27 protein-coding genes and 1 pseudogene (1 of these 28 cut by a window edge) are annotated in these 43,695 nt (G+C 68.7%); 18 read left to right on the top strand and 10 right to left on the bottom strand.

All coding sequences use genetic code 11. The annotated features are described in order from the left end of the window. From E3O28_RS07735 to E3O28_RS07750, 4 genes are all read left to right on the top strand, one after another. On the top strand, positions 1-932 hold the 3' portion of the coding sequence (locus E3O28_RS07735; RefSeq protein WP_134415534.1) for a 1-phosphofructokinase family hexose kinase. The gene continues 40 nt to the left of window position 1, outside the view; the window shows 932 of its 972 coding nt (coding positions 41-972); its start codon lies off the left edge, out of view; the stop codon is at positions 930-932. Beyond that, complete coding sequence (locus E3O28_RS07740; protein WP_104099253.1) at positions 929-2,941, top strand: fructose-specific PTS transporter subunit EIIC; 2,013 nt, start codon at positions 929-931, stop codon at positions 2,939-2,941. The genes E3O28_RS07735 and E3O28_RS07740 overlap by 4 nt, the downstream gene beginning before the upstream one ends. Before the next feature lie 91 nt (positions 2,942-3,032). Further along, entirely contained in the window at positions 3,033-4,718 is a 1,686-nt protein-coding gene (gene ptsP, locus E3O28_RS07745; RefSeq protein WP_104099252.1) for a phosphoenolpyruvate--protein phosphotransferase, read from the top strand. Between the two features lie 74 nt (positions 4,719-4,792). Further along, positions 4,793-5,071: an HPr family phosphocarrier protein gene (locus tag E3O28_RS07750; RefSeq protein WP_104099251.1), complete on the top strand. Its 279-nt coding sequence runs from the start codon at positions 4,793-4,795 to the stop codon at positions 5,069-5,071. Between the two features lie 86 nt (positions 5,072-5,157). Here the strand turns inward: E3O28_RS07750 and E3O28_RS07755 are convergent, their stop codons facing one another. Beyond that, on the bottom strand, positions 5,158-8,775 hold the full coding sequence (locus E3O28_RS07755; protein ID WP_134415535.1) for a TM0106 family RecB-like putative nuclease: 3,618 nt from the start codon (positions 8,773-8,775) through the stop codon (positions 5,158-5,160). A 269-nt stretch (positions 8,776-9,044) separates the two neighbouring features. On the opposite strand from E3O28_RS07755, the gene E3O28_RS07760 reads away from it, so the two are divergent. Both E3O28_RS07760 and E3O28_RS07765 read left to right on the top strand, forming a co-directional pair. After that, on the top strand, positions 9,045-9,308 hold the full coding sequence (locus E3O28_RS07760) for a hypothetical protein (RefSeq protein ID WP_174721887.1): 264 nt from the start codon (positions 9,045-9,047) through the stop codon (positions 9,306-9,308). Between the two features lie 2 nt (positions 9,309-9,310). Then, the gene (locus E3O28_RS07765; RefSeq protein WP_174721888.1) at positions 9,311-10,303 is read left to right on the top strand and encodes an FHA domain-containing protein; all 993 of its coding nucleotides are present in this window, start codon (positions 9,311-9,313) and stop codon (positions 10,301-10,303) included. A gap of 779 nt (positions 10,304-11,082) precedes the next feature. On the opposite strand, the gene E3O28_RS07775 is transcribed toward E3O28_RS07765, so the two are convergent. Beyond that, positions 11,083-12,762 (bottom strand): MFS transporter, encoded by a 1,680-nt coding sequence (locus E3O28_RS07775; RefSeq protein ID WP_241973054.1) that lies wholly within the window; start codon positions 12,760-12,762, stop codon positions 11,083-11,085. Beyond that, positions 12,759-13,583 carry a tryptophan-rich sensory protein gene (locus tag E3O28_RS07780; protein WP_134415537.1) on the bottom strand — a complete coding sequence of 275 codons (825 nt, stop codon included), beginning with the start codon at positions 13,581-13,583 and terminating at the stop codon, positions 12,759-12,761. Before E3O28_RS07780 ends, E3O28_RS07775 begins: the two co-directional genes overlap by 4 nt. A gap of 85 nt (positions 13,584-13,668) precedes the next feature. On the opposite strand from E3O28_RS07780, the gene E3O28_RS07785 reads away from it, so the two are divergent. Then, a complete protein-coding gene (locus tag E3O28_RS07785) occupies positions 13,669-14,055 on the top strand; it encodes a VOC family protein (RefSeq protein ID WP_104099249.1) in 387 nt (128 codons plus the stop codon). Positions 14,056-14,080: 25 nt separating this feature from the next. On the opposite strand, the gene E3O28_RS07790 is transcribed toward E3O28_RS07785, so the two are convergent. After that, a complete protein-coding gene (locus tag E3O28_RS07790; protein ID WP_104099248.1) occupies positions 14,081-14,779 on the bottom strand; it encodes an HAD-IA family hydrolase in 699 nt (232 codons plus the stop codon). 22 nt (positions 14,780-14,801) lie between these two features. Between E3O28_RS07790 and E3O28_RS07795 the strand changes: the two are divergent. Together E3O28_RS07795 and E3O28_RS07800 are read left to right on the top strand one after the other, a co-directional pair. Next, a pseudogene (locus E3O28_RS07795) lies at positions 14,802-17,010 on the top strand (S9 family peptidase). 204 nt (positions 17,011-17,214) lie between these two features. Next, positions 17,215-20,394, top strand: coding sequence for a DEAD/DEAH box helicase (locus E3O28_RS07800; RefSeq protein ID WP_134415539.1), 3,180 nt, complete (start codon positions 17,215-17,217; stop codon positions 20,392-20,394). On the opposite strand, the gene E3O28_RS07805 is transcribed toward E3O28_RS07800, so the two are convergent. Continuing rightward, complete coding sequence (locus E3O28_RS07805) at positions 20,391-20,915, bottom strand: flavodoxin domain-containing protein (RefSeq protein WP_104193986.1); 525 nt, start codon at positions 20,913-20,915, stop codon at positions 20,391-20,393. The genes E3O28_RS07800 and E3O28_RS07805 overlap by 4 nt on opposite strands. Positions 20,916-21,064: 149 nt before the next feature. On the opposite strand from E3O28_RS07805, the gene E3O28_RS07810 reads away from it, so the two are divergent. Both E3O28_RS07810 and E3O28_RS07815 read left to right on the top strand, forming a co-directional pair. Beyond that, complete coding sequence (locus tag E3O28_RS07810) at positions 21,065-23,368, top strand: EAL domain-containing protein (RefSeq protein ID WP_134415540.1); 2,304 nt, start codon at positions 21,065-21,067, stop codon at positions 23,366-23,368. Beyond that, on the top strand, positions 23,329-25,668 hold the full coding sequence (locus tag E3O28_RS07815; protein WP_166784764.1) for an EAL domain-containing protein: 2,340 nt from the start codon (positions 23,329-23,331) through the stop codon (positions 25,666-25,668). The genes E3O28_RS07810 and E3O28_RS07815 overlap by 40 nt, the downstream gene beginning before the upstream one ends. A gap of 120 nt (positions 25,669-25,788) precedes the next feature. On the opposite strand, the gene E3O28_RS07820 is transcribed toward E3O28_RS07815, so the two are convergent. After that, complete coding sequence (locus E3O28_RS07820) at positions 25,789-26,103, bottom strand: hypothetical protein (RefSeq protein ID WP_134415542.1); 315 nt, start codon at positions 26,101-26,103, stop codon at positions 25,789-25,791. A 101-nt stretch (positions 26,104-26,204) separates the two neighbouring features. Here E3O28_RS07820 and E3O28_RS07825 point away from each other — a divergent pair, with 101 nt between their 5' ends. Both E3O28_RS07825 and E3O28_RS07830 read left to right on the top strand, forming a co-directional pair. Next, complete coding sequence (locus tag E3O28_RS07825; RefSeq protein WP_134415543.1) at positions 26,205-29,048, top strand: cation-translocating P-type ATPase; 2,844 nt, start codon at positions 26,205-26,207, stop codon at positions 29,046-29,048. A gap of 63 nt (positions 29,049-29,111) precedes the next feature. Next, positions 29,112-29,612, top strand: a complete 501-nt coding sequence (locus tag E3O28_RS07830; protein WP_134415544.1) for a DUF6328 family protein — start codon at positions 29,112-29,114, stop codon at positions 29,610-29,612. A gap of 96 nt (positions 29,613-29,708) precedes the next feature. Here E3O28_RS07830 and E3O28_RS07835 read toward each other — a convergent pair whose 3' ends face one another. Both E3O28_RS07835 and E3O28_RS07840 read right to left on the bottom strand, forming a co-directional pair. Continuing rightward, positions 29,709-30,374 carry a thermonuclease family protein gene (locus E3O28_RS07835; protein WP_134415545.1) on the bottom strand — a complete coding sequence of 222 codons (666 nt, stop codon included), beginning with the start codon at positions 30,372-30,374 and terminating at the stop codon, positions 29,709-29,711. A 228-nt stretch (positions 30,375-30,602) separates the two neighbouring features. Next, on the bottom strand, positions 30,603-31,550 hold the full coding sequence (locus E3O28_RS07840) for a DarT ssDNA thymidine ADP-ribosyltransferase family protein (RefSeq protein WP_166784765.1): 948 nt from the start codon (positions 31,548-31,550) through the stop codon (positions 30,603-30,605). Positions 31,551-31,737: 187 nt separating this feature from the next. Between E3O28_RS07840 and E3O28_RS07845 the strand changes: the two genes are divergently transcribed. After that, positions 31,738-34,020: an FdhF/YdeP family oxidoreductase gene (locus tag E3O28_RS07845; protein ID WP_134415547.1), complete on the top strand. Its 2,283-nt coding sequence runs from the start codon at positions 31,738-31,740 to the stop codon at positions 34,018-34,020. 138 nt (positions 34,021-34,158) lie between these two features. Here the strand turns inward: E3O28_RS07845 and E3O28_RS07850 are convergent, their stop codons facing one another. Continuing rightward, entirely contained in the window at positions 34,159-34,437 is a 279-nt protein-coding gene (locus E3O28_RS07850) for a hypothetical protein (protein WP_174721889.1), read from the bottom strand. 542 nt (positions 34,438-34,979) lie between these two features. Between E3O28_RS07850 and E3O28_RS07855 the strand changes: the two genes are divergently transcribed. Then, positions 34,980-36,074, top strand: coding sequence for an S-(hydroxymethyl)mycothiol dehydrogenase (locus tag E3O28_RS07855; protein WP_134401071.1), 1,095 nt, complete (start codon positions 34,980-34,982; stop codon positions 36,072-36,074). Beyond that, positions 36,074-36,703 (top strand): MBL fold metallo-hydrolase, encoded by a 630-nt coding sequence (locus tag E3O28_RS07860; RefSeq protein ID WP_134415548.1) that lies wholly within the window; start codon positions 36,074-36,076, stop codon positions 36,701-36,703. The genes E3O28_RS07855 and E3O28_RS07860 overlap by 1 nt, the downstream gene beginning before the upstream one ends. Before the next feature lie 452 nt (positions 36,704-37,155). Here the strand turns inward: E3O28_RS07860 and E3O28_RS07865 are convergent, their stop codons facing one another. Beyond that, positions 37,156-42,021, bottom strand: coding sequence for an NAD-glutamate dehydrogenase (locus E3O28_RS07865; protein ID WP_134415549.1), 4,866 nt, complete (start codon positions 42,019-42,021; stop codon positions 37,156-37,158). Between the two features lie 176 nt (positions 42,022-42,197). On the opposite strand from E3O28_RS07865, the gene E3O28_RS07870 reads away from it, so the two are divergent. After that, positions 42,198-43,178 (top strand): NAD(P)H-quinone oxidoreductase, encoded by a 981-nt coding sequence (locus tag E3O28_RS07870; protein WP_134415550.1) that lies wholly within the window; start codon positions 42,198-42,200, stop codon positions 43,176-43,178. A 68-nt stretch (positions 43,179-43,246) separates the two neighbouring features. After that, entirely contained in the window at positions 43,247-43,375 is a 129-nt protein-coding gene (locus E3O28_RS17220; protein WP_277874696.1) for a hypothetical protein, read from the top strand. Positions 43,376-43,695 lie beyond the last annotated feature (320 nt).

Consider the following 43,695-nt stretch of genomic DNA (forward strand, 5'->3'; position numbering starts at 1 on the left):
CCATCGAACTCCGCGCCCCGCTGGCCCGCGGCGAAGTTCAGCGCGCCGCTTCATCCCGCGAAGAACCGGGCGGCAAGGGCGTGAACATCGTTCGCGCCCTCGAGGCCTCGGACATCCTGAGCCTCGCCATTCTCCCCGGCGACGAGTTGGACCCCGTTCTGGTGGCCCTCCGGGCCGCGGGGGTGCCCCACCTCGGCATGCCGATCGGCGCCACGCTCCGGAGCAACGTCGCGCTGACCGAGATCGACGGCACCACCACCAAGGTGAACGTGCCCGGACCGGTGCTGACCGCCGCGCAGCAGAGCGACCTGATCGAACTCGTGCTGGAGAAGGCGGAGGGTGCCAGCTGGCTCGTGCTGGCCGGATCGCTGCCGCCTGGAGTGCCCGTCGACTTCTACGCCGACATCACCAGGGAGCTCCGCAGCCGGTTCGGCGCGAGCGCCCCTCGGGTGGCCGTCGACTCGTCCGGCGCGCCCCTCGCCGCCGCCGTCACGGCCGGACCGGACCTGATCAAGCCCAACGCGGAAGAACTGGCCGAGCTCACCGGCATCCCCGACCCGGAGAGCCTCGAGGGCAATCCGGTGCTCGTGGCCCGCGCCGCCGAGCGTCTCGTCGCCACCGGAGTTGGCGCCGTGTTGGCCACCCTCGGTTCCCAGGGTGCCGTGCTGGTGACCGAAGACGGCGCCTGGCTCGCGAAAACGCCGCCGATCATCGCGCGCAGCACCGTCGGAGCCGGCGATTCATCCCTGGCCGGCTACCTGCTCAGCAGCATCGCCGGCGGCTCCGCCCCCGACTCTCTCCGCCAGGCCGCAGCCCACGGGGCCGCAGCCGCGTCCCTGCCCGGATCAACCGTTCCGGCACTGCACCAAACCAGACCGGGCGACGTCACCCTGACGTCGCTCAACACCCATCCAAAGGAGGATGTCCAGTGAGTGCACTGATCACCCCGGAGCTTGTCGCTCTGGATAAGAACCTCGGAGCCGCACCCTCGAGCGTAATCCGGCATCTTGCCGAGCTCGTCGTCGGCGCCGGCCGCGCCACCGAGATCGAGAGCCTCTACGCGGATGCCCTCGCTCGCGAAGCGAAGACGGCAACCGGCATCCCCGGCGGCCTGGCCATCCCACATTGCCGTTCGGCAGCCGTTACCGAGCCGACGCTGGCGTTGGCCCGACTGACTTCGCCGGTCGACTTCGGCGCCGCCGATGGCCCCGCGGACCTCGTCTTCCTGATCGCCGCTCCCGAGGGCGCGGACCAGGAACACCTCAAGATCCTGGCCAAGCTCGCCCGCTCGCTGATGAAGGCCCCCTTCACCGCCGCGCTGCGCGCCGCGAAGACCCAGGCCGAAATCGTCGAACTGGTCACCAGCGTCGTCTCCCCGGCTCCCGTGGCCGCCGGCGGCGTCGTCGGCGCCGGCGCCAACGTCGGAAGCACGCCCGCGGCATCCGCCGGTGTCAAGCGCATCGTCGCTGTGACCGCCTGCCCGACCGGCATCGCGCACACCTACATGGCTGCCGAATCGCTCGTTGCCGCGGCGAAGGCCGCCGGCGTCGACCTGCAGGTCGAAACCCAGGGCTCGGCCGGCCTCACGATGCTCGACCCGGCCGTCATCGCCGCGGCCGACGCGGTCATCTTCGCCGTCGACGTCGACGTTCGCGGTCGCGAGCGCTTCGCCGGTAAGCCCGTCATCCAGGTGCCCGTCAAACGCGGCATCGACGAACCGGCCAAGCTCATCCACGATGCCCTGGCCGCGGCCCAGAACCCCAACGCCCGCCGCGTCGGCGGCACCGTCGGTGCGGCCGAGGCCGAGGAGACCAGCGAGCACTTCGGCCAGAAGGTCAAGCGCGCCCTGCTCACCGGTGTCAGCTACATGATCCCGTTCGTCGCCGGTGGAGGTCTGCTGATCGCCCTCGGATTCCTCCTCGGAGGCTACGAGATCACCGAGGTCGCCGACACGGTCACCCTGGAGAACAACCTGTTCAACCTGCCGGAAGGCGGCATGCTGACCTATCTGGGAGCGGTCTTCTTCAAGATCGGCGCGCTGTCGATGGGCTTCCTGGTTCCGGCCCTGGCCGGCTACATCGCCTACGCGATCGCCGACCGTCCCGGAATCGCCCCCGGTTTCGTCGCCGGTGCCGTCGCCGGGTTCATGGGTGCCGGTTTCCTCGGCGGCATCGCCGGTGGTCTGCTGGCCGGTGTCGCAGCCGCCAGCTTCGCCAAGCTCGACGTGCCGCGCTGGCTTCGCAGCCTGATGCCCGTCGTCATCATCCCGCTGGTCGCGTCGATCGTCGCCTCGGGCCTGATGTTCCTGGTGCTCGGTGGCCCCATCGCGCTGCTGACCACCGCTCTGAACGAGTGGCTGTCCGGCATGACCGGCGCCTCCGCCATCCTGCTCGGCCTGATCCTGGGCCTCATGATGGGGTTCGACCTCGGCGGACCGGTCAACAAGGTTGCCTACGCCTTCGCCGTCGCCGGTCTCGGCACCGCAACCATGGCCAACCAGGCTCCGTGGCAGATCATGGCTGCGGTCATGGCCGCCGGCATGGTTCCGCCGCTCGCCATGGCCCTGGCCACGGTGCTCGACCGCCGACTGTTCACTGTCGCCGAGCGCGAAAACGGCAAGGCCGCCTGGCTGCTGGGTGCGTCGTTCATCTCCGAAGGCGCCATCCCGTTCGCTGCCGCAGACGTGCTCCGCGTGATCCCGGCCTCCATGGTGGGCGCCGGCGTGACCGGTGCTCTCTCGATGGCCTGGGGCGTCACCTCGAAGGCCCCGCACGGCGGAATGTTCGTCTTCTTCGCCATCGACAGCTTCGCGCTCTTCGCCCTGGCGATCGCGATCGGAACCGTCGTAACGGCCATCCTGGTGATCGCGCTGAAGCGATACGCTCGAAAGACACCGTTGGTCACCGCGGACGCAGCAGCGCCCGCCCTGGTCAACGCCTAACCGCACGTCGGCCGCTCCGAGAAATTCGGGGCGGCCGACGCGTAGCATCAATAGCGCAGTATTTCTGCTGCGCAAGAATAGAGGTTGTCCCGTGCAGAATTTCACTGGTGTAGGCGTAAGCCCCGGCCGGATCATCGGATCCGTTCGCCAGATGCCCAAACCGATCAGCGAACCCCCGGCAGGTGAACGCCTGGATGCGGCGACTACGCCCGAAGTCGCAACGGCAGAGCTGCGGACAGCCTCCAAGGTGGTGCAAACCGAGCTTCAGCGTCGCGCCGAAGCCGCCACGGGCGCCAGCAAGTCGGTTCTCGAAGCCACCGCGCTGATGGCCACCGACCCGATGCTGATAAAAGCTGCAGTGAAATTAATCGTTACCGGAACATCCGCTGAACGCGCGATCTGGGAGTCCGGCGCATCCGTCGCCGAGATGCTGCACAACCTCGGTGGCTACATGGCCGAGCGGGCCACGGATGTCCTCGACGTGCGGGCCCGGATCGTCGCCGAGCTGCGCGGCGTCACCGCCCCCGGCATCCCCCAGTCTGACGAGCCCTTCGTGCTCGTAGCCGAGGACCTCGCCCCGGCCGACACCGCCACCCTCGACCCGAACAAGATCCTCGCCCTGGTCACCAGCGGCGGCGGACCGCAGTCGCACACCGCGATCATCGCCCGCGCCCTCGGCCTGCCGGCCGTCGTCGCCGCCGCCGGCGTCGACGCCCTCACCGATGGCACCGAGGTCTACGTGGACGGCGCCGCCGGAACCCTCCAGGTTGACCCCGGCGACGACGAGCGCACCGCCGTCACGGCGTGGGAGCACGTCGCGGCCAGCCTGTCCGTGTTCGACGGCACCGGCACCACCGCCGACGGCCACCTCGTTCCGCTGCTGGCCAACGTGGGCGGGGCCGCTGACGCGGTCAAGGCCGCGGCCGCCGGCGCGGAGGGCGTCGGACTGCTCCGCACCGAGTTCTGCTTCCTCGAGCGCGACATCGAGCCCACCATCGATGAGCAGGTCGTGGCCTACCGCGGCGTGTTCGACGCATTCCCCGGCAAGAAGGTCGTCGTGCGCACGCTCGACGCCGGCGCCGACAAGCCTCTGCCGTTCCTCACCGACAGCACGGAGCCCAACCCGTCGCTCGGCGTGCGCGGCTACCGCACCGACCTGACCAGCCCCGGCGTGCTCAAGCGCCAGCTCACAGCCATCGCCACCGCCGCGCAGGCCTCCTCCGCCGTGGTCTGGGTGATGGCTCCGATGATCGCCACAGTCGACGAGGCCGCCGACTTCGCCGCCATGTGCCGCGTCGCCGGGCTGAAGACCCCCGGCGTCATGGTGGAGGTTCCCTCCGCGGCGCTCCGCTCCGCGAGCATCCTGACCGAAGCCGAATTCGTCAGCCTCGGCACGAACGACCTCACCCAGTACACGATGGCCGCCGACCGTCAGCTCGGAACCCTCGCCGCGCTGAACTCGCCGTGGCAGCCCGCCGTGCTCCAGCTGATCCAGCTCACCGTCGCGGGGGCGATATACGAGGGCCACAACAAGCCCGTCGGCGTCTGCGGCGAAGCCGCCGCCGACCCGGTTCTCGCCGTCGTACTCGTCGGGCTGGGTGTCAACACCCTGTCCATGACGGCCCGGTCGATGTCCGCCGTGGGCGCCGTGCTGAAGTCCGTGACGCTCGAACGGGCGCAGGAACTTGCCCAGATCGCCGTTTCGGCCCGTAATTCGGACGAAGCGCGTACCCGCGTGCGCGCCGGATTGCCCATACTTGAAGAGCTGGGTCTCTAGCCGCTTCGGATTTACGTCGCATCGCATCATCGCCGGCGAGCCACCCCTTCGCCGGGCACCAATTAGGAGGAACTATGTCCGAACGTAAAGCCACCATCGCGAGCCGTGTCGGCCTGCACGCGCGCCCCGCATCCATCTTCGCGGCGGCCGTCGGCGATCTGACCCTCGAGGTCACCATCGCCCTCGAGGCCGACCCGGCCGAGGACGCGATGGATGCCTCGAGCATCCTGTCGCTGATGAGCCTGGGTGCCGCCAACGGCGACATCGTCGTGCTGCGCGCCGAGGGCGACGGAGCCGATGAGGCTCTCGAATCCCTCGTCAAGCTCCTCGAAACGGACCTCGACGCCGAGTAGCACCCCCGACCGAAGGCACCCTCAGTCCGCGCGAATCATGCCGGAGCGAGGGTGCCTTTTCGTGGGTCAGGCTCCGACGCCGGAGGTCAGGCCCGGTCGGGCGTGACCAGGGTGATGAACGCGCTCAGCTGGGCCAGGCTCTCCACACTTGAGGGCAGGGTCTCGGTCAGGGCCGGCGAGTAGACCAGCCAGGCCGCCCACTGGGCACGGGAGATGGCCACGTTGAGCCGGTTTGCCAGGAGCAGGAACTCGAGGCCGCGCGGTACGTCCTCTGCCGCGGAGGCGGCAAGCGAGACCACGGCGACCGCCGCCTCCCGGCCCTGGAACTTGTCGACGGTGCCCACCGGCACGTCACCCAGGCCGGCCTGCACGAGGTGGCGGCGCAGCAGCTCGACCTGCGCGTTGTAGGGCGCCACGACGATCACGTCGCCCTGCGCCAGCGGTGCGTTCCGGCCACCGGATGTCCAAAGTCGGCCGAGCAGACCGGTCACCAGTGAGACCACGGCTTCGGCCTCCTCCACCGACGAGGTGGAGTTGAACCGGTGCGGCACGGGCACCGGGTGCAGGCCCGGCTCCACAGCCTCGAGTCGGCGATCGGAGGGGTGCGAGCGCAGCCGCCCCTCGTAGGACAGCGCCGACACCGGAGCGCAGATCCTCGGATGCATGCGCCAGCTGGTCTTCAGAAAGTAGCCGAATTCCGGCGGGAGCACCTGGTGTCCGTCGCTGAGCCAGCCCAGAGCCGAGCCGTCGACCGGTTCGGGGTGCGTGCCCTGGCTGACCTGCGGCAGCTGTTGCGGGTCGCCGAGCAGCAGCAGGCGTTCGGCCGCGACGGCTGCTGCGATGGTGCTGGCGAGGGAAAACTGGCCGGCCTCGTCGATCACGAGCAGGTCGAGGGAGCCCCGCGGCACCCGGTCGGCGTTGCTGAAGTCCCAGGCGGTGCCGCCGAGCACCCAGCCGCCGGACTGCCCGGTGAACCGGGCGAAGGTCTTGGTATCCAGGAGGGTCCACGGCACCGGCTTTTTCTCGTCGCCCTTTTTCGCTTTCTTCCCGACCTGGCCGGGCTCCAGCCCCGCCTCGATTCCGGCGGCGAGTACGGCCCGGAGCATGTTCTCGACCGCGGCGTGGGACTGCGCGACGACGCCCACGCGCCAGCCGTGCCGCACGACGAGGTCGGCGATCACCCTCGAGCCGACGAAGGTCTTGCCGGTTCCGGGCGGGCCCTGCACCGCGAGGTAGGACCGGTCGAGCACGAGCAGGGTGTCCCGGATGGCGGTGCGCACATCCCCCTCACCGTCGCCGTCGCCGGCACCATCGCCCTCGCCGTCCCCGGCACCGGCACCATCGCCGGGGCGCGCCGGTGGCTGCACCAGGGGCTGCACCAGGGGCTGCACCAGGGGCTGCGCCGGCCCACTTGCCCCGAGCAACCGGGGCGGGCGTCGGCGCAGCAGGTCGAAGGCCGCGTCCGGCAGCGGTTCCGGCCACCGGGAGAGCACGGCGCGGCCCCACTCCGAGATCGCGGTCACCTGGCTACCGGCTGGCGGCGGGGTGCCGGGGGTGAGGGCGATCGGCATTTCCCGGTGGGCGGGTGCATCGCGTTCGAGCACCTCCTCGACCAAATAGACCGACTCGTCGATCACGTCGATGATGGTCGCCCTGTTGTGCGCGGTGCGCGCTCCGGGGACGTCGCTGCGGCTGATCGGCGGGTAGGGCAGGTCGTAGAGCAGGAACGGCTGCTGCCCGACCGTGAGCGAACTGCCCGGCGCGAGTGCCCCGGTCAGGCGCAGTACCCGGCGGTCGAGCGACTGGCGGCCTTCCCGGTGCCAGCCCAGGTGCAGGGCTGCTGTTTCGACGATGAGCACGTCCCTGGTGTCCGCCCAGTCGTCCACGGGCGCGCCCAGGCGACTGTAGTGGTCCCACCAGAACGATTTCTGCTCCCGCCGGTGGTAGTCGATCGCCGCCGAGGCGAGGGCGAGCGCGGTCTGGTCGGCGGTGCGCTCGGCCGGCGGAACGTCGGCAAGCAGCACGGAGAGTTCCCGGTAGACCGGGTCCGGTTCCCGCACCGGCAGGGGCACGCCCGCCAGGGTCGCCGGCGACGCTGCGGTGGCGCCCGGCTGCTCGGCGGCGCGGGCCAGCAGCCAGTCGCGCAGGCGCAGGGTGGAGCGGCAGTCGTACGCGTTGTAGCGGGCGATGTCCGTGAGAATCTGCTCTGCGGCATCCGTCTGTCCGGTGGCCAACAGGGTGCGCGAGCGCACGTATTCGGTGATCGAGTCGGCGGCGTTGGCCACGCCCTCGCGTTCCTCGAGCCCCATGTAGAGCGGTTCGAGCTTCTTGAGCGAGTAGCTGCGGCTGCCGATGCGTAAGCCCTGCCGCACGATCGGGTAGAGGTCAACGAGCACATTCCGGCGCAATAGGTCGTCGACCGCTTCTTCGCCGACCCCGTGCCGGGCGGCAAGGCCGAGCAGGTGGGTGCGCTCGTAGGGGGCGTAGTGGTAGATGTGGAGCCCCGGATGCCGCGAACGGCGCTCCCGCACATACTCCAGGAAGTCGATCAGGGCCTGACGTTCCTCGGCGTGGTCGTGCGCCCAGAAGGTGCGGAAGGTATCGTCCGGCAGGGCCAGACCGAACAGATAGTCCAGCCCCCACTGTCCGTTGCCGGCCTCCTGGTAGAGCGGGTCACCCTCGAAGTCGAAGAAGATGTCCCCCGCGTCGGGTGCGGGCAGCGCCGCGAGGGCGGCCGGGTTGATGATCTCCCAGTTCAGTGGCCGGCCGGGAGCTCGGGGGGCGATCTGCAGCCGGGCCTGCCCCTGCAGGGTCGCTAGCGTGGCGTCTGACAAACCGGGGACGGGCTCGCGCCGCGCGGCGAGGTCGTCGATGGAGCGGACGCCCGCGGAGCGCAGCCGGGCGCGCTGGCTGAGCCGCAGGTTCGCGACCAGGAGCACGTCCCGGTGCTGCTGCACCTGCTCCTCGCACAGGTCACAGCGGCCGCAGGCGGCGTAGCGAGGGTCACCCCACGGGGTGGGTGCAGGGTCGGCGAGGCGTTCGTCGACCAGCCGCTCGAGGCGGGCGCGCCGGGCGCGGTAGACCGGCAGGATGTCCTGCAACCGGTGCGAGCTCGTGCGGCCGTCGCCGAGCAGAAGGTGCACGTTCTCCCCCGTCGGGATGCCCATCCGCTGCAACTGGTCGCTATACGCCGCCAACTGCAGCAGCGCCGTGATCTTCGCCGAGCGTGCCAGCTTCGTGTCGTAGACCTCGTAGGTCGCGGCATGGTCGGCGGGGTCGGAATGGTCGGCGGGGTCGGCGGGGTCGGAATGGTCGGCGGGGTCGCTCGGGTCGCCGCTCCCGGTGCGGATGATGAAGTCCGCGTAGCCCAGGAATCGCCCGTCGAAGAACGCAGCCTGGAACACCACCTCGGCCCCTGCGCGCAGGGCCGCCTCGCTCATTTCAACGGCGGAACCGATGTCGGCGAGGTCGCCACGTTCGATCTCGACGACGGTGCGGGCCGCGCGCAGCTGTTCGAGCATCCGCAGTTCGTGGGCGTCGCCCAGCGCGGCGGTGCGCTGGAGCATGGCGTCAGCGGCTGCCGGGGCGGCGTCGATGCGTCCCAGTTTCGCGTCGAGTCGGCGCAACAGTGCCCACTCGCACGCGGCCGCGGCGCTGAGGTCGCTCGCCGAGTAGACAACGGTGGCAGGGTCTGGCAGGAACACGTCGATCTCCTCTTTGCGCACGCACAACCACACCGGAAGCGCTGGTCACGGTGGTTTCGAGGCTAGCCGACACCACCGACCAGAACAGGGGGTGCCGCGCCCTTCCCCCTGCAGCCGTGCTCAACTAGGGTTGGCCTACACGCGGCAGACGAGGTTTTTGATGGCTGTCCGCGCGGCGGTTCACTGTTGATCCGATTCTGGCCGATTGCGGGCCCGATGTGCGACGACCGAGTGCCGTATCCCTGCAACCAAGCGAGAAGGAACACACCGTGACTGACAGCCAGAACCCCGTACCCACTGCCAACGCCACCGGCCCCGACGCCCACAACATCAAGGACTGGACCGACCTCGGCAAGGAGATGTGGTCCTACCTGACCGGCAAGAGCGCCGCCATCAACTACAGCTTCATCGACATGACGGTGGAGGTGCCGCGCGACATCGGCCCCGATGCCCCCCGTGCCACTTGGAAGCTGAACGGCACACTGCGGGTCACCACGAGCGAGGGTTCAGACACCGAACCGCTCACCAAGTAGTCATGAGCCCCACCACCCGCCTGGACATCGACCTGGAGTTCTCCCTCGCGGAGCCGGGCACACCGGGCGACACCACGGAGGCGACCGGCGCCGAGCAGATGGGCGGAACCATCACGGCCAGCGGCCTCGACGTCGAGATCTTCTCCAGCAAGCCCGAGATGTTCGTGCGTACCAGCACGATGAAGCTGAAGGAACTCCGCGGCCTGGCCGGCGACCTGGCCGAGCGCGGCCTGACCGTCTCCGTGTCCGGCCCCGACGGCCTGATCATCCGGCTGGGAGCCGTCAAGGCACCCGTCATCCAGCGGCTGCTGACCGGTTCGTCGCACATTACGCTCGGCAGCCGGGCCGCGCTGGTTCCGCTCCTGCGGCGGCGCAGTGCCGCACCGGAGGCGGGCCTGTCCCTGCCGTTGCCGCCGGCCACCCTGTTGCCGTTGGTGCCGACCTTCGACCGGCGCATCCGTCGCCGGGTGACCACGACGCACTACACACCGGGGGCAGGCCGGCCCCGGCTGGTTTTTGTGATCGGCTCGAAGAACTGGAACGGTCAGATGCCGCGCGAGTTCGATCTGCTGCCGACGGTCACCACCATCGGTTCGGCCCCGGATGCCGACCTGCAGCTGGCCGGTCTGCAACCGTTCCATGCCGAAATCCGCCACGACGACAACGACGAGTACATTCTGTATCCGCTCGGCGACGTTTCCGGCGGAGCCAAGCGGAATTACCGGCAGGACGAGAACGACGGGCAGGTCCTGCGCACCGGCGCCCGGATCGAAATGGGTCCGTGGCGCATGGCCTACTTCCGTGAGGAGTATGCCGACCACGGCCGCCCCCACGGCGGTCGCGTGGGCGGGGAACTGTCCGTGCAAAAGCCGCAACCGAGCCGCCGCGCAGCCCGGTTGGAGCGCGAGGCCAACGCCGCCGGTGCCGGCACCACGAACGGCGGCACCGAGCCGACGACCGCGCGGCCGGGGCCGGTGGACGACTCCGAGATCTAGGGTCAGGTCCGGGTCGGCAGATCCTGGCTGCACCACTCGCGGCGCACGCTGTGGAAGCCGGCACACGGTAGAACGTGTGCCGGCTTCTTATGTATGAGCCGCGGCGGATTCCGCCGAGCCCTGCGCCGCGCGGCGCTGCCCCACGCTGCCCTGCCCTGCCCTGCCCTGCCCTGCCCTGCCCTGCCCTGCCCTGCCCTGCCCTGCCCTGCCCTGCCCTGAACCAATTCGACGGAGATTCTGAGGAAAAAGCGGGTTTACGGGCTGTTTGGAATGGTTGTGGGCAAAATCTCGGCTCTCCGTCGAATTCGTTCGGGCTGCGCGGTGGAGCACGGGGTGGCGGGTGGGGTGACGTACGGGTGGCGCACGGGGTCGCGCACGGGGTCGCGGGTGGATGCAGGGCGCACCCGTGCGGCTGCAAATCCGGCGGGTGTTGTGGCCAACTCAGGAGATCCGTTCGGCGGGACGGACATCCGCACCGGTTCCGCACTGGTCCGTGGGAGCCGGGCAATGCGGGCGACGGATGTCCTGAGTTGGCCACACGCGCAGGCTCGGCCGGGCCTGACCCGCGGCAGGTCTCCTGCGTTGGCCACACGCGCAGGCTCGGCCGGGCCTGACCCGCGGCAGGTCTCCTGCGTTGGCCACACGCACAGGCTCGGCCGGGCCTGACCCGCGGCAGGTCTCCTGCGTTGGCCACACGCACAGGCTCGGCCGGGCCTGACCCGCGGCGGAGCCCGGGATCCCCACACCCGCGAAACCCCCTGGCCGTCAGGTACACGCAGCTAGACGGGCTCCCCCGCGGTCTCGGCCGCCGGGATGCTCTGGCCGGGGACGGCATCCTCGGGGCGCGACTCCGCGTGTGGCGCGGTGCCGGAAAGCCGCAGCGTCGCCAGGAAGCCGAGCACGAGGAACCCGGCTGCGGCGTACGCCGAGTAGCGGGTGCCGTCGCTGAACGCCTCGCGGGCGGTATCCGCCAGCTCGGGGCTCTGCTCTTCGAACGACGGGATCACCGAGCCCGCACTGTCGACGACCGCGTCGACGATCTGACTCCGGGTCTCGGCAGTCAGCCCGGGCACCTCGGCCAGCTTCGCATCGAGCGACGTACCGACCGTAGTGAACAGCACGGTGCCCAGCACCGCGATGCCGAGCGCCGAGCCGATCTGCCGGGCGGTGCTGGACGTGCCGGAGCCCTGGCCGCTCTGCGCCACCGGCACATCCTTGAGCACGACGCCGGTGAGCTGGGCGGTGGCCAGCCCCACGCCGATGCCGTAGACGAACAGGAATGGCACCACGACGAGCCAGGTGGACTCGGCCGTGATGACCAGGCCGAGGCCGGCGACGCCGATGATCTCGGCGACGATTCCGAACCGCACGATCGTCTCGGGTGAGATCTTGTTGCCGAACGCCCCGGACACCCCGCTGGCCACGAACGAGCCCAGCGCGAGGGCGAGCAGCACGAATCCGGTCTGCAGGGCGTCGTAGCCGAGCACATTCTGCAGCCAGAGCGGCAGTGACAGGATGATGCCGAACTCACCGAGGGAGACGATCATGGCCGCGATGTTGCCGTTTCGGAACGACGGGATCGAGAACAGGGAGAAGGCGAGCAGGGTGGTCTTGCCGGCCCGCTGGCGGTAGAGCCCCCAGTAGATGAAGGCCACGCCGGACACGACGGTGATCAGGAACACAAATGGAATAATCGACAGCGAGTACGGCCAGGTCCAGTCTCCCGCAACCGGCGCTTTGTCGGTGAGCCACCAGCCGTAGGTGCGTCCCTCGATCAGCCCGAAGACGAGCGACGCGCTGGTGATCACCGAGAGCACGGCGCCGACGACGTCGATGCGGCGCGGCTCGCCGGCATCCTTCGATTCGAGCACGAAGACCAGTACGCCGACGACGATGACGATGCCCAGTGGCACGTTGATGCCGAATGCCCAGCGCCAGGAGAAGGAGGTGGTGAGCCAGCCGCCGAGCAGGGGGCCGACGGCCACCATGCCGCCGATGGTCGAGCCCCAGATCGCGAACGCGATGCCCCGGTCACGGCCGCGGAACGTGGCGTTGATGATCGAGAGCGTGGTGGGCAGCACCATCGCACCGCCGACGCCCTGGATCAGCCGACCCAGGATCAGGAGTTCGCCCGTCTGCGCGAGCGCCGCGAAGACGGATGATGTGGCGAAGACGATTACGCCGAGAATCAGGATGCGCCGTCGACCGAACCGGTCGGCAAGCGTTCCGAAAACCAGCAGCAGGGCCGCGAAAACCAGGGTGTAGCTCTCCTGCACCCACTGCACCTGGGTCGAGGTGATCGCCAGGTCGTCGACGATCGAGGGGATGGCCACGTTGATGATCGTGGAATCGACGATGATCAGGGCGACGGCGACGCTGATGAAGACGAGACCGGCCCAGCGCCGGCGCGCCGAGGTGACGCCCGCCGGGGTGACAGGCAGGGTGGCCGGATCGCTCACGCGGTGACCGATCGGGACGTGGCGGATGTGGCGGACGTGACGGACCTGGAGGTGCGCACGCGCACGGTGATGGTGACGATCAGGATGGCGGCCACGGCGACGATCGCCGCGATCGCCGTGGGAGTGGAGAGCAGGGTGCCGGCCAGCCGGGCCACGGCCACCCAGCCGAGGCCCCAGCACAGCGACGCGGCCGGGGCGAGGCGGCCGTGGCCGTAGATCGCGAGGACTACGCCGACCAGCCCGGCGACGGCGATGACCAGCACCGCCCACAGGTCCGCGCTGAGGCCGAAGCCTTCGAAGCCGGAGGCGACGAGCACCGCGGTGACGTTGGCGGCGGTGGCGATGGCCACCCAGCCGAGGTACAGGCCCACGGTGCCGTCGGCGACGATCGTCTCAATCAGGTTTTTGGGCCGGGTGCGGAGCGTGAGCTGGAACGCCCGGATCAGCACGACCAGCAGAAGCACGATCACGGGCACACTGAGCCAGAGCAGGTCGAACTGGATGCTCAGGATCCAGGCGGCGTTCAGCACGAGCGACGCGGCGATCGGGTAGCCCAGGGCGCGTTGGCGGTCATCCGTTCTCTGCGCCGGCAGGAGCTGCCACAGGGCGTAGGCGATGAGGCCGAGGTAGATCGCGGTCCAGATGCCGAAGGCCGGCCCTTCGGGGGCGATCGGGGTGGCGTCGGCGGCGAGCGCTCCGCCTGACGCGTTCTGGATCGGGGTTCCGCCGGCGGCGCCGGACCCGATGAACGATCCGACGACGGCCAGGATCACGCTCGCCAGCACCACCGTTTGACGCAGTGGATCGCTGCTCTTATTCATCTCGGTCTCCCAACAATCTGCCACCTTAATAGTCGACGGTTTCATCCTGACCTCTTCCGCCCCCTGGAGTATGCGAAACTGCCGCATGCGCATCAACGGAGTGCACCACATCGCCATTATCGCCAGCGACTACGACGTGTCCAAGGCCTTCTACCTCGACGTTCTCGGCTGCACGCTCGAAGCGGAATACTTCCGGGCCGCGCGCCGGTCGTGGATGGGCAAGCTTGCCCTGAACGGCCACTACCTGATCGAACTGTTCTCTTTTTCCGACACCCCGCCCCGGAAGAGCGGCCCGGAAGCGCTCGGACTGCGCCACCTCGCGTTCGAGGTCGACGACGTACCGGCCGCGCGCGACGAGCTGATCGGCAAGCACGTCGAGGTTGAGGAACTGAGGGTGGACCCGAACACCGGCAAAGCGATGTTCTTCTTCCGCGACCCCGACGGGCTGCCGCTGGAAATCTACGAGCGCTGAGTCCGGACGCTATTGCTCCGGGCTGCTACTGCTCGGTCACCAGGTGGAAGACCACTCCGTCATCCTGCACGGACACGCGCAGGCGGTCGAGACCGGAGACCACCAGGTCGGCCTCCAGGTCGGCGGCCCGATGGGTGCCGACGACGCCGATCGTGGCGCAGCCGGCGGCGCGGGCGGCGGCAAGGCCGGCTGGGGCATCTTCGACCACGACGCAGCGGGCCGGGTCGACGCCGAGGCGTTCGGCAGCCAGCAGGAACGGCTCGGGGAACGGCTTGCCGCGGCTGGTGTCGTCGATGGTCACCACCGTGAGCGGTGCGGGGAAGCCGGCGGCGTCCAGGCGCACCAGGCACAGCTGCCGGGCACAGGACGTGACGATCGCCCGGCGGGCCTCGGGGATGCTCGCCATGAGTTCCGCCGCGCCGGCCAAAATCCTGACGCCATCCGTGTCGGCCAGTTCGAACTCGGTCAGCCGGGTGACGGATGTCTCGACCAGCTCCTCCGCCACCAGGGTCGCGATCATCTGACGCGCCGGCACCCCGTGCTCGGGGCCGGTGAACGACGGGCCGAGGCCGACCTCGGCACCCCAGCGCAGCCAGGACCGGGTGACCGCCTGAGTGGAGTCGACCAGGGTGCCGTCCATGTCGAAGAGCACGGCCTGGAAGACCTGCCCCTGCAGGGCCTCCTCCCGGGAGGTTTCGAGCGGGGCGATTCCGGGCTGCGTCATTGTGGTTCCATTCGTCTCTGGGCTGGTACCCCTCAAGTCTGCGCCCTCACGGAACTACGCTATGACTCATGACCACTCCTCCCCGCGCGGTGCAGAAGCCACAGCAGCGCAGTTTCCATGACGACGTGTTCACCGACAACTACGAGTGGCTGCGCGACAAGGACAGCCCCGAGGTGATCGCGCACCTCGAAGCCGAGAACACCTTCACGGATGCCCGCACCGCCCACCTGGCCCTGCTGCAGGAGCAGGTCTTCGAGGAGATCAGGGGCCGCACCCAGGAGACCGACCTCAGCGTTCCGGTGCGACAGGGCCACTGGTGGTACTACACCCGCACGGTGGAGGGGAAGGAATACGGCATCCACTGCCGTGCGCCGATCTCCGCGCCGGACGACTGGACCCCGCCGGTGCTTCCCGAGCAGATCCCCGAACAGACCAGCGGGCAGGCGAGCGGGACCGCCGGTCTCCCGGGCGAGCAGATCGTGCTCGACGACAACGCCGAGGCGGCCGGCCACGAGTTCTACTCGCTCGGCAGCACCGACGTGAGCGGCGACGAGAACCGGCTGCTCTACGCCGTCGACACCGAGGGCGACGAGCGGTACACCCTGCGCGTGCGCGACATCGCGACCGGCGAGAATCTCGCGGACGAGATCCCGAACACCGGCGAGGGTGCACTGTTCGACCCGAGCGGCCGCTACATCTTCTATACGACCGTGGACGACGCCTGGCGGCCCGACACCGTGTGGCGACACGAGGTGGGAACCGCGGCCGCCGCCGACGTGTCGGTCTTCCACGAACCCGACGAGCGCTTCTGGGTGGGCATCGGCCTCACCCGCAGCCGCAGGTTCCTGCTGATCGAGGCCGGCTCGAGCGTGACCACCGAGACCCGGCTGCTCGACGCCGCCGACCCGACCGGCGAGTTCGCCCTGGTCTGGCCGCGGCTGGACGGCGTCGAGTACGACGTGGAGCACGCCGTGCTGGGCGGCGAGGACCGCCTGCTGATCGTGCACAACCACCACGCGGTCAACTTCGAGCTGGTCAGCGTCTCCGTCGCCGACCCGCGGGGTGAGAAACGGATTCTGCTGCCCCACGATACGGCCGTGCGCCTCGAGAGCGTCGACGCATTCCGCGACTTCGTGGTGGCCGAATACCGGCGGGACGGACTCACCCGCGTTGCCGTGAGCGCCGAGGCAGCCGACGAGGAACTCGATTTCGTCGAGCTCGGCTTCGAGGAACCGCTGTACTCCGTGGGCACTTCGGCCAATCCCGAGTGGGACACGCCGACCATCCGTCTCGATTACACCAGCTTCGTCACGCCGTCGACGGTCTACGACCACGTGGTCGCCACCGGCGAGCGCCGGCTGCGGAAGCAGCAGCCCGTGCTCGGCCGCTACGACCCGACCCTGTTCGAGCAGCGCCGCGAGTGGGCTACCGCCGCCGACGGCACGCGCATCCCGATCTCCCTCGTCTACCGGCGTGACCTCGTCGCTCCGGGAACTCCCGCCCCGACCCTGCTCTACGGCTACGGCTCCTACGAGATCAGCATCGACCCGTCGTTCAGCATCGCCCGGCTCAGCCTGCTCGACCGCGGCATGATCTTCGCGATCGCCCACGTGCGCGGCGGCGGCGAGCTGGGTCGACTCTGGTACGAGAACGGCAAGAAGCTGCACAAGCGCAACAGCTTCACGGACTTCATCGACAGCGCCCGGCACCTGATCGACCAGGGCTACACCAGTCCCGACCGGCTCGTCGCCGAGGGCCGCAGCGCCGGCGGCCTGCTGATGGGCGCCGTGGCGAACCTGGCCCCGGAACTGTTCTCGGGCATCCTCGCCGGGGTGCCGTTCGTGGACGCGCTGACGTCGATCCTGGACCCGTCGCTTCCGCTGACCGTGATCGAGTGGGACGAGTGGGGCGACCCGCTGCACGACCCTGAGGTGTACGCCTATATGCGCGGCTACTCCCCCGTGGAGAACGTACGCGACACGCACTACCCGCGGATACTCGCTGTGACCAGTCTCAACGACACCCGAGTGCTCTACGTCGAGCCGGCCAAGTGGGTGGCCCGGCTGCGCGAGGTGGGAGCGGATGTTCTGCTGAAGACCGAGATGTCGGCCGGCCATGGTGGGGTGTCCGGCCGGTACAGCCACTGGCGTGAAACGGCGTTCGACTTCGCCTGGATCATCGATGCCGCCAGGGCGCATCCGTCGAGGGAAGCGGCGGTCACCGCGGTGTAGCTGAGTGAGTCTCAGCCAGGGCCCGAGCCCGTGCCCGAGCCCGAGGCCTGGCGACATCTCCGACCCGAACGAATTCGACGGAGATTCTGCCCAAAACACCCCCAAACAGCCCGCATAAGCAGTTTTCCGGCAAAATCTCCGTCGAATTGGTTCAACCGCGGACACTGCGCTCCGACCGCGCTGCCCACATGAGAGCATGGAGCCATGTCTGATGCCGGGTCTCCCCCGGCGCGGGCGGACTGGAAGCGGATCGCGGGACCCGTGCCCGGCGAACCGGGTGGGACCACCGATCTGCCCGTTCCGATGGGCCTCCTATTCGAGCTGCGAGAGCAGACGCCCCGCACGAACGACCGCTGGCGTGGTGCGACGGCCCGGCCGGTCACGAACGTGCGCCCCGGGCAGGGCGAGATCCGGCTCGGGGTGCGCCCGGTCATCCGAAGCGCCCGTGGCAACTGGGTGCGCACGGACGTGGCGTGGAACCAACTGGGCTTCCACCGCAACCGCCTCAACCTCAACCGCGAGCACCACCGCTGGCTGAGCCAGATCCTGGCCCTGCACCGGGCCGTGCGCGGCGTATACACCAGCCAGGAGACGGACTGGATCTACCTCGACGACTTCGTCAGCCCGCTGCTCTGGACCCTCTTCGACGAGGCCGAGACCCTGGGGCTGCGTCTCGTGGGCAGCACGAAGGATGCCACGGTCAGCGTGGGCCGCGCGGCCCACGTGAGCCTCGACGCAAGCCGGAACGCCGCCGGCGCGTTCAGCAACACAGGCGCCGCCGGCGCGTTAAGCAACACAGCCGCCGCCGGCACCCAGGGTCTGCTCCTGACCACCCGGCTCCTATTTGACGGCACCCCGCACCCCCCCGAGCATTCCGGGGCGATCGGCGGCCACGGGATCTACGGCTATGCCCTCGGGCCGCGCCCGGTGTTCACCCTGGCCCCGACCGTCGACGGTCCGCTCACCGCCGAGCAGCGCCGGCTGCTCGGTGCGCCCGGCACGGTTCTCGTGCCTGCCGACGAGACGGCCGAGTTCCTGAGCGACTTCTATCCGGCGCTGCGGCGCACCCTGCCGGTGATCAGCACGGATGGCTCCGTGCGCTTCCCCCAGGCCGACCCACCTCTGCTCGTGCTCACCGCCTGGTTCCGGCCGAGGCAGGCGCTGGAGCTGGCCTGGCATTGGGAGTACCGCGAGGGTTCCCTGCTGAAGAAGCTGCCCGTGCTGTCGTCCACGTCCACATCCACATCCACGTCCACGCCCACGCCCACGTCTCCCTCGAGCGGAAGCCGCGACGAGCCCACCGAACGGGTCATCCACGAGCGGGCCAGGCGTCTCCTCGAGGAGGCCGGCCGCCCCGACGCAGGCCCGGCCGCGACATCCCTCACCCTGCGCGGCATCGATGCGGCCGAGGTGGCCGAACGTGCGCTCCCGCGGCTTGAAGCGCTGCCCGGCGTGCGCGTGGACATCCGCGGCACCCGGCCCGACTACCGCGAACTGACCGAGACTCCTGAGCTCACAATCAGCACGGTCGAGACGGACCAGCGGGACTGGTTCGACCTGGGCGTGATCGTCACGATCAATGGTCGGAGCGTGCCGTTCGGCCCGCTGTTTAAAGCTTTGGCGAAGGGGCAGGCGAAGCTCCTGCTGGTCGACAACAGCTACCTTTCGCTGCGGCAGCCGGCTTTCGAGCGCCTGCACGAACTGATCACCGAGGCCCGCGCCCTGCAGGAATGGGACACCGGCCTGCGCATCAGCCGCTACCAGGCTGCCCTCTGGAGCGACTTCGAGGACCTCGCCGACGACACCGAGCAGGCCGTGGCGTGGCGGGCGGCCGTGTCCGGGCTGATCGGCTTGTCCAAGGGCGCCGACGACGCCGAGCACGCCCCGCACGCCGAGCACGCCCCGCACGCCCCGCTGCCGGCCGCCGTGCACGCTACCCTGCGCCCGTACCAGGCGCAGGGCTTCACCTGGCTGACCTTCCTCTGGCAGCACCAGCTGGGCGGAATCCTCGCCGACGACATGGGTCTCGGCAAGACGCTGCAGACGCTCGCACTCCTGGCGCACGCGACCGCACAGCCGGCCGAGCAGGCCCACCCGGCCGGGCAGGCCCACCCGGCCGACCCGGCCCAGCGGCGGCCTTTCCTGGTCGTCGCCCCGACATCCGTCGTCGCCACCTGGCGCTCCGAGGCCGCCCGCTTCACGCCCGGCCTCGACGTTCGGGTGATCACAGCCACCGAGGCGGCCGGCGGCATCCCGCTGACGGATGCCGCGGCCGGCGCCGACGTCGTCGTCACCTCCTACACGCTGTTCCGTCTCGACTTCGAGGCCTACCAGGCGCACGGCTGGGCCGGGCTGATCCTGGACGAGGCTCAATTCCTGAAGAATCATGCCACCCGGCTGCACCTGTGCGCCCGCGACCTGACGACGCCGTTCAAGCTCGCGCTCACGGGCACGCCGATGGAGAACAGCCTGCTCGAGCTGCATGCCCTGTTCGCGATCGTGGCACCGGGCCTGTTCCCCTCCCTTCGGCGGTTCACGGAGGAGTATGTGCGCCCGATCGACCGCGGCGACACCCCAGAGTTGCTCACGCGGCTGCGCCGGCGCATCCGCCCACTGTTGCTGCGTCGCACCAAGGCGGTCGTCGCGCCCGAGCTGCCGCCCAAACAGGAGCAGGTGCTTGAGATCGAGCTGAACCCCCGGCACCGCGCGCTCTACGACACGTTCCTGCAGCGGGAACGGCAGAAGCTGTTCGGCCTGATCGACGACCTCGACAAAAACCGGTTCATCGTGTTCCGCTCGCTGACCCTGCTGCGGCTGCTCAGCCTGGACCCGTCCCTGGTCGACGAGAAGTACGCCGGAGTGTCGTCCAGCAAACTCGACGCCCTCTTCGAACAGCTGGACGACGTCGTCGCCGAAGGTCACCGCGCGCTCGTCTTCAGCCAGTTCACGTCGTTCCTGAAGAAGGCGGCCGCGCGGCTCGAGGCCCGGGGCATCCCCTACTGCTACCTCGACGGGTCCACCCTGCGCCGCTCCGAGGTGATCGACCGGTTCAAGACCGGCAGTGAGCCGGTGTTCCTGATCAGTCTGAAGGCCGGCGGGTTCGGCCTTACCCTGACCGAGGCGGACTACGTCTTCCTGCTCGACCCGTGGTGGAACCCGGCCACCGAGACGCAGGCCATCGACCGCACCCACCGCATCGGCCAGACGAAGAACGTGATGGTCTACCGAATGGTCGCCACCGGCACCATCGAGGAGAAGGTCATGGCCCTGCAGAAACAGAAGGCCGAGCTCTTCGACCAGGTGCTGGGTGACGCCCCAGCGGATGCGTCGGGGTTCAGTGGGAACCTCACGGCCGACGACATCCGCAGCCTGCTGGAGAGTTAGACGGACAGCTCCCGGGCGATCTCCGCCGCCCATTCGTCGATCGCGACCCAGTTGCGGAAGTCGCCCTCGGGCAGCAGCTCGCGCCCACTCGGGATGCGCCGCACAAGTTTGTCCCGGCGGCCGAGCACGGTCGGGTCGAGCGCACCGAAGAACACCCGCATTCCGCGCGGCTGGAGCGACTGGCCGAACTCCTCGAACTGCTTCGGCTCACTCTCCTTGAGCAGATCTCGCCCCTGGGCGTCCTTCCCCGCGGTGCCGAGCGGCCCGCTGCTGAACAGCCACACCGGATGCGCCGTGATCAGTTCCTGGTGGCGCCGCACGAACTCCGTCGCGTCCTTGCGCCACGACCCCATGTAGGCGGAACTGCCGATCACAAAGGCATCGTACTCGTCCACCTGGTCAACGGATGCGACCGGCCGGGCCACGGCATCCTGCCCGGCCTCCCGCAGTTTGCGGGCGATGCGCTCGGCGATTCCCTCGGTGGCTCCGTACTTGCTCGAAAACCCCACCAGTGTCGTCATGATTGCCTCCAGCTCGTCGGTCGTTCACTCAATCGTAGGGCGGTGCGCCGCCGCGCCCCGTCCACGATTCCCCACCCTCAATCGAGCGGGTCGGTTGGTTCTCCGTCTTCCGCCGCTGCTAATCTGAGATTAGATAACGTGGGGGTTCCGTGCAGTTGAATTCAGGGGCGCCCTACGGCCGCCTAGTTCGAGGTTTCTTTGCCAGGAGCGCCTCCTGGTCCGCCTGGCTGATGGCCGTGTTCCTGGGCAGCTACGTCATCGGCCTGCTGATGCCCGACGACGGATTCCACCTCTTCGTCGACGGCTGGCTGGCGTCCCTCCTGAAGTTGTCCATGGTCGTCGTGTGCTGGGCCGCCGTGATGCGCAAGCGCTCGCGGAGCCGAGTGCGGATCGCGGCCAGCGGTCTGGAGCGATTCCGGCATCCCGAACTCCTGCTCACGGCCGCGGCGGTCACCATCATCGCGATCGTCGATTCCTACTCCCTGTGGATGCTGATCTGGGGTGCCGAGATGTTCCCCCGCGTGAGCGAGGTCGGCTACCTCCTGTTCTTCGCCCTCATGCTATTCGTGCTGGTCATCATGGTGCGCCGCCAGCTGCGCGGCATGGTCTGGTCGGTGGTGCTGGACAGCGCCATCGGTGCACTCGGCGCGGCCTCGGTGCTGGCCGTGCTGCTCGGCCCGATGGCGAACTCAGTCGACGCGGCCGGGGCGAACAAGGCCATCGCCGCCGCCGTCGCCTACCCACTGTTCGACCTGCTGCTGGTTGCCGTCGTCGTCGCACTCACCACCTCGCAGGGCCCGGTTGCCGGCCGCCGCTGGATCCTCCTCGTCTTCGGCCTACTGATGTTCACGTCCACCGGTCTCGTCTTCGCGTTACTCGAAACCAGGTACGTTCTCGGCACTCCTCTGGACGCCGGCTGGGCCGTGGGTCTGGCCCTGATCGCGGTGTGGGCGGATGCCTCGTCGCGACCCGATCTGGTTCGGAACAACTCCTCCAACGGCGTGGCGGCCCTGGCGCTGCCGGCGGTGTCGACCGCGGCCGGCCTGGGTGTGCTGCTCCTCGCCAGCCAGACGCCGGTTCCCCACATCGCGATCGGGCTGGCGGCGGCGACCCTGGCCCTCGCAGCCGTTCCCCTGGTCTCCCGGCAGGTGGCCCTGCGTCGCCAGTCCAAGACCGACGAGCTGACCGGTCTGCCGAACCGGCGTGCGCTGTACGCCGAGGTCTCGTCGAGACTGGCCGACGACAGGAGCCGGAACCGGGCGCTGCTACTGCTGGACCTGGACCGCTTCAAAGAGGTCAACGACAGCCTCGGGCATGACGCCGGCGACCGGTTGCTCGTGCAGGTCGGCCTTCGTCTGCTGGAAGGACTGCAGTCCGGTGACCTGCTCGCGCGGTTGGGCGGCGACGAGTTCGCCGTCCTACTCGAGCGCACCGACCAGGTGGAGGCCGAGGCGGTGGCCAACAAACTCCGGGCCACCCTGGCCCAGCCGTTCACCCTGGAAGGCATCTCCCTGCAGACCAGCGCGAGCATCGGAATCGCGCTCTACCCCGACCAGGGCGATGACCTGACCGCACTGCTGCGCAAGGCCGACATGGCGATGTACAAGGCGAAGGCGACCCACAGCGGCCACCACGTCTACCGCAGCGCGGACAACCGCCACGGTGACGCCCGTCTGCGCACCCTGCAGGAGTTGCGCCTCGCCCTGACCGAGGACCAGCTGGTTCTGCACTACCAGCCGAAGATCTGCCTGAAGACCGGGTTCGTCTCAGGCGTCGAGGCCCTCGTGCGCTGGAACCACCCCGAGCGCGGTCTGCTGTTTCCCGACCAGTTCCTGACTCTGGTCGAAGAGGCCGGTCTCATGCACGCGCTGACCCAGGAGGTTCTGCGGAAGGCGTTGGACCAGTCCGTGCTCTGGGCGGCCCAGGCCCGTACCCTGACGGTTGCGGTGAACCTGTCCGCCAGCTCACTGATCGACGCCGATCTGCCCGAACGGGTGGGCACCATGCTGTCGGCCCGCGGTCTTCTGCCCACCGCGCTGATGCTCGAGATCACCGAGGACTTCCTGATGGCCGACCGCGACCGAGCCCGGGACATCCTGACCCGGTTGCGCGCCAGTGGTATCCGGATCTCCGTCGACGACTTCGGCACCGGTTACAGTTCGCTCGCCTATCTTCGTGACCTGCCCATCGACGAGCTCAAGCTGGACCAGTCCTTCATCTTCCCGATGGCCGACGACGCCCGGGCCGCCGCACTGGTGGCCTCCACGATCGACCTCGCGCACGGCCTCGGCCTGAAAATGGTCGCCGAGGGCGTGGAGAACAGCGTCGCCTACGACGAGCTGGTGCGCTACGGATGCGACTTCGCCCAGGGATACTTCATGTCACGCCCCCTCTCCGCCGCGGCACTCGACGAGTGGCTGACCGCGAGGCAGAGCGCGGCGGCCCTGCCATGACCGGCGGCACCCGTGAGTGGTTCCGCTTCGGCGCGCTGACGCTCATGCTGGTACTGGTCATCGCCTACACCCTCGGCCTGGCCCTGAAGGGCGATGACTTCAGCCCTCTGGTCGACGGCTGGCTCGCCATGCTCTCGGTGTGGGCACCCGTGCTCGTGGGCTGCGCCGCCGTCTACCGGGTCGGGCGCGGGCAGATCGAGGTGGGCCTCGCCACCGCCGCTCTGACCATGAACGCCCTGGCGGACACCTACTACCTCGTCAGCGCGGATGCCGACGGTGCGTCACCGTTTCCCTCGCCGGCCGACATCGGCTATCTGCTGTTCTACCTGCTCCTGCTCTGGGCGCTGGCGGTGCTCGTGAACCGGCAACTGCGCGGATCGGCCTGGTCCGTCTTCCTGGACACCGCCGTGGGTTCCCTGGGTGCCGCCGCAGTGCTGGCCGTCATCCTCAGCCCCGTCTTCGATTCCGCCGCCGCGGACCCGCTCAGCCTCGGTGCCGTCATCGCGGCCGCCTATCCGGTGCTCGACCTGCTGGTGGTGGCGGCGATCGCCGGGATCGTGGCGTCGCACGGCCCGGATGCCGGGAAGCGCTGGATGCTCCTCGTCGCCGGCCTGGTGGTCTTCGCCGGCGCCGACACCGTCTTCGCGCTGCAGGGTGACCTGTACACGGTGGGCACCCTGCTCGACGCGACCTGGAACATCGGGGTCGTACTGATTGCGCTCTGGGTGGACGGCACCTCCCTCCCGCGCCCGGTGCGGGATCGCAGGGCCACGGCCACAACCGTGTCCGCTCTGGCCGTGCCGATGGTGTCGACGATCGCCGGACTCGGGGTTCTGATCCTCGCCAGCCAGGTCACGGTGTCAAACCTCGCCGTGGCCTTGGCCGGGGCAACCATGGCGCTGGCGGTGGTGCCGCTGGTCGGCCGGCAACGGGTTCTGAACCTGCTGGCGCGAACGGACGACCTCACCGGTCTGCGCAACCGCCGCGCATTCAATGCGGACGTGCCCACCCGCCTGGCAGCGGTCGAGGGCCGGACGTGTGCCCTGCTGCTGCTGGACCTTGACCGGTTCAAGGAGGTCAACGACAGCCTCGGCCATGACGTGGGTGACCGGCTGCTGATCCAGGTCGGCATCCGTTTGAACCGGCAGCTGCGTGCCGGAGACCTCCTGGCCCGCCTCGGCGGCGACGAGTTCGCGATCCTGCTCACGGACTCCGCGCGGGAGGATGCCCTGACGGTGGCCGTCAAACTGCGCGCCGCGCTGGCCGAGCCGTTCATTCTGGAGGGCATCACGTTGCAGACCAGCGCCAGTGTCGGAATCTCCCTCTATCCCGACCAGGGCAAAGACCTGACGGCGCTGCTCCGCAAGTCCGACATGGCCATGTACAAGGCGAAAACGAGCCGCGGTGGCCACCACGTATACGACAGCGACGACGACAGCCACGGCGAGACCCGGCTGCGCACCCTGGCCGAACTGCGCCTCGCTCTCACCGATGAGCAGCTGGTGCTGCACTATCAGCCCAAGGTCGACCTCGGCAGCGGGGCGGTGCGGGACGTCGAGGCCCTTGTGCGCTGGAACCACCCCGAGCGCGGCCTGCTGCTGCCCGATCAGTTCGTGCCGATCATCGAGGAGGCCGGGCTGATGCACACCCTGACGCAGGTCGTGCTGCGGCAGGCGCTGGACCAGGCCGTGCTCTGGCAGGCGCAGGGGCATCCGCTGACCATCGCCGTGAACCTGTCGGCCAGCTCACTGGTCGACACGGAACTGCCGGACCGGATCGGTGCCATGATCGCCGCCCGCGGTCTGCCCTCGTCGATCCTGGCCCTGGAGATCACCGAGGAATTCCTGCTCAATGACCGGGGCCGGGCCCGAGGCATCCTCACCCGGCTACGCGAGCAAGACATCCGCATCTCCGTCGACGACTTCGGCACCGGCTACAGTTCGCTCGCCTACCTGCGCGATCTGCCCATCGACGAGCTCAAGCTCGACCGATCCTTCGCCTTCCCGATGGCCGGCGATGCCCGAGCCGCGACCCTGGTGTCCTCGACGATTGCGCTGGCCCACAGTCTGGGGCTGCGCATGGTGGCCGAGGGTGTGGACAGTGGCGCCGCCTACGACCAGCTGGTCGGCTTCGGCTGCGACTTCGCGCAGGGCTTCCACCTGTCGCAGCCGCTTTCCGCCGCCGAGCTGGACACCTGGCTCGCCGACCGACGAGTCGCAGATACCGCGTCGGCGCACGCGTGTGAGGTCGCACCCGCCGTGCCGCCCGGTGACCTTGTCGCGGAGCCGGCCGAGGTTTAGACCCCCCCTGCAAAGCGCGCCCTGTTCCCGTGGGGAGACCACCGGGACGCGGATTGGGGATCATCATGACGCGGCGACGTTCACCACTGCGACGGATGCTGGTGGTCCCTCTTCTCCTGATTACGGGTTCGCCCGCTCGCCGGGGAGTGCGATCAGGGTCTGGTCCGGATTGACTTCGACTGGTGGTCGAAGCCAGTAGTCCGTTTCGGTTCGGATGATGCTCCATTGCTGGTTGTGCAGGAGCAGGAGCAGGTGGTGTGGGTGGCAGAGCAGCACTCCGTCGGCGAGGTCGGTGTAGCCGTTGTCGTTCAGCCAGTCGTTGATGTGGTGGGCTTCGCTCCAGGCGGGATCTGTCGCAGTCGACCCAGCGGCATCCGCCGTCGCGAACCCCCATTGGGGAAGGTACGCCGGGACGGACGGGATGTCGAAAGGCACCGACGCAGCACCGACGCAGCGCCGGCCGCGGCCCGGTTCTACACTGGGTGGAGCAGCGGGCCAGACCGACCCGGCACTCCCGGAAACGAGGAACCCACCCGATGGACGCGTCTGCTCAATCGGAGAAATCAGCTCAATCGGAAATATCGGACCCGATCGACCGTCTCGCAGTCGATCCCGCCGTTACCGATGCCGCCGAGATCGCCCGCCGGCTCGAGACCGACGCCGCCCGGGGCCTCACCGGCGCCGAAGCCGCGCGTCGCCTCACGGCCGAGGGCCCGAACGAGCTGCGCAGCGTGCGCCCGGTTCCGTTCTGGCGCCGGATCCTGGCCCAGTTCAACGACCCTCTGATCTACCTGCTGCTGGTCGCCACCGCGGTGTCGCTCGGCGCCTGGCTGATCGAGGGGGCACCCGGCCTGCCCGTGGACGCCATCGTGATCGCCGTGATCGTAGTGCTCAACGCCGTGCTCGGCCTGGTGCAGGAGGCGCGCGCCGACAACGCCGTGGCCGCCCTGTCCACCATGACAGCGGCATCCTCGACCGTCATGCGCGACGGCCTGCTCACCACCGTGCCCAGCACCGAGCTGGTGCGCGGCGACCTGCTGGTTCTGGGTGAGGGCGACAGCGTGGGGGCGGATGCCCGCCTCACCGAGGCGAGTTCGCTGCGGATCGCGGAGGCCTCCCTCACCGGCGAAAGCGAGGCCGTCACCAAGAACCCGCGCACCCTTCCCGCCGCGGCCGCCCTCGGCGATCGGCTGAACATGGTCTTCAAGGGCACCGCCGTCAGCCAGGGCGTCGGCCGCTGCATCGTCACCGGAACCGGCATGAACACCGAGGTCGGCGCCATCGCCACGATGCTTGACCGCACCGAGGCGCACCCCACCCCGCTGCAAACCGAGATCGGCCACATCGGCAAGCTGCTCAGCGTCGTCGTGATCGCGATCGCCACGGTCGTGATGCTCACCATCGTGCTCGTGCAGGGCGTGTCCACGCCCGCCGACTTCGTGACCGTGTTCCTGCTCGGGGTATCCCTCGCGGTCGCAGCCGTTCCCGAGGGGCTGCCGGCAATCCTGTCGGTGATCCTCTCCATCGGGGTACAACGGATGGCGCGGCAGAACGCCGTTGTCAAGAACCTGAAATCCGTGGAGACCCTGGGCTCCGCATCCGTGATCTGCTGCGATAAGACCGGCACACTGACCCGCAACGAGATGACGATCCAGCAGTTGCTGACCGCCTCCGGCCGGGTAGATGTGACCGGGGTGGGCTACCGCCCCGAGGGCGAACTGCGCCAGGGCGCCGAACCGCTCACAGACCCGGCACTCCGCTTTGAGGCCCAGCTGGTGCTGGGCGTCGGTTCCCTCGCCGGCAACGCCCAGCTGACCGAGCAGGACGGCGAGTGGGAGATCCAGGGTGACCCCACGGAGGCCGCGTTCCTGGTGGCCGCGGCCAAACTCGAGGGCACCACCGGGCACATGGCCCGGTTCGAACGTCGGGGTGAGATGCCCTTCACCTCGGAACGCAAGATGATGTCCACCCTGCACCAGGAGACCGGCGACGACAGCCTGCGCATCTTCAGCAAGGGCGCGCCCGACGTGCTCCTCGAGCGCTGCGCCTACGTGCAAGTCGGCGAGACGGTCGTACCTCTGACCGCCGAGCAGCGGCCACGGATGCTTGCCGACATCCAGGCGCTCTCGGCCCAGGCCTTCCGCACCCTGGGTGTCGCCTACCGAGTCGCCGACGAGAACACGGCGCCGCTCGACGAGGCCGACGAGCAGGGCCTGATCTACGCCGGGGTGGTCGGCATCATCGACCCGCCCCGCGCCGAGGTGACGTCAGCCGTCCAGGAAGCCCACCGGGCGGGCGTGCGTGTGATCATGATCACGGGCGATCACCCCGCCACGGCCGCGCGGATCGCGAGTGACCTGGGGATCGTCGAACCGGGGGCGACGGCGCTGGCGGGAGCAGACCTCGACCACCTCGACGAGCCGGGGCTGCGGGAGGCGGTGCGCGACACATCCGTGTTCGCCCGCGTCTCCCCGCGGCACAAGCTGCGGATCGTCGACGCCCTGCAGGCCAACGGCGACATCGTGGCGATGACCGGCGACGGCGTCAACGACGCCCCGGCCCTGAAGTCCGCCGACATCGGCGTGGCCATGGGCATCACGGGCACCGAGGTGACCAAGGAGGCCGCGAAGATGATCCTGGTCGACGACAACTTCGCCACCATCGTCGCCGCGGTGCGGGCCGGCCGGGTCATCCTCGACAACATCAAGAAGTTCCTGCGGTACCTGCTGTCCTCGAACATGGGCGAGGTGCTCACCGTGTTCCTCGGCGTGCTCCTCGCCGGGGCGCTGGGCCTGACCGGCTCCAGCAGCGAGACCGTGGTGCTGCCCCTGCTGATCACCCAGATCCTCTGGATCAACCTGATCACCGACTCCGGCCCTGCCCTGGCGATGGGCGTCGACCCGGAGATCGACGACGTGATGGCCCGCCCCCCGCGCGGGATCAACGACCGTATGATCGACCTGCGCATGTGGGTGGGCATCATGTCGACCGGCCTGGTGATGGCGGTGGTCACCCTCGCCACGATCGACCTGTTCCTGCCCGGCGGGCTGCTGCCGGCGCTGGAACCCGGCACGGACGGCCTCACCGTGGCGCGCACCGCGGGGTTCACCACCCTGGTCTTCGCCCAGCTGTTCAACACACTCAACGCGCGCTCCGAGCTGACCACCGCGTTCCACCGGCTGTTCGTGAACCCGTGGCTGTGGGGGGCGATCCTGCTCGCGATCCTGTTGCAGGTGGCCGTGGTCGAACTCCCGCTCCTGCAGACCGCGTTCGGCACCACCTCGATGGACCCTCTGCACTGGGCCGTCTGCGTGGGCATGGCATCCGTCGTGCTGTGGGTCGAGGAACTGCGCAAGTGGATCCTGAGGGTGCGCGCCTGACCTCTCCCGTTCCGTGCTCGACGCGTGCGATCTCGTTTCCGCAAAGCGCATTACGATCGGGGCATGAGCCTGTCAGGAACACCGGAACCCACCGCGACGGAGCCGGTATCCGCGCCCCGCCGCAACGAAACGGATGTCCAGCGCCTCGACCGCAATTGGCTCTCGCTGTTGCAGGAGCTCAGAGTCACCCAGACGGGCACCCAGATCGTGGGTGGTTTTCTGCTCGCCCTCGCCTTCCAACCGCGGTTCACCGAACTCGACCTGTACCAACTGACCGTGTATCTGATTCTTGTCGCCACGGCCACCACCACCACCGTTCTGGCGCTCGGGCCGGTCAGCCTTCACCGGCTGCTCTTCGGGAAGCATGCGATGAAGCAGATCGTGCGGGTCGCCGACGTGCTCGTGCGGGCCACACTGGTCGGTGTCGCCGTGATCCTCGCCGGCACCACCCTGCTGGTCTTCGACGTGGTGCTGGGCCGAACGGCCGGTCAGGTGGCCGGGGCCGCGGTGCTGCTGGTCATCGTGGCGGTCTGGCTGGTCCTGCCGCGCCGGGCGAAGCGCTGAGGACGACGTGCGGGGGTCGACTGGCGGCGGACGCCTGGCGGCGGACGCCTGGCGGCGGACGACGCGCGGGGATATCGGTGGGACGGCTTCGCCGCATCAGCAGGCGCCCCACTGGCCCGCGCCTGCCGTCGTTGCGGCGTCCTCGGCCGTACGCAGCAGCGGGTAGTGCGCGTCGTTCGGCGGGATCATCAGCGACTCGGCGGCGCCGCCGGCGACGAGCTCGTAGTTGACGAATCGCCCGTCCCCGGTCCAGAGATAGAACAGGCTACGGCCGTATCGGTCAGTCGGGTCCTGGTCGGCGGTGACCCAGGTGCGGCTGCCATCGGGGAGGAGCGCCCGCAACTGCTCCGCGGCCTGATCGCCGAAGCATTCGGCGCTGTCCCCCACCTCCGGCGTATCGATTCCGAGCAGTCGTACCTTGACGGCATCCGTCGTCGCCACCAGGGCGTTCGGCTGGTCCGTTCGCAGAAAGAGCGTGTCGCCATCATGCACATGCTCCACGGTCATCGGGACGGCTCCGCTCGGTCGTGCGGGGATGCCGCCGACCGCTGTCTCGACGGTGCCGTCCGCGGCGGTCGCCACCGGGCCGGTGCTCTCGCCGGAGCTCTTGCCGGAACTCTGGCCGGAGCCGTGGCTGGCCGAGCTCAGCATGCTCTCGAACTCGGTCACCAGAAATCCCGACTGCTGGACCCAGGCGAAGCCGAGTACTCCGAGAACGAGAACACCGATCGGCACGCGCGAGCGGCCCTGTCGTCTACCCATTCCCCGAGACTAGGGCAGAGCCAGGCAGGCACACGCCACCCGCCGTGTCTGACGAGTCCGAGGCCCGGGAGCACCTCCGTCGCGAACGAATTCGACGGAGATTTTGCCGGAACCGGCCCCGAAAACTCTGAAAAAGCTGCTTTTCACGAGAATCTCCGTCGAATTGGTTCGACGCCGGACAGGGCAGGCCGGGCACGTGGCGAGAGGGCGCTCCGGACGTCTGACCGGCTAGGGCGCTGCGGTTTCCTCCACGGCGTGGAACCACGGCGGGTACACGACGACCTTGGGCTTGTGCGCCTCGGCGGCGAAAATGCTGCGCACCGCGTCGCGCACCTTGTCGTTGGCGACGCCGACGAGCGTGACCAACTCGAACGGGAACGACTCGGTGACGAGCAGTTCCGCCTCCCGGATCTTCTGCGATTCCTGATCGGCGCGCAGCGAACGCAGCATGCGGTCGGCAGTCTCGGGAGCAGAGCCGAACCTGGTCAGGGCCCCCGCGGCATCCCCGTTGGCCACCGCGACGCTCGCTGCGACGGTTTTCTCGGCGCCGGCCTGGGCGTCGAGGAGCTTCTTGACCGTGCTGACCAGAATGACGAAGTCGTACGTCGGAGAGCGGTGCGCCTCCGGCGACAGGCGCGGGTCGTTGGATTCGGTGAGGAGGCTGTCCCACAGGCGTGCATTGGGCGAGAGGAAGAACGGCACGTAGCAGGCGACGCTCGCGCTGTCGTCTCCGGCGACGAGCGCGGTACGCCGGGCCGCGCGCTGCGGTGCCGACGACAGGTCGACGACCGGCCGGGCGGTCCAGGCGTCGCTCGCGTCGGCAAGCAGGCGCCCGCTGTTCAGGATGCCGGCGAGGTTGCGGATGTGGGTGACGTGGTAGATCCGCTGCTCACCGACGTTGTCGTGGGAGGATTTCGTGCTCCTGACCGGCTTCACGGTGCTGGCGGCCTTGGCGGTGGCCGGCTTCGCGGTAGCGGTCTTCGCGCTCAGGGTGGGATTGGGTCCGCCCAGGGTGACGGTGCGCGGTGACGGCGAACTGCGAAGCGACGGTGCGCGGCCCGTCGACTTGCTCCGGCTGGCGCGGGTGGCCACGCCGGGCACGATTTCGGGAGCGGCCTTCGGGAAGCAGCTGGCGCAGAGGCCGCCCTCGAGTCCATGGATGCATTCGTCGCTCAAACTAGAAAAACCTTTCGTGTGCGTGGCCCCCACACTCTTCAAGTCCGATGCTTGAAGACCACATATCAACGGTACGGTCATTTCTGACCTCGTGGTGACCGATGGCGGGATCCGTTCGGCGCATTTCGGCCTGAGGGTGAGTCGCACATGCCTTGTCGGCCCCGGCGAAGGGTGCTACTACCGACGTATGAGCAGCGTTGACGATATCGACGAGGACAAGATCGAGGTCGGCAAGCCCAGGGAATGGGCGGCGGGGGTGCCAGGCGTCACCCATGCACTGGGGCCGGCCTTCCGGCAGATGGGTGTGCCGCGCAGCCTGAAGGCACTGACTGCGATGAACCAGCGGGACGGTTTCGACTGCATGAGCTGCGCCTGGCCGGATCCCGATCGGCGCAAGACGTTCGAGTTCTGCGAGAACGGCGCCAAGGCGGTGACCTGGGAGGCAACGCCGATCACGATCCCGGCCGAATTCTGGGCCGAGAACCCGATCAGAGAGCTGCTCACGAAGTCGGAGTACTGGCTCGGCATGCAAGGCCGCCTCGTGCAGCCGGTGCACAAGCCGGCCGGGTCCGAGCACTACCGGCCGATCACCTGGGACGACGCGTTCAAGCTGATCGGGGACACCCTCCGCGGACTGGAATCGCCCGACCAGGCGACGTTCTATACGAGCGGTCGCACCTCCAACGAGGCGGCCTTCCTCTACCAGCTGTTCGTGCGCGCCCTCGGCACGAACAACCTGCCGGACTGCTCGAACATGTGCCACGAGTCGACCAGCCACGCGATGGCGGAGACCGTTGGGATCGGCAAGAGCACCGTCACCTACGCCGACTTCGCCCGTGCGGACCTGATCATCATCATGGGGCAGAACCCGGGCAGCAACCATCCGCGGATGCTCACGGCGCTGGAAGAGGCGAAGGAGGCGGGCGCCGCCATCGTCGCCGTCAACCCGCTCTTGGAGGCCGGGCTGATGCGCTACAAGAACCCGCAGAAGGTGCGGGGCGTCGTCGGGGCCGGAACCGTGATGGCCGACCAGTACCTGCAGATCCGGCTCGGCGGCGACATGGCCCTCATGCAGGCCCTCTCCCGACGGGTGCTCGACGCCGAGGCCGCCCGGCCCGGAACCGTGCTCGACCATGCGTTCCTGCGCGAGAATTGTGTCGGGCTGGAGGAGTTGCGCGAGCACCTCGCCCACCAGGATGACGGTGCGGTCCTGGCGGCCACGGGGTTGCGCGCGGCCGAGATCGACGAGCTGGCCGACCGGTATCTGCGGGCGGACCGGGTCATCATCACCTGGGCGATGGGCATCACCCAGCACAAGAAGGCCGTTCCGACAATCCGAGAGATCATCAATCTGCTCCTACTGCGCGGCAACATCGGCAAGCCCGGCGCGGGGGCGTCCCCGATCCGCGGGCACAGCAATGTGCAGGGCGACCGCACCATGGGCATCTGGGAGAAGATGCCACCGGCGTTCCTGGACGCCCTGGAACGAGAATTCGGGTTCGACCCGCCCCGCGTGGACGGCCTGGACAGCGTCGACTCCATTCGCGCCATGCGCGACGGCCTGGTCACGGTCTGGATCGCCCTGGGCGGCAACCTGGTCGGCGCGATCTCCGACACCGTCGTCGCCGAGGCCGCAATCCAGAAGACGGTGCTGAGCGTGCAGATCTCCACCAAACTGAACCGGTCCCACGCTGTGGTCGGCGACCAGGCGCTCATCCTGCCGACCCTGGGCCGCACCGAGATCGACCTGCAGGCCACCGGCCCGCAGTTCGTGTCGGTTGAGGACACGGTCTCCGCGGTGCACTCGTCCACCGGCCTACTCCCACCGGTGTCGGATCAGCTGCTCTCCGAGGTGGCCATCGTGTCGCGCCTCGCCCGGGCCGCCCTCGACGGCACCGCCTCGATCGACTGGGCCGGTTTCGAGAGCGACTACGACATCATCCGTGACCACATCTCGCACGTCATTCCGGGCTTCGCCGACTTCAACCAACGCATCCACCAGCAGGAAGGTTTCTCCCTGCCCCATGCGCCGCGCGACCTGCGCACCTTCCCGACCCCCAGCGGCAAGGCCCTGCTCACGGTCAACGAACTCGAGCCCCTCGAACGGCCGCCGGGGCGCCTGCTCCTGCAGACGCTGCGCTCGCACGACCAGTTCAACACCACGATCTACAGCCCCAACGACCGCTACCGGGGCATCAAGAACGGCCGCCAGGTCATCTTCGTCAACCCGGAGGATGTCGCGGAGCTGGGTTTGATCAGCGGCATGCTCGTCGATGTGCACAGCGAGTTCAGCGACAACGTCGACCGGGTGCTGCGGCGGTTCCGGCTCGTCGCCTACCCGAGCGCCCGCGGCTGCGCCGCCGCCTACTTCCCCGAGGCCAACGTGCTGGTGCCCCTGGATTCCACCGCGGAGGGCAGCAACACCCCCGTCTCCAAGGCGGTGCTGGTGCGGCTGGAACCCTCGCGCTGACCAGATACACACCCCGACCAGAACGAAAGCAGGGCGCCCGATCCGCTGCGGCCCGGCGGCGGAGGGCCGCACGTCGAAATCGAAGATTGCCGTGGGATGTAAACGATAGAGCAGGAGTTTCGGGCTGGTCGTCGAGGCTCACCTCGAATTCCGCCGCGAGGCGGATGTCGACGCGAGGCGGATGGCGCCGCCGCGGGGCGCCGACAGGTGCGTGACGCTCACGGTGAGCGCCATCATCACCGCGCGCAGCACGAGCGACTGCCAGGTGAAGATCGTGGCACAGAAGTCGAGCACGCCGCTGACCTTGAGCAGCTCCGGCGGCAGGGAGGCGGCCGTGGCCTGCAGCAGAGCCGCGGACGACGACAGCCCGAGCGCCCACCGATCAGAGGTGGCGTTCACCGGCATCGGGCCGTCCATTGCGGGGATTTTTCTGTGGGAGGTGTCGGAGCGCGTGCTGCCGCGCTGAGCGCATTCGTTGCCGCGCTAGAAAGTACGCAGAATAGTCAATTTTCCTAGACATCCGAGTCGAGGTCTGCCTACACTCAAAACTCGCGAATGCCTTTCTCTGGGCTGGGGAACTCGTTTTCAGAATCGAAACTGAGCTCCGAATGAACGACGACAACTTGCTTCCCACGCCGGCCTGCGCTTCCTGCTACGACCCGATGGCGTCGGTCGGCGGCGGCTGGTGGTGCGATCACTGCCAGGAGTTCGCGTAACCGGTCGCGTGCTTCCGGCCGGTCGCGTTCTCGGCCGGTCGCGCGGCTCCGCGCGCGGCATCCGCACCCTGAACCCCTAACGAATTCGACGGAGATTTTGCCTCTACGAGCCTGTTTCGGGCCGAAACGGGTTCTCTCTGGCAAAATCTCCGTCGAATTGGTTGGATAGGGCAGGGCAGGGAGGTTGGGTAGTGTGGTTGGGTTCCACCACCGCCTGTCCGGGCACCAACCCAGAGGAGTCCCATGTCGATCACCGTCAAAGGCGTCATCGCTCGATCGAAGGGCGCGCCGGTGGAGCTTGTCGACATCGTCATCCCCGACCCTGCACCCGGTGAGGTCGTCGTCGACATCGAGACCTGCGGCGTCTGCCACACCGACGTGCACTACCGTGAGGGCGGCATCAACGACGAGTTCCCATTCCTGCTCGGCCACGAGGCCGCCGGCCGGGTCAGCGTCGTCGGCGAGGGCGTCACCCACGTCGCCGTGGGCGACTTCGTCGTGCTGAACTGGCGCGCCGTCTGCGGCGACTGCCGCGCCTGCAAGCGCGCCGAGCCCTGGTACTGTTTCAACACTTTCAACGCCACCCAGAAAATGACCCTCACGGACGGCACCGAGCTCAGCCCCGCCCTCGGCATCGGCGCCTTCGCCGAAAAGACTCTTGTGCACGAGAAACAGTGCACCAAGGTCGACCCTGCCGCCGACCCCGCGGTCGTCGGACTGCTCGGCTGCGGCATCATGGCCGGCATCGGGGCCGCCATGAACACGGGCAACGTGACCAGGGGCGACTCGGTCGCCGTGATCGGATGTGGCGGCGTGGGTAACGCGGCGGTCGTCGGGGCCCGGCTCGCCGGGGCATCCGTCATCATCGCGATCGACCGCGACGCGAAGAAGCTCGCGACCGCCCAGACGCTGGGCGCCACCCACACCATCGACTCAGCCGGCCTCGACGAGGACGGCGTGGTCGCGGCCGTGCAGGCACTGACCGGCGGGTTCGGCGCGGATGTCGTGATCGACGCCGTCGGGCGTCCCGAGACCTGGCGGCAGGCGTTCTACGCCCGCGACCTGGCTGGCACCGTCGTGCTGGTGGGCGTGCCGACCCCCGAGATGATGCTGGAGATCCCGCTGCTCGACGTGTTCGGCCGGGGCGGTTCTCTGAAGTCGTCCTGGTACGGCGACTGCCTGCCGGAACGCGACTTCCCGATGCTGACCGACCTCTACCTGCAGGGCCGCCTGCCGCTGGACGAGTTCGTCAGTGAACGAATCGGAATCGGGCATATCGAGGAGGCATTCGCGAAGATGGCCCGCGGCGACGTGCTGCGCTCCGTGGTCGTGCTCTGATGACGGCGCGGATCGAACACCTCGTCACCTCGGGCAGCTTCAGCCTCGACGGCGGCACCTGGGACGTGGACAACAACGTCTGGATCGTCGGCGACGACGACGAGTGCGTTGTGGTCGACGCGGCCCACGACGTCGACGCCATCCTCGCCGCGGTTGGCGACCGCAAGCTGGTGGGCATCCTCTGCACGCACGCGCACGACGACCACATCGGTGCCGTCGCCGGGGTGCAGGCCGCGCACACCGCGCCGACCTACCTCCACCCCGACGACATGATGCTGTGGGACCGGGTCTACCCGGATGCCCCGCCGAGCCGTCCGCTCGAGAACGGCCAGCGCATCCGGGTGGCCGGTATTGAACTCGAGGTGCTGCACACGCCGGGGCATTCTCCCGGCGCCGTCTGCTTCTATGCGCCCGCGCTCGGCACGGTCTTTAGCGGCGACACCTTGTTCCATGGCGGACCCGGCGCGACCGGCCGGTTGTTCAGCGACTTCCCCACGATCCTCGCCTCGATCAAAGGCAAGCTGCTGATGCTCCCGGCGAGCACCGTCGTGCTCACCGGCCATGGCGAGTCGACGACAATCGGCGCCGAGGCCGGGCACCTGGATGAATGGATCGCCCGCGGCCACTAGAGCGTGACCCCGGAAGACTGCCCCGGAAATCCGTCGAGCGGCGCCGCCGATGTGGTCAGAATCCGTTTTTGGCAGCACGGACTGTGGCTAACTCAGGAGATCCCCGCACGCCGGGGACGCCAACCGCGTGATTCCGCGGCACGTGTGCGGCCAAGAGGCATTGCGTTGTCAGATCTCCTGAGTCAGCCACACTGCGGCGGAGGCTGGTTCGGGACACCGGCTGCCCGCGGGCGACCCTGACCGGGCTCAGGCACCCGTCGGTTCGGGCCATCCACCGTGGCTAATTCAGGAGATCCCCGTGCCCGGCCGGCACCCGCCTCGTGATTCCGCGGCCGATGCCGGCCCACACTCATCAGGCTCGCCATTCTCCTGAGTTAGCCCCAAACGGCCGGTGGCAGCAGGCAGTAATAGTGGGCAGCAGCGCTCAGCGACGGATGTCCGCAGCCGGCAGGTCAGCGGCGCACGATCGAGCGCAGCAGCCGCACTACCACGGACAGGGACGCCATGTCGTCCTGACCGAGGGCGTTGACCTCCTCGAACACGCTGCGAGCCCGTCCCAACTGTTCCGCGTTGAGCGCCTCCCAGGCGAGCAGTCGGGCGTCGGCGTGACCGGCATGTGTTTCCTTCAGCACCGCCCGCGTCATATCGGCGACCGTCGAGTACAGGTCGTCGCGGAGGGCGGCGCGGGCCAGGGCCTGCCAGCGGTCCTTGCGCGGCAGCACGGTGATGCGCTCCAGCAGGTTGTCCACCCCGAACCGGTCGTAGACCGTGTAGTAGACGCCGGCGACGTCGGCCAGAGGCTCATCGACCTGCGCGGAGATCTGCGCCACATCCAGCAGGGCGAAGGCCTCGAAGAGTTCGGCCCACCGGCGACCGAGGTTCTCCGGAACGCCCCACTCCTGGGCGGTCTCCAGCAGGGACTGCACGCGTTTGAGGTCGCCGCCCTTGAGGTAATCCTCCAGGTGGGCGCGCATCAGGTCCATCTGCGGTTTGTACTGGGCCACCACCTCGCCCACCAGTCGCGACGCCCCCTGGTTGACCTGCCAGCGCACGGCCCGGTCGAGCAGGCGACGGATGTCCAGGTGGATCGACGTCCAGTGCTTGGTCGGGAACGACGACGGCAGGGCGTTGACCTCGGCCACGAGCACGTCGATTTCGAAGATCTCCCGCAGCGCGACGAAGGCTTTCGCTACCGTGGCCTGGTTCGCCGAGGTCTCCTCCATAGCCCGGAACGCGAAGGTCACGCCGCCGAGGTTGATCATGTCGTTCGCGACGACGGTGGCGATGATCTCGCGGCGCAGCGGATGCGTGTCGAGCTCGGCATCGAAGCGCTCGGACAGCTGCACCGGAAAGTACCGGCGCAGGGTTCGGCCGAACCAGGGGTCGTCGGGCAGGTCACTGTCCCGCAGCGTGGTCGCCAGATCGATCTTGGCGTAGGCCGCCAGCACGGACAGCTCGGGTGAGGTCAGGCCCTGGCCCGTTTCAAGGCGCTCCCGCAGCGTCGCCGTGGTGGGCAGCGCCTCCAACTCGCGCTTGAGGTCGCCCGAGGCCTCCTGCCAGTCCATCAGCCGTTCGTAGCTGGGGCTCCAGGTGGTCACCTTCGCCCGGTCGTTGAGCAGCAGGATGTTCTGGTCGACGTTGTCTTCCAGCACCAGCCGCGCCACCTCGTCGGACATGGAAGCGAGGAACTCCGACCGCTCCGACTCGGCCAGCTTGCCGGCGGCCACCATCCGGTCGACGAAGATCTTGATGTTGACCTCGTGGTCGGAGCAGTCCACCCCGGCGGAATTGTCGATCGCGTCGGTGTTCAGGATCACGCCGGTGAGGGCCGCCTCGATGCGCCCGAGCTGGGTCATCCCGAGGTTGCCGCCCTCGCCGACGACCTTGACCCGCAGATCCCGGCCGTCGACCCGGATGGCGTCGTTCGCTTTGTCGCCGACCTGCGCGGCCGTCTCGCTGCTGGCCTTCACATAGGTGCCGATGCCGCCGTTATAGAGCAGGTCGGCCGGGGCGGCCAGGATGGCGCGGAGCAGTTCCGGCGGGCTCAGCCGCACCGTCCCGTCCGGCAGCCCGAGTGCGGTGCGCACCTCGGCGGAGATCGGCACCACCTTGGCCTGGCGCGGGAAGACCCCGCCGCCGGCACTGATCAGGCTGGTGTCGTAGTCCGCCCACGACGACCGTGGCAGGGCGAAGAGGCGCGCTCGTTCCTGGAAGGAGCGCGCGGCATCCGGATTCGGGTCCAAGAAAATGTGCCGGTGGTCGAAGGCCGCCAGCAGACGGATGTGCTCCGAGAGCAGCATGCCGTTGCCGAAGACGTCGCCGGACATGTCGCCTACGCCGACGACCGTGAAGTCCTCGGCCTGCGTATCGACGCCCAGTTCGCTGAAGTGGCGCTTGACCGACTCCCATGCGCCGCGGGCGGTGATGCCCATTGCCTTGTGGTCGTAGCCGATCGAGCCGCCGGAGGCGAAAGCGTCGCCCATCCAGAAACCGTATTCGGCGGCGACGCCGTTGGCGATGTCGGAGAAGGTGGCCGTGCCCTTGTCGGCCGCGACGACCAGGTAGGAATCGTCGTCGTCGTGGCGCACCACCCGGGCGGGCGGCACGAGCCGCTCCCCCTCCGCCGTGGTCACCAGGTTGTCGGTGAGGTCGAGCAGCCCCCGGATGAAGGTCTTGTAGCTCCCGATGCCCTCGGCCATCCAGGCCGCGCGGTCCAGCGCCGGATCGGGCAGCTGCTTGGCGAAGAACCCGCCCTTGGCGCCGGTCGGCACGATCACCGCGTTCTTGACCGTCTGCGCCTTGACCAGGCCGAGCACCTCCGTGCGGAAGTCCTCCCGCCGGTCCGACCAGCGCAGCCCGCCGCGGGCCACCTTGCCGAAGCGGAGGTGTACGCCCTCCACCCGCGGGGAGTACACCCAGATCTCGTACTTCGGCCGCGGGAACGGCAACAGATCGATCGTGGTCGGGTCGAGTTTGATGCTCAGGTAGGGCTTGTCCTGGAAGAAGTTCGTGCGCAGCGACGACTCGATCAGGTTGATCAGGGTGCGCAGCACCCGGTCGGCGTCGAGCGTGGTGACCGCTTCCATGGCCGCCGTCAGCTCATCCTTGACCTGCAGGCTGCGACGGATGCGTTCCGGCTCGGCCAATTCCGGATCGAACCGGGCCTCGAAGAGCGCCACCAGCCCTCGGGTGACGGCCGGATTTGCCAGCAGGGTATCGGCGATGAAGCCGTAGGAGTTGGTGTTTCCGGCCTGGCGCAGGTACTTGGCGTAGCTGCGCAGGATGACGACCCGGTGCCAGGGCATGCCCTCCCGCAGCACCAGTCGGTCGAGGCCGTCCGATTCGATGGCCCCGCTGACGGCGGCGCCGAAGGAGTCGGCCAGGAGTGCGCCGGTCGCGACCGGGTCCACACCTTCGGGGTAGCTCAAGCCCAGGTCGTAGAGGTAGAACGCGCGGCCGTCGGCGGTCTCGATCTCGAAGGGCACCTCGTCGAGCACCTCGATGCCGAGGTTCTGCAGGAACGGCAGGATCTGGCTCAGGCTCTTGGGCTCCATCATGTAGAGCTTGATCCGGGCATCCTCCGCCGTGACGCCGCGTCCTGCGGTGCTTCCGTCGTCGGCGTCGATGACCGTGTCACCGGCGCCCGTGCCGGTCGGAAGATACACGTTCAGCGCCGGCCGGATCGGCCCGGTCCCGGCGGCCTCCGCCGCGGCGGCGGCCGCGGCGCCGGCCTCGAATCGCCCGATGTCCTGCACGGCCTCCTCGAGCTCGTAATCCACCCGGTAGCTGGCGGGGAACGCCTCCGACCAGAGTTCGGAGAGGCGCTCCGCCTCGTCCAGCGGGTGGCTCTCGCGCAGTTTCTCGCCGATCCCCTCGGGCCAGGACCGCACCGCCATCACCAGCCGGTGCTCCAGCGCGACGGCGTCGACGACGCCGACCGTGTCGTTCTTCTGCAACCGGATGCGGAAGAACAGCCGGGCCAGCGCGGACTCGGTCATCCGGGCCTCGAAGTCGACGGACTCGGCGTGGAAGGTGTCCCGCAGCTCCTTCTCGATCCGCAGCCGCACGGCCGTGGTGTACCGGTCGCGGGGGAAGTAGACCAGCGCGGTCATGAACCGGCCGTAGACATCCGGGCGGAGGAAAAGCCGGGTGCGCCGCCGCTCCTGCAGACGCTGGATGGCCAGCGTGGTGGTGAACAGGGTGGGCACGTCGATCTGGAACAGCTCGTCGCGGGGGTAGGTTTCCAGGATGCCGAGCAGCTCCTTGCCGCTGTGCGACCCTGGCGGGAACCCGGCCTGGTCCATCACGGCGTCGACCTTTTCGCGCAGGATCGGCACGTCCCGCACCGAGCTCGTATACGCCGTGGCGGCGAACAGGCCGATGAAGCGCTGCTCCCCCCGCACGTTGCCGTCCGCATCGAAACTCTTGATCCCGATGTAATCGAAGTACGCCGGGCGATGCACGCTGGAACGCGAGTTCGCCTTGGTGATCACCAGGGCGCTGCGCTCGCGCGCCTTGAGCCGGCCGGCATCCGTCAGGTGCTGAATCTGGTGCCCGTCTTCGGTGGAGCGCAGCAGCCCCAGGCCGCTGCGGTCACGGATGCTCAGCACGTCCTCTCCGTCGACGGTCTCCAGGTCGTACTCCCGGTAGCCGAGGAAGGTGAAGTTGTCGCGGTCGAGCCAGCGCAGCAAGTCCTGCGCCTGCTTGATCTCCTGGATGCCCTCGGCGTGGGCGACGTCGCCGAGCGCGTCGGCGATCTCCACGGCCTTCGTTCGCATGGCCTGCCAGTCCTCGTTGGCGGCGCGAACGTCGCCGAGGACCGTGGCCAGCCCGGCGACCAGAGCAGCCCGCGCCTCGTCGTTGGCGGTTTCGATCTCGATCGCGATCCACGACTCGACCTGGGTGACGGTCTCGTCGACGTCACCGGGCCGGGCGCCGTCGCCTCCGTGCACGCGGGTGACGCCGAGGAGCTCGTTGGTGTTCCGGTCGCGGGTCACGACGAGTAGCGGGTGCACTTCGAGGTGGATGGCCGAGTGCTGGCGCACCAGCTCGGCGGTCACCGAGTCAACCAGGAAAGGCATGTCGTCGGTGACGATGTAGACGATGCTGCGGCCGGCTTCGTTCCGGATCTCGATGTTCGGGGTGCTGGGGGTGCGGCTCTGGGCGACCTGCCAATGGTGGACGGCCCGCTCGCGGAGGGTTCCCCCATCGGAGTTCTGCCGGTCTTCCCCGGCCAGGTGCTCGTAGTAGTCGCCCAGGAAAGCGTCGAGTGTGCTGCCTGCCGGTGATTTCCCGGTGCGGGTGGACTCAGACGTCATTGAAATAAGCCTCCATCAGAAAATCTCCGCGTCATTGCGGATCACGTGCGTACGACCCAAGGCATGCAACAGCCACGCCCCTGTCTACCATCGTAGATTCCGTGGCCGGGTTCCACAGACCGAACCACCGCGCAGTCGTGGATCCGTCGCAAAGTGCACGCGCGTAGGCTGACCCGATGCGCGCGATCATCGTAGACACCCCCGGCGGCCCCGATGCCCTCACCCTCACAACGGTGAGCGACCTGCCCGTCGGGGCCTGCGACATCCGGATTCGGGTCGCCGCGGCCGGCGTGAACCGGGCGGATGTCGCGCAGCGGCTGGGCAGCTACCCGTCGCCGGCCGGGGCGCCGCAGTGGCCCGGGCTGGAGGTGTCCGGAGTCGTCAGTGAAGTCGGCGCCGAGGCAAAACGGTTCGCGGTCGGCGACCGGGTGTGTGCCCTGCTGGCCGGCGGCGGCTACGCCACCGAGGCCGTGGTGCACGAAGACCTGGCCCTGTCCGTGCCCGAATCCGTGGACCTCGTCGAGGCGGCGGGCCTGCCGGAGGCGCTGGCCACCGTGTGGTCGAACGTGTTCCTGAGTGCGGGGCTGGCCGCCGGGGAGACGCTGCTCGTGCACGGCGGCGCCAGCGGCATCGGCACCACCGCGATCCAGCTGGGCGTGCTCGCCGGCGCGCGGGTGGCCGCGACGGCCGGCTCAGCCGAGAAGCTGGCGGTGTGCCGCAGCCTGGGCGCGGAGATCCTGATCAACTATCGCGAGCAGGATTTCCCCACCGAAATCCAGGCCGCCACAGAGGGGCGCGGCGCCGACGTGATCCTCGACATCATCGGTGGCTCCTACGCGGCCCGCAACGTGGCGGCACTGGCGGTCGACGGCCGCATCATGGTGATCGCCAACCAGAGCGGCGAGAACGCCGACTTCGATCCGTTCCATCTGATGCAGAAGCGCGGCCGGTACTGGGGTACCACCCTCCGCTCCCGCCCGTTCGAGGAGAAGGCGGCAATCATGCGGGCCCTCAGGACGGATGTCTGGCCCTGGCTTGAATCCGGCCGCTTCCGCCCGGTGATCGACAGCATTTTCCCGTTCGAGAAGGCCGCCGAGGCACACCGGCGGCTGGAGGCATCCGTTCACGTGGGCAAGATTCTGCTGGTCGGTGATTGAGCCCGTCGGGACTCGGGACTCGGGACTGAAACATGCGCTGGAAAAACAATCTGAAGGGAGAATGAGTTTTGAACAGCATCAGTCTGTTCGTGCCGATCCTGCCCGGCAAGCTCGACGCCTGGAAGCAGTTCACCGGGGAGTCGAACGCGCGCATGCGCGAGCACACGGAGTCGCGCCGGCGGGCCGGCATCACCTGAGAAACTGGCACACCGAGAGCCAGTGGGGGGCCACGGCTAGTTCCGACACCGAGTGAGGATGCCGCCGTGGGTCCAGAGCTGCTCCACGTTGGTCGGCTTCCACTCTGTCGGCGACCTCCGGCGACACGAGGTCGGCCAGCCATCCGTCCCGAACGAATTCGACGGAGATTCTGCCGAAATCTGCCCTAAACCCACTCTGGAAGGCGATTTCACCCAAAATCTTGGCTCTCCTGCTTCATCCGTGGGTTAAACCCGGCCGGGGAGTGCGGGTTTGTGGCCGCCGAGGCTGAGCATGGCCAGGGCGATGAGGGCGTCGGGTG

Origin of the sequence: Cryobacterium sp. TMT2-14, from assembly GCF_004402465.1 — a bacterium.
Taxonomy (GTDB): Bacteria; Actinomycetota; Actinomycetes; order Actinomycetales; family Microbacteriaceae; genus Cryobacterium; species Cryobacterium sandaracinum.

What these genes read in the sequence shown, in the direction of transcription:
- E3O28_RS07850 (WP_174721889.1), bottom strand. Translation starts at nt 34,437, where the DNA reads ATGGACGGCCCGATGCCGGTGAACGCCACCTCTGATCGGTGGGCGCTC.
- E3O28_RS07750 (WP_104099251.1), top strand. Translation starts at nt 4,793, where the DNA reads ATGTCCGAACGTAAAGCCACCATCGCGAGCCGTGTCGGCCTGCACGCG.
- E3O28_RS07785 (WP_104099249.1), top strand. Translation starts at nt 13,669, where the DNA reads ATGCGCATCAACGGAGTGCACCACATCGCCATTATCGCCAGCGACTAC.
- E3O28_RS07860 (WP_134415548.1), top strand. Translation starts at nt 36,074, where the DNA reads ATGACGGCGCGGATCGAACACCTCGTCACCTCGGGCAGCTTCAGCCTC.
- E3O28_RS07800 (WP_134415539.1), top strand. Translation starts at nt 17,215, where the DNA reads ATGTCTGATGCCGGGTCTCCCCCGGCGCGGGCGGACTGGAAGCGGATC.
- E3O28_RS07780 (WP_134415537.1), bottom strand. Translation starts at nt 13,583, where the DNA reads ATGAATAAGAGCAGCGATCCACTGCGTCAAACGGTGGTGCTGGCGAGC.
- E3O28_RS07870 (WP_134415550.1), top strand. Translation starts at nt 42,198, where the DNA reads ATGCGCGCGATCATCGTAGACACCCCCGGCGGCCCCGATGCCCTCACC.
- E3O28_RS07805 (WP_104193986.1), bottom strand. Translation starts at nt 20,915, where the DNA reads ATGACGACACTGGTGGGGTTTTCGAGCAAGTACGGAGCCACCGAGGGA.
- E3O28_RS07835 (WP_134415545.1), bottom strand. Translation starts at nt 30,374, where the DNA reads ATGGGTAGACGACAGGGCCGCTCGCGCGTGCCGATCGGTGTTCTCGTT.
- E3O28_RS07765 (WP_174721888.1), top strand. Translation starts at nt 9,311, where the DNA reads ATGAGCCCCACCACCCGCCTGGACATCGACCTGGAGTTCTCCCTCGCG.
- E3O28_RS07845 (WP_134415547.1), top strand. Translation starts at nt 31,738, where the DNA reads ATGAGCAGCGTTGACGATATCGACGAGGACAAGATCGAGGTCGGCAAG.
- E3O28_RS07825 (WP_134415543.1), top strand. Translation starts at nt 26,205, where the DNA reads ATGGACGCGTCTGCTCAATCGGAGAAATCAGCTCAATCGGAAATATCG.
- E3O28_RS07865 (WP_134415549.1), bottom strand. Translation starts at nt 42,021, where the DNA reads ATGACGTCTGAGTCCACCCGCACCGGGAAATCACCGGCAGGCAGCACA.
- E3O28_RS07790 (WP_104099248.1), bottom strand. Translation starts at nt 14,779, where the DNA reads ATGACGCAGCCCGGAATCGCCCCGCTCGAAACCTCCCGGGAGGAGGCC.
- E3O28_RS07855 (WP_134401071.1), top strand. Translation starts at nt 34,980, where the DNA reads ATGTCGATCACCGTCAAAGGCGTCATCGCTCGATCGAAGGGCGCGCCG.
- E3O28_RS07830 (WP_134415544.1), top strand. Translation starts at nt 29,112, where the DNA reads ATGAGCCTGTCAGGAACACCGGAACCCACCGCGACGGAGCCGGTATCC.